Below are 54,729 nucleotides of genomic sequence, written 5' to 3' on the forward strand. Positions count from 1 at the left end.
CGGAGCGGGAGCTCCTCGTCCTCCTCCCCAAGCCCCTGGACCGGAAGGGGGAAAGGCGCAGGAGCCCCCTCCTCGAGGCCGCCTACTTGGCCCGGAGCCTGGCGGAAGGGGGCCTCAGGGCCATCGTCTTCGCCGGGGCCAGGCGGAGCGCGGAGCTCATCGCCCGCTACGCCGCCCACCCCGGGGTGCGCCCCTACCGGGCGGGCTACACCGCCCGGGAGAGGCGCCGCCTGGAGGAGGCCCTCAAGCGGGGGGAGGTGCGGGTCCTGGTCTCCACCAGCGCCCTGGAGCTGGGGGTGGACATCGGGGAACTGGACGCGGTGGTCCTGGTGGGCTACCCGGGCTCGGTCTCCGCCTTCTGGCAGCGGGCGGGAAGGGCGGGCCGGGGGGAGCGGCGGGCCCTGGTGGTCTTCATCCCCCGGGAAGACCCCCTGGACGAGTACTTCCTCCACCGCCCCGAGCTCCTCCTGCAAAGCCCTCCGGAAATGGCGGTGGCCGACCCCCAAAACCCCGTCCTCTGTCCCCTCCACCTGCACGCCGCCGCCTGGGAGAAGCCCCTGGCCAAGGAGGAGGTGCTCTGCCTCGAGGCCCTCGGGGAGCTTAGGGAAAAGGACGGGCTCTACTTTACCCCCAAGCGCCGCCCCCATCGGGACCTCTCCTTGCGGGGGCTCGGCACCACCTTCACCCTGCGGGGGCCGGAAGGGGAGGTCCTGGGGTACCTGGACGAGCGCCAGGCCTACTGGGAGGCCCACCCGGGGGCGGTCTACCTGCACGGGGGGGAGAGCTACCTGGTGCGCAACATCGACCCACAACGGCGGGAGGTCTGGCTCCTCCCCGCCCTGGAGGACTACTACACCGAGCCCAGGGCGGAGACCGACCTGGAGGTGGTCCAGGGCGAACCCGTGGGCCACGGGGTCTGGGTGGGCAAGGTGGTGCTCCGGGAGCGGGTGGTGGCTTACGTGAAGAAGCGCTTCTTCACCGGAAGCGTTCTGGAAGAGGTGCCCCTTTTCCTGCCCGAGATCACCTTCCCCACCGAGGCCCTTTGGTTCCACCCCCCCGAGGTGGTTCCCCCCCACCAGATCCCCGGGGGGATCCACGCCCTGGAGCACGCCCTCATCGGCCTCCTGCCCCTCTTCGTCCTGGCGGAGCGCCAGGACATCGGGGGGCTTTCCTACCCCTTCTACCCCAGGCCCCTCCCCTCAGGCCAAGGAGCCGTCATCTTCATCTACGACGGGTACCCGGGGGGGGTGGGCTACGCCCGCGCGGCGGCCCGGCGCTTCCCCGAGTGGATGCGGGCCACCTTGGAGCTCCTGAAGCGCTGCCCTTGTGAGGAGGGCTGTCCCCGCTGCGTCCTGTCGCCCAAGTGCGGCAACGGCAACCAGTACCTGGACAAGAAGGCGGCTCTCCTCCTGGCCGCCAACCTCACCCTCTCCCTCCCCCGAAGGGCCCTGCATTAGACTCCTCTCATGAGCCCCAAGCCCATCCCCCTGGAGGAAAACCCGGAAGCCTTTTACGCCCGCTTCCAGGCTCATGCCCTCCACGCTTACCTCTTTCCCGAACCCTGGGGGAGCCCGGTGCTGGAGGTGCTGGTCCAGGGCCACGTCCTGTACGCCTTTGACCGGGGAGCCCCCCCTGCGCCCACCGGCCCGGTGCGCATCCTCCTCCACGGGGTGGCCCGGGAGGTGAAGCCCCTGGAGCGGGAGCCCTTCGTGGAACGGCAGGGATCCGCGTACCGGTTGGGAGGCCCCTTCCGCCCCTTGGGGGAGGGGTTTTACCTGCTGGAAAGCCCGGTGCCGGTGGTGGTCCACGCCGACCAACCCCTTCCTGAGCGGGCTGAGGTCCTCCTCTGGCCTCCCTTGATGCTCTTCCGGGAGTAGGCATGCGCTGCGAGTGCGGGCAGAAGAACCCCCCCGAGGCCCGGTTCTGCATGGCCTGCGGCCGGGCCCTGGGGGCCCTTTTGCCCGAGGAGCGGCGCTTCGTGAGCGTGGTCTTCTTTGACCTGGTGAACTCCACCCAAGGCTTCGCCCACGGGCTCCACACCGCCTACCACCGCCTGCAAGAGGCCCTGGAGGAGGCCGCCCGGGTGGTGAGGGCCCAGGGGGGCTTCGTCCACCGCTTCCTGGGGGACGGCATCCTGGCCCTCTTCGGGGCCCCCAGGGCCCGGGGCAAGGAGCCTTGGCGCGCCCTCGAGGCCGCTTTGACCATGGTGCAGACCTCCCCCCTGCCCGCCCGGGCAGGGGTGGCCAGCGGCGAGGTGGTCTGGGCCCCCCTGGGGGACGGCCAGGCGGGTGAGCCCACCGCGGTGGGGCCAGCCGTGGTCTTGGCGGAGCGGCTTTCCAAGCTGGCACCCCCTGGGGCGGTGCTGAGCGAACCCCGCACCCTGGCCCTGGCCTCAGGGGTGCGCACCCGGGGTATAGGGACCCTGGAGGCCAAGGGGCTGGGCCCGGTGGAGGGGCACCTGGTGGAGGCCGTGGCCTTGGCCCTAAGGCCGGAAGCCGAGGCCCTTCTGCCCACCCTGCGCCGGGCCCTGGCCCAGCCCCCCGCCCAGCTGAACCTGGTGGGGCCACCGGGGAGCGGGAAAAGCCTGCTCCTGGAGCGGCTCCTGCAAGACCCCCCACAACCTGTGCTTCTCCTGGAACGCATGGGCCCGGAAACCCCCCTGCGCTCCACGCTCCTCCAGGCGGTGGAGCGGGCCTTTGGCCACCCGGAAGCCCTTCTGCCCCCTGGGGGACTGCCGGAGAGGCTAGAGCGCGCTTGGCGCTACAGCCTGGGCCTCGAGGCCCGCCCCCCCTGGCCGCGGGAGGTCCTGGAGGAAGCCATGCTGGAGGCTTGGCGGCGGGTGCTCAGCGCTTTGTCCCGTCCCCTCCTGGTGGTCCTGAAGGACCTGCACGCCCCCGATCCCACCCTGGCCCGGCTGATCCAGCACCCCTTCCCCAACCTCCTCCTCCTGGCGGAAAGCCGCCGCCCCCTTTTCCCCTCGGCCCTGAAGGTGCTGGCGGTACCCCCTGCGGACCTGCCCCCCCTGCTCCGCCTCCAGCCCGCCCTGGACGCCCTGCCCATGGCGGAGCGGCAGGCCCTTCTCGCCCTGGGGGTTTTAGGGGAAGCGCCCCAGGAGCTCTTGGCGCGGCTGGTGGGCACCTTCTCCTGGGAGCGCCTGCACCAAGAGGGGCTGGTGGAGGGGGAAAAGCCCCTACCCGAGGTGGCGCAGGCCGCCCAGGCCCTGGTGCCGGAGGACCGGGCCCGGGCCTGGCACCTGGAGGCCGCCCACTTTTACCGGGAGCGGGGAGAGGTGGTGCCCATGGCCCGCCACTTGAAGGGGGCAGGCCGGGAGAAGGAGGCCGTCGCGGCCTTGCGGATCCTCGCCCAGAAGACCTGGCGGGAGGGAAGGCCGGAAGCCGCCATCCCCCTCTACCAGGAAGCCTTGCGGTCCACCCCCAAGGGCTGGCAAGAAGCCCTCAGAGAGGAACTCCAAGACGCCATGGCCTCCCTGGGGCTGGCCCAGGAGGCTCCCTCAGGCCCCCGGTCCCAGGACCGGGCCCTGCAGGCGTTCCGGCAGGCCCGAAATCCCCTCGACCTCCTGCCCTTCCTCCCCGCCCTCAAGCCGTATCCCCTGGAGGAAGCCCAGGCCCGCCTGCAGGCGGCGGGGGCTTTGTGGCGGGCCTTCCAACCCCGTCTGGCCCTCGAGGTCCTCACCGAGCCCCACCCCCTGGTGCCCCCCGCCCTCAAAACCCACCTCCGCAGCCTGAAGGCGGGCCTCCTCATGGACCTGGGGCACTACCCCGAAGCGGAAGCTCTCCTGCAGGAGGCCGAGGGCGAAGACCTGGAAGCCCAGGTGCGCTTCCGCAGCACCCGCCTCCGCCTCCTCATGGAAACAGGGCGGCTAAAGCAAGCCTTGGCCGAGGGAGAACAGGCCTTCGGCCAAGCCCCCCACCCCTGGCTGGCCGCCGCCCTCCTCAGCGCCTGGACTCTGGAAGGGCACTTCCGGGAGGACCTCTTCGAGCGGGCCAGGCAGCACCCGGACGGTCGGGGCCTGGCCCTCCTGGCCCTGGCCCACCACCGCTGGCAGAAGGACGCTAACCCCATCCCCCTGCTGAAAGAGGCCCTCCGCGAGGCCCGCCGCCTCAGCAATCCCTACGTCCACCACTTGGCCCTCACCTCCTTGGCCCTCTACCTCTGGCCCCAAGCCCCCAGAAAGGCCAAGGCCCTTTCCCAGCACCTCCTCTACCAGACCCACCGCACGGGCTTTGCCGTCCACCTGGAGGTGGCAAGGCTCCTAAGGGCCCAGCTCCTCCTGGAGGAGGGGGAAAAGGTGGAGCACCTCCTGGGTTTCACCCCGTCCGTGCCCCTCACCCGGGCCTGGCAGGCGGTTTTGGCGGGGGAGGAGCCGGGGGAGAAGTTGCGGGGGTACGGTATCCTGGGAAGGTGGGTTAGGGGACTCTGGCGCAAGCGGGAGAGCCAATGGATGCGGCGCAAGCGGTAGAGGTCATCAAAAGCCGCCTCTCCTTGAAAGAGGTGGTGTCCCGCTACGTGGCCCTGAAGCCCGCAGGCCGGGGCCGCTGGAAGGGTCTTTGCCCCTTCCACCAGGAGAAGACCCCCTCCTTCTACGTGGACGAGGAAAAGGGCCTCTTCCACTGCTTCGGCTGTAAGGCGGGGGGCGACCTCTTCGCCTTCGTGGAGAGGATCGAGGGTCTGGACTTCATGGGGGCTTTAGAGCGCTTGGCGGAGGAAGCCGGGGTGGAGATCACCCACCGGGGAGCCCCCCAAAACCGCCGGGAGCTCTTGGACGTCCTCAAGCTGGCCCAGGCCTACTTCCTGGAAGGGCTATCCGCCTCCCTCGAGGCCCAGGAGTACCTCAAGAAGCGGGGGCTTTCCCCGGAGAGCATCGCCCGCTTCGGGCTAGGCTACGCTCCCCCCAAGGCCGAAGGCCTTCTCCTCTACCTGAGCCGCCACGGGGTGAGCCCCGAGGAAGGGCTAAGAGCAGGCGTCCTGGCGGAGCGGGACGGGCGCTTCTACGACCGCTTCCGCCACCGCATCACCTTCCCCATCAAGGACCATCTGGGGCGGATCGTGGCCTTCACGGGACGGGCCCTGGGGGACGAAACCCCCAAGTACCTGAACTCCCCGGAAACCCCCCTCTTCCGCAAGCGGGAGGTGCTCTTCGCCTTCCCCGAGGCCAAGCCCAAGCTCCGGGAGGGGCGGGCCATCGTGGTGGAGGGGCTTTTTGACGCCATTGCCCTGCACCAGATGGGCTTTCAAGAGGCGGTGGCCGTCCTGGGCTCGGGGCTTTCCGAGGAACAGGCCCGCCTCCTCAAGGGCCAGGAGGTGCGGGAGGTCTACCTGGCCTTCGACGCGGACGAAGCGGGGCAGAAGGCTGCCCTCCAGAGCCTGGACCTCGCCTTGGCCCGGCAGTTCCTCTTCTACGCCGTCCGCCTCCCCGCCAAGGACCCGGGGGAGCTCCTCCTCTCCCCGGAGGGCCCTGCCCTCTTCCAGAAGGCCCTGGAGGAAGCCCTCCCCGAGGTGGCCTTCCGCTTCCAGGAGGCCGCCAAGGCCCTAGACCTCTCCCGCCCGGAGCACAAGCGGAAAGTCCTGGAAGCCCTCACCCCCAGGATGCTCTCCCCTGAGCCCTTTGACCCAGTAGCCGAGCGCCTAAAGGCCCTGGTGGTGGAGCGCCTGGGCCTCACCCCCCGCCAGCTGGAGGAGTACCTGCAAAGCCGCAAGCGGGGGAAGCCCCCACCCCCCCCGCCCGCCAAGGCCGAGCCCAAAAACCGCACCCTCCTCCTGGAGCTGGACGTGATCGCCCTCCTCCTCTCCGTGGACGAGGCCCGCTTCCCCGAATGGATCCTTTACGTGGCTGACCACGTTTGGCCTCCGGAGGGCTCGGTGCTGGCGGAGTTCCTGGACCTAGCCCGGAAGGAACCCCGCCGGGACTACCTGCGCCAGGTCTTCGGGCGCAAGGAAGCGGGGGGCATCCTCTTTGAACGCCTGATGATGGCCCCTAGCGTGGAGGAGCCCAGACTCCCGGAGGTGATGGAAAAAACCCTGGCCCGCCTGCGGGAAGCCTACTACCTGGAACGGCGGGCCAAGCTCAAGGAAGCCCTAAACCAGAACCCCAGCCTGGAGATCCTGCGGGAAATCCAGGAGCTGGACCAGGCCATCGAGGCGGAGCGGCGCATCTACCGCAGGCTCTAGGGGTAGAATGCCCCTGGGCGGAAGCCCAAGGGAGGTAGAACCATGAAAAGCCCTGTTCGCGTGGCGGTAACCGGCGCCGCAGGCCAGATCGGCTACAGCCTCCTCTTCCGCATCGCCGCGGGAGAGATGCTGGGCAAGGATCAGCCCGTGATCCTCCAGCTCCTGGAGATCCCCCAGGCCCTGAGAGCCCTGGAGGGGGTGGTGATGGAGCTGGAAGACTGCGCCTTCCCCCTATTGGCGGGCATCGTCACCACCGACGACCCCAAGGTGGCCTTTAAGGACGCCGACTACGCCCTTTTGGTGGGGGCCGCCCCCAGGAAGGCGGGCATGGAGCGCCGCGACCTCCTGGAGATGAACGGCAAGATCTTCACCGAGCAGGGCCGGGCCCTGGCGGAGGTGGCCAAGCGGGACGTCAAGGTCCTGGTGGTGGGCAACCCCGCCAACACCAACGCCCTCATCGCCTACAAGAACGCAGAAGGCCTTGACCCCAAAAATTTCACCGCCATGACCCGGTTGGACCACAACCGGGCCAAGGCCCAGCTGGCCAAGAAGGTCGGGGTGGGCGTGGAGAAGATCCGCCGCATCGCCGTCTGGGGCAACCACTCTTCCACCATGTTCCCCGACCTCTTCCACGCGGAGGTGGACGGAAAGCCCGCCTTGGAGCTGGTGGACATGGACTGGTACGAGAAGGCGTTCATCCCCACCGTGGCCCAAAGGGGAGCGGCCATCATCCAAGCCCGGGGCGCCTCCAGCGCCGCCAGCGCCGCCAACGCCGCCATCGAGCACATCCGCGACTGGGCCCTGGGCACCCCGGAGGGGGACTGGGTTTCCATGGCCATCCCCTCGGACGGCTCCTACGGCGTCCCCGAGGGCATCGTCTACTCCTTCCCCGTGACTGCCAAGGACGGACGCTACCAGATCGTCCAGGGCCTGGAGATCAACGAGTTCGCCAGGAAGCGGATGGAGATCACCGCAAAGGAGCTCCTGGACGAGATGGAGCAGGTAAAGGCCTTGGGCCTCATCTAAGGGCCCTTGGGCTCTGGCCCCGCTTGCGCCAGGGCAGAGNAGACCACCCAAGCCTCCGTGGCCTCGGCGTAGAAGTCGGGCCGGTCGGGTACCTGGTTCCTCCCCGGCTTGAAGTGCAGGGTAGCCACCAGAGGAAAGCCCCCCGCCTGGCGCACCCGGGCCTTCACCGCGAAGGCCGTACGCCCCGAGTCCCAAACGTCGTCCACCACCAAAACCCGCTTCCCGAAGAGCAGGGGATCTGGGGGAAACTGGAGGAAAACAGGCTCGGGAAGGGTTCCTTCCCCCTCGTAGAACATCACCGCCGCGGTGAGGAGGTCCCGCCATCCCCAGGGCCTGGGCCAAAAGGGCCGTGGGGATGAGACCGCCCCGGGCAATGCCCAGGAGGAGGTTCACCTCCTCCTCCCTAAGCCCCTCCGCTAGCCGCCGCACCAGGCCAAGGAGCTCTTCCCAGGAAACGCGGTGGCGCTCCATCAGGGCTTGTCGAGCTCAAAGGCCTGGTGGACAGCCCTAAGCGCCGCCTCCGCGTACTGGGCAGGGATGATCACCGAGATGCGCACCTCGCTGGTGGCGATCATCTCGATGTTGGCCCCAGTGGAGGCCACCGCTTGGAACATCTTGGCGGGGATCTCCGGGGCCGAGGCCAGCCCCACCCCCACGATGGACACCTTGGCGATGTCCGGGCGGAGGACCGCTTCACCCCCGATCTCAGCGAGCACCGGCTCCAAGGCCTCGAGGGCCTCCTGGGCAAAGTCCTTCTTCACCGTGAAGGCCATTTGCTGCCGCGAGGGGTCGTGGCCGGGGACCCCCTGGATGATCATGTCCACGGCGATGCCCCTTTGGGCCAGGGCCTGGAAGACCTTGGCCGCAATCCCAGGCTGGTCGGGAATGCCGATGAGCCCGATCTGGGCGTGGTCCAGGTCCAGGGCCGCGCCCGTCACCACCTTGCCCATTTCCATGCTGACCTCCTTCACCAGGGTACCGGGGTTGTAGGAAAAGCTGGAGCGCACGTGGAGCACCACCCCGTAGCGCTTGGCGTAGTACACCGCCCGGGGGTGGAGGACCCTGGCCCCCAAAGCGGCCATCTCCAGCATCTGGTCGTAGCCAATCACCTCAAGCTTCCGGGCCTCAGGGATCAGGTGGGGGTCGGTGGTGTAGACCCCCTCCGTGTCCGTGTAGATCTCGCACTCCTTAGCCCCCAGGGCGGCGGCGATGGCCACGGCGGTGGTGTCCGATCCTCCCCGGCCCAGGGTGGTGATCTCCCCCTCCGCCGTGGTGCCCATGAACCCGGCGATCACCGCCACATACCCCTCTTCCAAGGCCTGTTGGATACGGCTGGGGTCCACCTCGAGGATGCGGGCGTCCCCATAGCGCCCGTCGGTCCGGATGCCGATCTGGTGCTGCACAAAGCCCCGGGCAGGGATGCCCATGGCCCAAAGCTGCATGGAAAGGAGGGCCACGGAAACCTGCTCCCCCGTGGTGGTGAGAAGGTCCAGCTCGCGAAAAGGGGGTCTCGGGTTCACCCGCTTGGCCAGGGCGATGAGCTCGTCCGTGGTGTGGCCCATGGCCGACACCACCACCGCAAGTTTATGCCCCTTCTCCCGGTAGTGGGCGATGCGCTGGGCCACCTTGTGGATGCGCTCCAGATCGCCCACCGAGGTGCCGCCATACTTCTGTACCACCAGGGCCACGCTCGCCTCCTTTCCGCCCCAGGGGCGGTTTGAAGAGGAATATTATCACATTTGCCCTCTTTCCCCAAGCCCCGTATCCTGGAGCGTTGTGGCCTTGACCCTAGCGGAGTACCACCGCCTCACCCCCCTGCCCCGGCCCGGGGGGGTCCTTTACGTGAAGCCGGGGGCCCGGGGGTACCGGGACCCCATCTACGACCTCCTGCAGAAGACCGTGGCCCCCTTCGGGGAAAGGGCCTTGGACCTGAACCCAGGGGTGGGGTGGGCAAGCCTCCCCTTGGAGGGGAGGATGAACGTGGAGCGGCTGGAAACCTCGAGGGCTGCCTTCCGCTGCCTTTCGGCTAGCGGCCTAAGCGCCCACCTGGCCCCTCCCTGGGACGCGGAGGAGGGCGCCTACGACCTCGTGGTCCTGGCCCTCCCCGCGGGCCGGGGCACCGCCTACGTAGAGGCCGCCTTGGTGGCCGCCGCCCGGGCCCTAAGGATGGGCGGCCGGGTCTACCTGGCGGGGGACAAGAACAAGGGCTTTGAGCGCTACTTCAAGGAGGCCAAGGACCTCCTGGGCTACGGGGAGGTATTGCGGCGGGAGGGCCCGGTGCGGGTGGCCCTTCTGGAAAAGGAAAAGGAGGCCCCGCCCCTTCCCCCCCTCTGGCAGGGCTTCCGCGCCCGCCTCCTGGGGGAGGAATACGCCTTCTTCCACCTCCCCGGGGTCTTCTCCGCGGGCAAGGTGGACAAGGCCTCCCTCCTCCTCCTGGAGGCCCTCCTGGGGGAGATGGGCAAGGAGGGGGTGCGGGGCAAGGCCATCTTGGACCTGGGGGCGGGCTACGGGGCCCTCACCCTGCCCCTGGCCCGCCTGGGCGCCGAGGTGACCGCGGTGGAGGACGACCTGGTCTCGGTGCTTTCCCTCCAGAGGAGCCTGGAGGCCAACGGCCTCGCCGCCAGGGTGCTTCACTCCGACGTGGACGAGGCCTTGACGGAGGAAGAGCGGTTTGACATGATAGTTACGAACCCCCCTTTTCACGTGGGGGGTGCGGTCATCCTGGATGTGGCCCAGGCCTTCGTGGAAGCGGCGGCGGCCCGGCTGAAGCCGGGCGGTGGGTTTTTGCTGGTGGCAAACCCCTTTCTCAAGTACGAAACCCTTCTGGAGGAGCGCTTCGGCGCTTTCAGGACCCTTTTGGTGAGGGAGTACAAGGTGCTCTTCGCGGAAAAGGGAAAGACCAGCCAGCGTGAGGGAGGTCGGCGTTGAAGAAGGCCAAGACCAAGAAGAACAAGACCGTGGCGGAGGTCGGCGAGTCCCCGGCGGTGCAGGCCCCATACCGGGAGGTTGGGCTGGACGATCCCCTGGTGGAGGAGGGCTTAGCCCCCGCCCAGGGGATGGAGGCGGAAGGCGAGCTTCAGGACCTCCCTGAGCCGGATCCCGAGCTCTTGGAGTCCGATCCTGAGCTGGGTGTGCTGGACGAACCCTTGGACCTCGAGGCCGAGGACCTCCTCCTTCCCGAGGCCGAGGGGGAGGAGCTCCTGGAGGAAGAAGAGGAGCTGGCCCTCCCCAAGGTTTCCACCTCCGACCCCGTGCGCCAGTACCTGCACGAGATCGGCCAGGTGCCCCTCCTCACCCTGGAGGAGGAGATCGAGCTGGCCCGGAAGGTGGAAGAGGGGATGGAGGCCATCAAGAAGCTCTCCGAGGCCACGGGGCTGGACCAGGACCTGATCCGCGAGGTGGTGCGGGCCAGGATCCTGGGTTCGGCCCGCATCGCCCAGATCCCTGGCCTCAGGGAGAAGCTGGACCCCAAGACCATCGAGGAGGTGGACGCCAAGCTGAAGGCCCTCCCCAAGGAGCTCAAGCGCTACCTGCACATCGCCCGCGAGGGGGAGGCCGCAAGGCAGCACCTCATCGAGGCCAACCTGCGCCTGGTGGTCTCCATCGCCAAGAAGTACACGGGCCGGGGCCTATCCTTCCTGGACCTTATCCAGGAAGGTAACCAAGGCCTCATCCGGGCGGTGGAAAAGTTTGAGTACAAGCGCCGCTTCAAGTTCTCCACCTACGCCACCTGGTGGATCCGCCAGGCCATCAACCGGGCCATCGCCGACCAGGCGCGCACCATCCGCATCCCGGTACACATGGTGGAAACCATCAATAAGCTCTCCCGCACCGCTCGCCAGCTCCAGCAGGAGCTGGGCCGCGAGCCCACCTACGAGGAGATCGCCGAGGCCATGGGCCCGGGCTGGGACGCCAAGCGGGTGGAGGAAACCCTGAAGATCGCCCAGGAGCCCGTCTCCCTGGAAACCCCCATCGGGGACGAGAAGGACAGCTTCTACGGCGACTTCATCCCCGACGAGAACCTCCCCTCCCCCGTGGACGCCGCCGCCCAGAGCCTCCTCTCCGAAGAGCTGGAAAAGGCCCTCTCCAAGCTCTCCGAGCGCGAGGCCATGGTGCTGAAGCTCCGCAAGGGGCTCATCGATGGACGGGAGCACACCCTCGAGGAGGTGGGGGCCTACTTCGGCGTGACCCGGGAGCGCATTCGCCAGATTGAGAACAAGGCCTTAAGGAAGCTCAAGTACCACGAGTCCCGCACCCGCAAGCTCAGGGACTTCCTGGACTAGTTTTAGCTTATTCCCAAGGGAAAGCGGGCCACCTCCTGGAGGTGGCCCTCCTCTTCATCCCGCACCAAGGCCACTTCCTTCACCAAGAAGGAGCGCCTTGGGGGCGCGGGAAGCTCCTGCGCCAACCTCCTTGCCTCCTCCTCAGATAGCCCCAGGGCCAGGGTGATGTGGGGCAGGTAGCTGGGCCCTTCGATCTCCTTCAGGGGCGGGGCCAAGGGTTCCAGGGCGTGGTAGAGGCGCCGGAAGGGGGTGCCCCCGTAGGCCCTCAGGTAGACCACCCCCTGGGGAAAATACCCCCACCCCCCGAGGCGCAAGCGAAAGGGTGCGTGCCCCCGAAGAATGCCCGCAAGGGCAATCCTCAAGGCCTCCTCCTCATAGGGCCAGTCAAAGGGCTGGCGCAGGTTAAGGTGCGGAGGGCCGAAGCCCCTGATCCCGTGAAGAGCCTGAAGCTCCTCCAGGAAACGCCTCATGTCTTCCGGGGGCCACACCAACACCCCATACACGCCGCCAGTATACCGGGGTTCAAGAAAAGAGCTCCAACCTTCCCCGATACACCCGGCCCACGGGCCTTCCACCCTCCCACAAGGTGAGGTCGGCCCGCATCCCCGGCTCCAGGCGGCCGTAGTCTCCCCAGCCCGCTGCCCTCGAGGCCCCTTCCGTATGGGCCCAAAGCACCTCCTCGGGGGTCAGGCTCTCCTCCGGGGCAAGGGGATGGCGGGTGGCCGCGAGGAGGTTCCGGCCGTAATCCGGCTTGGCCACGGGGGCATCGGAGCCGAAGGCCAAGGGCAACCCCGTGGCCCAGAGGCTCCGAAAGCGGAAGGCTTCCCCTGGGGGAAACCCATAAGCCCGCGCCAGGGCAGCGTCCTCCAGGAGGTGCAGGGGCTGCATGGAGAGGGCCAGGGGGAGGCCGGAAAAGAGGGAAAGAGCCCCGTCGCGCACGTGCTGCACATGCTCCATCCTCAAGGTAAGGCCCTTCCGCCAGGCCAAGGAGGCAAGCTTGTGAAACACCCCCAGCACCGCCTCCACCGCCCGGGTACCGATGGCGTGCACCGCCAGGGTAAAGCCTGCCCTTAAGGCCTCCTCCCCTTCCTCCAAGATCTCCCCCTCCCGGTCCAGGGGCATGCCAAAGGAGCCCTCCGGATAGGGGTGGTGCATCCAGGCGGTGCGGCTCCCCAGGGCCCCATCAGCAAAGAACTTCACCCCAGCCAGGTGGAGGTCCCCATACCAGCCGGGCGTGCGTCCCCGCCAGGCCCCCCGGGGCAGGGCCCACCAGAGGCGCACGGGAAGCTCCATGGCCAGGGCCCAGTCCAGGGCTTCCGGCGGCTCATACCCCAGGGCGTGCACCGCGGTGTACCCCCGGCGGGCAAAGTCCTGAAGGCCCCGGGCCAGGTCCTGGGGCGAGGGCGGGGGCAGATGAGGGACGAGGAGCTCCTGGGCCCGCTCCAGGAGGTAGTAAGGCACCCCCTCGCTGTCCCGAAGGAAGCCGCCCCCCTGGGGGGCTTCCGTGCCCGGGCCCAGACCTGCCACCTCCGCCGCCTTGCGGTTGACCCAGGCGGAGTGGTGGTCCCGGCTGCGGAGGAAGACGGGGTTCTGCGGGGCCGCCCGGTCCAGAAGCCCCGGGGGTGGGGCCTTGGGAAAGAGAAACCCGGCCCCCTCCACCCAGGCCCCGGGAGGCAGGCCCCGCGCCGCCTCCGCCACCCTGGCCGCCACCCTTTCCGGTTCCGTGAGCCCCGAAAGGTCCAGACCCCGGAGGGCCATCCCCCAGTAAAGAGGGTGGGCGTGGGCGTCCTGGAGGCCGGGGGTGAGGCCCTCAAAGCGCAGGCTCTTGGCCCCATCCTCCACCTGGGCAATCCGCTCCCCCTCCACCAGGAAGCTCCTTTGGCCATCGGTGAGCCACATGGTTCCAGCCTACAGGGACATATTACCCTTGACTATCTCCGTATCAGGGGTGTGAGCTAGAATCGGTAGGGAGGTGGCTTTATGAAGAAAGTCCTACTGGCCCTTTTGGCCCTCGGCCTTATGGTGGCCTTCTCCAGTAAAGAGGCCATCCAGAAGGAATGGGAGCAAAGCGCCCACAACAACGGGGTCATGGGGGCCAAAACCCTAAGTGCGGCCACGGTGGAGGCCCGGGCCGAGAGCGCGGCCCACTGCGCCCGCTGCCACAGCGAGCAGGGCTTTGTGGCCTGGCTGGACCAGCTCAAGAAGGGCAACCCCGGCAACCTGGTGGGCCCGGACGGCAAGCCCGCCACCGTGGAGTACCTGAAGGGCCTCGGCCTCACCAAGGACCAGGTCAAGCCCATCACCTGCCAGACCTGCCACGACGAGGATGGCGATCTGCGCCTGGTCCACGACACCCCCATGCTCCCCTCGGGCTTCAAGGCCACCGCCGTGGGGAACGCCGCCTTGTGCATCACCTGCCACAACTCCCGCAATGGCCGCATCACCTGGAACGCCGAGGACCCAGGCCGCTACACCTACCCCCACGCCTCGAGCCAGGGGGACGTGATCTTGGGTAAGAACGCCTTCTTCGTGGACGACACCAAGGAGTGGCCCAACCCCCACGCTTTCTTCACCGGCAACGCCTGCTCCACCTGCCACATGAGCTTGGCAGGAACCGGGGACTACTCCAGCCACACCTTCAAAGCCCCGGAAAACCTCTGCGCCTCCTGCCACGGGGCCAAGTACACCCAGGAGATGGTCCAGGAGAACACCGAGCACCTGCTCTCCCTCCTGCGCAGCAAGGTGAACGCCCGGGTGCTGGCGGTGCGGGACCGCATCAAGACCGTGCGGGCCTACAACCCCGAAAACGGCCAGTTCACCCCCAACACCCCGGTGACGTCTCCCGTCTACCGGGTGGACATCCTCTCCATCGCCGGGCAGATCGCCTTCAAGATGACCCTCACCGACGGCACGGTGCTCTACAGCCAGCTGGGCGATATTAAGGACGATAAGGGGCAACCCGTCTTCGCCACCAAGGATCCCATCGTGCGGGCCAGCTGGAACTATCTGTTGATCGAAAACGACGGCTCCAAGGGTGTGCACAACCCCACCTACACCCGGGCGGTGCTTCTGGCCACGCTGAACGCCCTGCAATAAGGGGATGACCGGCCAGGCCCCGGGGGAGCCAACCCCCGGGGCTTTCCCGTAACATGGGAACGTGAGCCGCACCTACTTGTACCGGGGCCGCATCCTCAACCTGGCCCTGGAAGGCCGTTACGAGATCGTGGAGCACAAGCCTGCGGTGGCTGTCATCGCCGTCCAGGACGGGAAGATGCTCTTTGTGCGCCAGCACCGCCCAGCGGTGGGGCTCACCCCCTTGGAGATCCCCGCAGGGCTTATTGAACCCGGGGAAGATCCCCTGGAGGCCGCTAGGCGGGAGCTAGCCGAGGAAACGGGCCTTTCCGGGGACCTCACTCCCCTCTTCAGCTACTACGTCTCCCCCGGCTTCACCGACGAGAAGACCTACGTCTATTTGGCAGAAAACCTCAAGGAGGCTCCCGCCGACCCGGACGAGGACGAGGCCATCGAGGTGGTATGGCTGGAGCCGGAAAAGGCCCTGGAGCTTCACCGGAAAGGCGAAGCCGAGTTCTCCGCCACCGGGATCGTGGGCATCCTCTACTACCATGCTTTTCTCCGAGGTCGCTGACGTCCCTAAGGGGCCCAAGGTGGTGGCCGTGGGCTCCTTTGACGGGGTACACCTGGGCCACCAGCACCTCCTAAGGCAGGCCCTGGCCGAGGCCAAGGCCTTGCGGGTGCCCCTCTTGGTCTACACCTTTGACCCTCCCACCAAGGTCTTCACCCGGGGGGAGGGGTTCCTCATGGACCTCACGGAAAAGGTGGAGGCCCTGAAGGCCCTGGGGGTGGAGCTCATCCTGGCGGTGCCCTTCAACGAAACCTTCGCCCGCAGGGGGGCGGGGGAGTTCCTGGAGGACCTAAGGGCTTTGCAGGCCAGCCGCATCTACGTGGGGGAAGACTTCCGCTTCGGCCAGGGCCGGGGGGGAAGCCCCGAGGACCTGGCCCAGGTGGCCCCGGTACGGGTGGTGCCCCTCCTCAGCCTGGGGGGAGAACCGGTGAAGTCCAGCCGCATCCGCGCCCTTCTCCTTGAGGGCAAGGTGGAGGAGGCCCGCCACCTCCTGGGCCAGCCCTATGGGGCCTACGGGGTGGTGGTGGGTGGGGAAAAGGTGGGACGCAAGCTCTCCTTCCCCACCGCTAACCTGGCCGTTCACCCCCAGAAGGTGCTCCCTCCGGGGGTGTTCGCGGTAGAGGCTAGCGGCGCCTTCGGGCGCTACAAGGGCGTGGCCAACGTGGGCACCAGGCCCACCCTCGGGGGGAGCGAGCGGCGCCTCGAGGTCCACCTCCTGGGCTTCGCCGGGGAGCTCTACGGGGAGGAGGTGCACCTTACCTTCCTGAAGCGCCTCCGGGAGGAAAGGCGCTTCCCAAGCCTGGAGGCGCTGAAGGCCCAGATCGCCGAGGACGTAGCGGCCGCCCGGGCCTACTTCGGGCTCTAGGGACACCCCTCCCCCGCTTGGGCGCATAAGCTGAAGGCATGGACTGCCTGCGCCTGGCCGAGGCGCTCTTGGAGGCCAGGGGGCGGCAGGAGGTCTTCCGCCGGGCCCTGGCCGCTCTGGAGGAGGCCGGGGTCATACGCTGCGGCGAGGCCTACTGGGTGGGCGAAGGCTTAAGCCTCTTCCAGATGCAGGCCTGCCGCACCACCTGCCCCCTGGTGGCCCGCTCCCGCGCCCTGGCGGAGGAGGCCCTGAGGCGGGGGGAAAAGGTAGAGGAAGGGCCTTTCGTGGCCTTACCCGTGCACCAGGGAGCGAAGACCCTGGCGGTGGTGGTCCTGAGCCTGGAAGAGGGGCAGAAGCCTCCCGAGGCCCTCCCCGCCCTCCTCCTCCTGGCCCTGAAGCGCCCGGGGATGGAGCTGGCGGGCAGGCTCCTCACCGCCCAGGAGGAGGAGAGGCGCCGGGTGGGCCGGGAGCTCCACGACGGGGTGGGAAGCCTCCTCACCGCCGCCCTCCTCACCCTGAAGGTGGCGGAGAAGCGCCCCGAGAAGCTCCTTGAGGCCAGGAAGCGGGTAGCGGAGGCCCTGGAGGAGGTACGCAGGCTTTCCCGGGAGCTGCGCATGCCCCTCCTGGACGACCTGGGCTTGAAGGAAGCCCTGGCCCGCTACCTGGAAACCTACGCCAAGAGCGGCCTGCACGTGGAAGCCCACCTGGAGGTGCCCCCGCTGCCCAAGGAGAAAGAGGTGGCCCTCTTCCGGGTGGTGCAGGAAGCCCTCACCAACGTCCTGCGCCACGCCAAGGCCCAGAAGGTGCGGGTGCGCCTTTGGCGGGAAGGGGATCGGCTTTTCGGAGTGGTGAAGGACGACGGGGTGGGCTTTGACCCGGAGAAGACCCCAGCCTCCGTGGGACTTTTGGGCATGCAAGAGCGCATTCAAAGCCTGGGAGGAAGCTTCCTGGTCCACGCCGCTCCGGGGCAGGGGACACGGGTGGAGTTCGGGGTGCCCCTATGAGGGTGGTGCTGGTGGAGGACCACCACCTGGTGCGCAAGGGCCTAAGGCTTCTCCTGGAGGAAGGAGGCCACCAGGTGGTGGCGGAGTTCGCCACCGCCGAGGAGGCCCTGGCCGCCCCCTGGGAGGCGGACCTGGTGCTCCTAGATCTGAACCTCCCGGGGATGGGGGGCCTAAAGGCCCTTCCCAACCTCGCCCGGCGGGCCAGGGTGCTGGTGGTTTCCATGCACGACGAGCCCGCCTATGTGGCCCGGGCTTTCCAGCTGGGGGCCAAGGGGTACCTGCCCAAGCACGCCCTAGACCAGGAGCTCCTGGAAGCCCTGGATCGCCTGGCTAAGGGCCTCCGCTACCTGCACCCGAGCCTCACCGAGGCCCTCTTGGAGGGCCAGGCTACCCCTGGACCCGAGGTTCTTTCCGAAAGGGAAAAGGCTGTGGTGGCCCTTCTGGCCCAAGGCTACTCCCTCTCCCAAGCGGCGGAGCGCCTGGGGGTTTCCGTGAAGACGGCCTCCACCTACAAGCAGCGGGCCCTGAACAAGCTGGGCCTTATGGACACCCCCGACCTGGTGCACTGGGCCCGGGAGCACGGGCTGGCGTAAGGCCAACCCACCGGGTTTGGCCGCGGTGGGGCTCGGGCCAAGCCCCGCCCTGCGAGGTTTACGAGGAGGAAGCAGAGGCCTGGGCCAAGGACCAAGTTTGGGACATCTTTCCCAAGGACATTTGCCTTAGGAAGGCCTCCGACAGCAAAGGGTAAAGCCCTCCGTCTTGTGAAGGAAGGTGCAAACCCTACCCTGAGGCCAGGAGGTGGAGGATGGAACTCCTGGGCTGGGTTACGGCAAGCCTCTTCGCCCCGCCGGGCGAAGCCCTCTTCCGGGAGCTGGCCGCGGGCACCCTCGAGGAGGCCCTAGAGGAGCTCGCCGGCCGCCCCGTGGCCCTTCCCCGAGTGCCTCAGGGCGAGCTCCAGGCCGCCTATACCGCCCTCTTCGTCACCCACCCTGAGGGCCTCCCCGCCCCGCCCTACGTGGGGTATGCCCTGGACGGGGAGCTTTTCGGGCCCTCGTACCACCGCCTCCTGGAGCTTTACCGGGAAGGGGGCCTCGAGGTGCAGGAGTCCTGGCGCGACCTCCCCGACCACCTGGCGGCGGTGGGGGAAGCCATCGCCTTCCTGAGCACCAAGCGCCCCGACCTGGCCAAGCGGCTGGTGCAGGAGTTCCTCTCCCCCTGGCTCAAGCGGTTCGGGCAAGCGGTGAAGACCCACGACCCCACCGGGTTCTACGCCGCACTGGTGGACCTGCTGGAGGAGGCCATCCATGCAAAGACGAGAGTTTCTGAAGCTTAGCGCCCTCAGCGCAGGAGCCCTAGCCCTAAAAGGCAGCGGGCCTGCCAAGGCCCTTGGCACCCCCTGGCACGCCAAAGAAGTGCGGAGCGTCTACCAGATCTGCGAGGGCTGTTTCTGGCGCTGCGGCATCGTGGCCCACGTAGTGGGCAACCGGGTCTACAAGGTGGAGGGGTACGAGGCCAACCCCAAGAGCCGGGGCCGCCTCTGCCCCCGGGGCCAAGGCATGCCCCAGACCACCTACGACCCCGACCGCCTGAAGCGGCCCCTCATCCGGGTGGAGGGCACCGAGCGGGGTGAGGGCAAGTACCGGGTGGCCACCTGGGAGGAGGCGTTGGACCATGTGGCCAAAAAGATGCTGGAGATCCGGGAAAAGTATGGCCCCGAGGCCATCGCCTTCTTCGGTCACGGCACCGGGGACACCTGGTTCGTGGACTTCCTCCCCGCCGCCTGGGGCAGCCCCAACGCCGCCAAACCCTCCGTGGCCATCTGCACCGCCCCCCGGGAGGTGGCCTCCCAGTGGGTCTTCGGAAGGCCCATCGGCGGCCACGAGCCCGTGGACTGGGAAAACTCCCGCTACATCGTCCTCATCGGCCACCACATCGGCGAGGACACCCACAACACCCAGCTCCAAGACTTCGCCTTGGCCCTGAAGCGGGGCGCCAAGGTGGTGGTGGTGGACCCCCGCTTCTCCACCGCCGCCGCCAAGGCCCACCTCTGGCTCCCCATCAAGCCCGGCACCGACACCGCCTTGCTCCTCGCCTGGATCCACGTGCTTATCTACGAGAACCTTTACGACAAAGACTATGTGGGGAAGTACACCACAGGCTTCGAGGAGCTCAAGGCCCACGTGAAGGACTTCACCCCCGAGTGGGCGGAAAAGCACACGGAGATCCCCGCGGAAACCATCCGCCAGGTGGCCCGGGAGATGGCCGCCCACAAGCCCCAGGCGGTCCTCCCCCCTTCCCGCCACACCGTCTGGTACGGAGACGACACCTACCGGATGATGGCCCTCTACTACGTCAACGTCCTCCTGGGGAACTATGGGCGGCCGGGCGGGTTCTACATCGCCCAGAGCCCCTACCTGGAGAAGTACCCCACCCCACCCCTTCCCCTGGAGCCCGCGGCGGGCGGGTGCTCGGGGCCTTCCGGCGGCGACCATGAGCCCGAGGGCTACAAGCCCCGGGCGGATAAAGGCAAGTTCTTCGCCAAAACCACCGCCATCCAGGAGCTCATCGAGCCCATGATCACGGGGAAGCCCTACCCCATCCGGGGGCTCATCGCCTACGGCATCAACCTGTTCCACTCCATCCCCAACGTCCCCCGCACCAAGGAGGCCCTGAAGGGCTTAGACCTCTACGTGGCCATCGACGTCCTGCCCCAGGAGCACGTGATGTGGGCGGACGTGATCCTGCCCGAGGCCACCTATCTGGAGCGCTACGACGACCTGGTGGCCGTGGCCCACAAGACCCCCTTCCTGGAGCTGCGCACCCCCGCCCACGAACCCCTCTTCGACACCAAGCCTGGCTGGTGGATCGCGCGGGAGCTGGGCCTAAGGCTGGGCCTGGAGGCCTTCTTCCCCTGGAAGGACATCGAGGAGTATCTGAACACCCGCCTGCAGAGCATCGGCTTTGACCTGGAAACCCTGAAGGGCATGGGCACCCTGGTGCAAAAGGGCAAGCCCTGGCTGGAAGACTGGGAGAAAGAAGGCCGCCTGCCCTTCGGCACCGCCTCGGGAAAGATCGAGCTCTACTGCGAAAAGTTCAAGGAGGCTGGCCACCAGCCCCTCCCCGTCTTCACCCCTCCCGAGGAGCCTCCAGAAGGCCACTACCGCCTCCTCTACGGCCGCAGCCCCGTGCACACCTTCGCCCGCACCCAGAACAACTGGGTCCTCATGGAGATGGACCCGGAAAACGAGGTCTGGATCCACCGCGAGGAGGCCAAGAAGCTGGGCCTGAAGAACGGGGACTATGTGATGCTGGTGAACCAGGACGGGGTCAAGGAAGGCCCGGTGCGGGTGAAGGCCACGGAGCGGATCCGCAAGGACTGCGTCTACATCGTCCACGGCTTCGGCCACAAAGCCCCCCTCATGAAGGTTGCCCACGGGCGGGGGGCCTCCGACAGCTACCTGCAGACCCGCTACAAGCTGGACCCCATCTCGGGCGGAGCGGGCCTGAGGGTGAACTTCGTCAAGCTGGAAAAGGCCGAGAAGCCGAAGCTGCCCGCCCTGACCTCGCTGGCCAAACGGCCCTTTGACGAAAGGAGGATGTGATGCCCCGGTACGCCATGGCCATAGACCTTAGCCTCTGCGTGGGCTGCGCCGCCTGCGCCGTGGCCTGCAAGATGGAAAACCAGGTGCCCCCAGGGGTCTTCAACCTCTGGATCCGGGAGCGGGAGGTGGGCTCCTACCCGAACCCTGTGGTGGAGTTCCGCCCCGAGCAGTGCCTGCACTGCGCCAACCCCCCTTGCGTTCCCGTCTGTCCCACGGACGCCAGCTACCAGACAGCAGATGGCCTGGTCCTGGTGGACCCGAAGAAGTGCATCGCCTGCGGAGCCTGCATCGCCGCCTGCCCTTACGACGCCCGCTACCTTCACCCTGCGGGCTACGTGAGCAAGTGCACCTTCTGCGCCCACCGGCTGGAAAAGGGGCGGCTTCCCGCCTGCGTGGAAACCTGCCCCACGGGGTGCCGGGCCTTTGGGGACCTGGACGATCCGGAAAGCCCGGTGTCCCAGGCCTTGAAGGCGGCAGACCGGGTGGACGTGCTCCGGCCCGAGCAGGGCACCAGGCCCAAGCTCTTCTACCTGAACGCCCCCTCCAAACGGGGCCTCACCCGGGAAAGCAAGGTGCGCCATGACTGAGTTCTACGGCCTGCCCAACGCCGGAGAGTTCTGGCACTGGACCAACGCCCTGCACTTCGTGTTGGTGGGGTTGGCGGGAGGCATAGCCCTCCTTGCGGCCCTCCTCCAGCTTAGGGGGCACGAGGAAGCCCGGCGCTACACCCTCTTGGCCCTGCTCTTCATCACCTTGGACCTCTTCGTCCTCTGGGCCGAGTCTCCTGCCCGCTTCCGCTTCACCCACATCTGGCTCTTCCTCTCCTTCCGCCCACCAAGCCCCATCTGGTGGGGCGCTTGGGGGCTGGCCCTGGCCTTCCTCTTCTCCGGGCTCCTCTACCTGGAGAAAGGGCCCAGGAAGCTTCTGGCGTGGATCCTCCTGCTGTTCAGCCTGGTGGCCCTTTCCTATCCGGGAATGGCCTTAGCGGTGAACGAAAACCGTCCTCTCTGGAACGCCCTCTTGGCTGGGCTCTTCCCCCTCACCGCCCTGGTCTTGGCCCTGGGGGTGGCGGGCCTTCTCCGAAGCGGATGGGCCTTCTACCCCTTACGCCTCCTGGCGGGAGCCTCCCTCCTTATGGCCCTCCTCTACCCCCTCACCCTCTCTCCGGAGGCCCGGGAGCACCTTTGGGAGGAAGGCGGCCTCCTCTACGGCCTCTTCCTCCTCCTGGGCCTAGGGGTCTTTTGGCGGGAACGCCTGGCCCCCTGGGCAGGGCTTTTGGCGGCGGCAGGGCTCAGGGCCCTGCTGGTGGCGGTGGGGCAGTGGCAAGGTTTTGGCCTTTAGGGGCTGGTGCCCCTAGGGAATCCAAAGGAGGTGTGCGATGAAAGGCATGAAGAAGCTCGCTTGGCTAGGTCTCTTGCTGGTCCTTCCGGTTTTGGCCCAGGCCACCACGACCACCTTCTCCGCCCTCACGGTACGGGAGCTGGGCAACTTCCTCACCACCCTGCCCGCGGACTTCTACGGCATCCAGCCCGCCGCGGCCAAGCAGATGATGGACACCCTGGACGTCTTCGTCTTGGACGTGCGGGAGCCCTCGGAGTACAAGGATGGCCGCATCCCGGGGGCGGTGAACATCCCCATCCGCGACCTGCCCAAGCGCCTTAGCGAAATCCCCAAGGGTAAGCCCATCATCATCTACTGCGGCATCGGGCACCGCGGGGCCATGGCCTTGGTCTTCCTGAAGGGCCAGGGCTACAACGTGAAGAGCATCCTGGGCGGGTACAAGGCCTGGACCGGGGCTAACCTGCCCGTGGAGAAGTAGGGCTTGAAGCCAAGGGCGGGGCCTTAAGGCCCCGCCCTGAACCCTTTACCCCCTAACCTTCATCAAAGTAGGTGAGCCTGGGGTGCTTGTTGGCCCGGAGTTCGTCCAGGCGGCGCACAGGGGTAGAGTAGGGCGCGTGCTCCAGCCACTCTTTAGGCTTTTGCAGGAGCTCTCCCAGGGCCTCGGCGAAGGCCTCCAGGGTTTCCTTGCTCTCGGTCTCCGTGGGCTCCACCATGAGGGCCTCCTTGACGATCAGGGGGAAGTAGACCGTGGGCGGGTGGAAGCCAAGCTCCAAAAGCCCTTTGGCCAGGTCCAAGGCGCGGAAGCCCTGGGGGGGCTGGGCCACGAACTCGTGCATGCAAGGCCCGTCGTAGGGCACCCGGTAGCCCTTTGTCTTCAGGAGCTCCTTCAGGTAACGGGCGTTGAGGACGGAAAGGGCCGCGGCCTTCTTGAGGCCAGGAAGCCCCAGGGTGCGGATGTAGGCCCAGGCCCGCACCAGGGCCAGGAAGTTGCCGTGGAAGCTCCGCACCCGGCCGATGCTCTTGGGCAGGTCAAAGTTCAGGTAGAAGCCCTCCTCGCCCCGTTCCACCGTGGGCACGGGCAGGTAGGGGGCCAGGTGGGCCTTCACCCCCACGGGACCCGAGCCCGGCCCCCCGCCCCCGTGGGGCACGGTGAAGGTCTTGTGGAGGTTCAGGTGCACCACGTCAAAGCCCATGTCCCCGGGGCGGGCCCAGCCCATGACGGCGTTCAGGTTGGCCCCGTCGTAGTAGAGCTGCACCCCCGCCTCCTTGGCCAGGCGGGAGATCTCCAGGATGCGCCTTTCAAAGAGGCCCAGGGTGTTGGGGTTGGTGAGCATGATGGCGGCCACGTGGGGGCCAAGCTCCCTTTTTAGGGCCTCGAGGTCCACCTCCCCGTCGGGCCCGGAGGGCACCTCCTTCACCTCATAGCCCGCCATGCTGGCGGTGGCGGGGTTGGAGCCGTGGGCGGAGTCGGGCACCAGGACGAGCCTGCGGGTTTTGCCCTCCCCCCGGTCCTGGTGGTAGGCGCGGATGATGAGGATCCCGGTAAGCTCCCCGTGGGCCCCGGCCGCGGGCTCCAGGGTGATGGCGTCCATGCCGGTAAGGGCCTTCAGGTACTCCCCAAGCTCCCACATGAGCTCCAGGGCCCCTTGGGCCGTGCTGGGGTCCTGGTAGGGGTGGAGGTCGGCGAAAAGCCTCGCGGCCTCCTCGTGGAGCTTGGGGTTGTACTTCATGGTGCAGCTCCCCAAGGGGTAGAAGGTGGTGTCCACCCCCACCTGGCGGCGGGAAAGCCCCGTGTAATGGCGCACCAGGGTGAGCTCATCCACTTCGGGAAGCCGGGGTGGGTCCTTGCGCAAGAACTTCTCCGGGATGTAGCGGGTGGCCTCAGGCGTCTCCTTCACTAGCCTCAGGCCCCGCCTTCCCGGGCGGCTTCGTTCAAAGATCAAGGGGTAGCTCATGCCAACACCTCCCGCATGGCCGCTTGTAGGGCCAAAAGGTCCTCCTCCCGGTGGAGCTCCGTGGCGGCGAAGAGGGCGAGGTTCTCCCCGTACTCCTTCGGCACCGGGGTGGCGGCATGGAAGCCCCTTGCCGCCAGGGCTTCCCGCACCGTCTGGGGTTCCTTGGGAAGCCTGAGAACAAACTCGTTGAAGAAGGGCTCTGGGGTGAAAGACTCCACCCCCGGGATCTCCAAAAGAAGCTCCCAGAGGCGGTGGGCCATGGCCACCCCGCTTAGGGCCACCTCCTTGAGCCCTTCGGGCCCCAAGGCCGCCAGGTACATGGCCCCCATGAGGGCGGTGAGCTGGGCGTTGGTGGTGATGTTGCTCTTAGCCTTGGCCCGGCGGATGTACTGCTCCCGGGCCTGGAGGGTGAGGATGAAGCCCCGCTTGCCCTCGGCATCCACCGTCTCCGAGACCAGCCGCCCCGGCATTTGCCGCACAAAGGCTTTCTTGGTGGCCAGGTAGCCGAAGTGAGGACCGCCAAAGCCCATGGGCAGGCCCAGGGTCTGCCCGTCTCCCACCGCGATGTCCGCTCCGTAGGCCCCCGGAGGCTTCAGCACCCCTAAGGAGAGGGGGTCGGCCACCGCCACCAAGAGGGCTCCCGCCCGGTGGGCGGCTTCCGCCAGGGGGGCAAGGTCCTCTAAGGCCCCCAGGAAGTTGGGGTTCTGGGCCACCACCGCCCCTACCCCCTCGGGCACCTCCACCACCGGGGTCCGCCCGCCCTCCAGGGGCAGGGTGCGGAGGGAAGCCCCCACCGCTTCCAGGTAGGTGAGGAGCACCTGCCGGTACTCCGGGTGGACCCCTTGGGACACCCAGACCTCCATCCGCCCCGTTTCCCTAAGGGCCAAGAGCACCCCCTCGGCCAGGGCCGTGGCCCCGTCGTACATGGAGGCGTTGGCCACCTCGAGGCCCGTGAGCTCGGCGATCATGGTCTGGTACTCAAAGGTGGCCTGCAAAACCCCCTGGCTCACCTCCGGCTGGTAGGGGGTGTAGGCGGTCAGGAACTCCCCCCGGCCCGCCAGGGCCTGCACCACAGGCGGGGTGTGGTGGCTGCGCACCCCCCCTGCCAGGAAGGCCTTGAAGGCAGGCCGGTTCTTCTGGGCCAGCCGCCTAAGCTCGTCCAGCACCGCCCACTCGGGCATGGGCTCCGGCAGGGCGATGGGGGGGTTTCGGACCTCCTCGGGCAGGTGCCGGTAAAGGTCTTCCAGGCTCCGGGCCCCCACCCTCTCCAGCATGGCCCGGATCTCCTCTTCGGTGTGGGGCGTGTAGTCCATAGGACCATCCTTAAGCAAATCCCCCGGGCCATTTGACCCGGGGCCACAGAAGGACCCTGCCGCCCGGTTAGACCCCAGGCTTGGGCAAGGCCCCTCCCGTCCATACCGCCCTCAAGCCTCGCTCTCCAGAACCTCCTGGTAACCCGCCGCGTCCAGCAGGTCGTCCAGGTCGCCCATCTGCGCGGGGCGGATGCGGAAGATCCAGCCCTCCCCGTAGGGGTCCTGGTTGATGAGCTCCGGGGTCTTCTCCAAGGCGGCATTCACCTCCACCACCTCCCCGGCCACGGGGGCGTAGATGTCGGAGGCGGTCTTCACGCTCTCCACCACCGCCACCGCCTCCCCTTTCTCCACCTTCCGCCCCACCTCGGGGAGCTCCACGTAGACCACGTCCCCCAAAGCGTCCTGGGCGTAGTCGGTGATGCCTACCAATACCGTGTCCCCCTCGGGCAGGGCCCACTCGTGGGTCTTGGTGTAAAAGCGGTCCTTGGGTATGTCCATAGCGCCTCCTAACCCCCGCTATTTTAGCGGCACAAAGGGCAACGGGCTAAGGGAAGCCCCTACGGGTTTGCCCCGCACCTCCACATAAAAGGGCTCGCTTGCCCCCTCCTCTACGTACGCCAGGGCAATGCCCTTCTCCAAAAGGGGCGAGTAGCCCCCGCTGGTCACCCGGCCCACCCGCTCCTCCCCGGAACGCACGGGGTAGCCCTCCCGGGGGATGCCTGCCTCCAGCACCAGCCCGATGAGCCTTTCCCGGCAGGTGGAGGCCAGCATGGCCTCCTTTCCAAAGAAGGGCTTCTCCCGCTTCACCACCCAGGCCCAGGGGGTGCAGAGGGGGTTGGTGGCGTCGGTGAGCTCGTGGCCGTAAAGGGGAAAGCCCGCCTCGAGCCTCAGGGTGTCCCGGGCCCCAAGGCCACAAGGGGTAGCCCCCGCCTCCACCAAGGCCGCAAACACCGCCTCGGCGTCCTCCGGGGCCAGGAAGAGCTCAAACCCGTCCTCCCCCGTGTAGCCGGTGCGGGCCAGCCGAGCGGGCTTGCCCACCACCTTGGCCTGCCAGACGTCGTTCTTCCTCTTCGTTGCCAGATCGGTATCCGTGAGGCCCTGCAAAAGCTCCGCCGCCTTGGGCCCCTGCAGGGCCAAAAGCGCCGTCGCCTCGGAAACGTCCGCAAGCTCCACCTGGAAGCCCCGGGCAAGCCCTTGGAGGTGCGCCAAGTCCTTGGCGATGTTGGCGGCGTTCACCACCATGAGGTACTCCTCCTCGGCGAGCCGGTACAGGTAGATGTCGTCCACCACGCCCCCTCGGGCGTTGGGGAGCATGGAGTACTGGGCCCGGCCCACTTTTAGCTTGGCAGCATCGTTGGCCGTGGCCCACTGGAGGAAGGCCAGGGCCTCGGGGCCCCGGATGAGGAACTCCCCCATGTGGCTCACGTCAAATAGCCCTGCACCCCGGCGCACCGAAAGGTGCTCCTCGCGGATGGAGGTGTACTGCACCGGCAGCGCGTAGCCCGCGAACTCCACCATGCGCCCCCCGTGGCGCAAGTGGGCTTCATAGAGTGGGGTCTTCTTCATGGCAAGGCCATCTTACCCCCAACACAGGGGATGCGCTGGGGACAAAAAGCCTCCGCACGGGGTTCCCTGCGCTTCCCCCCAGGCCCACCCGTCCCTAGCCGCTCAACTTCAGAAAAGCTCCCGCCTCAGGGCCTCCGCGGAGTTGTCCTCCAGGACCTCCTCCCGCTTGGTGGCCCAGGCGGGGAAGGGAAAGCGCACCAGGAGGGGCACGGGGATCTCGGGCTGGGAGAGGATCACCGAGCCTTGGGGCAGGATAAGGGCCCGCTGGCGGAAGGAAGCGGGCAGGTGGCGGTACTCGGGCCGCTCCGCCTCGGCGGCGTCCAGGCGGCCCACCACCCGGATGGCGGCGTTGCCCACCACCCTGCGCTCCACCTCGCTGGCCGTCTGCTGCGCCCCGATGAGGATCACCCCCAAGGAGCGGCCGCGCTCGGCGATGTCCAGGAGGACGTCCTTGATGGGGCTCTCCTCGTCCCGGGGGGCGTACTTGTTGAGCTCGTCCAACACGATGAAGACCCGGCCCCGGTACTGGCCCCGCTCCTTGCGCTCAAAGAGGTCCTTGAGCAAAGCGCCCACCACGAACATCTGCGCCTGGGGGTGGAGCTTGGCCAAGTCCACCACGTGCACCTGCTCCCCTTTTAGGGGGTCCGGGGGGTTGCCGGGGCGGTCGCCCCGGAGGAGGTGGCCCACGTTTTCCACGCTGGCGCGCAGGCGCCGCACGAAGGCCTCGAGGGTCCCTCGGGCCTGCCGAGCGGTCCAGCCCCGGTCCCCCTCCCCTTCCCCGCTTTCCGGGCCCAGGAGCTTGAACTCCAGGTAGCGCACCAGCTCGGCAAAGCTCTGGAGGCGCACCCGGCCCAGGCCGTCGAAGGTGATCCCATCCGGCAGGTCTTCCCCGGGCCAGTCCTCCACCAAAAGGGCCGGGCCCTTCTGCCTCTCCGCCAGCCGCCTGAGCTTCTCCGCCACGTGGACCACCAAGAAGCCCAGGTTGGTAAGCGCCCCCTTGTCGGCGAAGAGAAAGGGGAGGAGGCCCCTTTGGGCGAACTGCACCAGGTCCCAGTGGTAGGCCCGCACCCCCTCCAGCCGGGTGTCCACGTCCGGCAGGTACCCCTCCTTCTTGGGCGGGGCCAGGAAGGCCACGCTCCCGAAGGGGGTGGCGGGCAGGCCCAGCCGGGCGTACTCCTTCCGGGCCTCCTCCGTGAGGCGGGCGTTGGTCTTGTCCAGGAAGAAGAGGTCTTCCCCCTTCACGTTGAAGAGGAGCACCTTGGCCTGGTGGGCATCCTCCAGCACGCCGCTTTCCAGGAGGCTCTTGAGGAGAAAGGTGGCGTAGCTGGTCTTGGCCGCCACCCCGCTGATGCCGGAGATGTTGACGTGGCCCCCTTTGACCCCGTTCAGGAACTCCAGGTTGAGGTAGGCCACCTCCCCGTTCTTGAGAAGCCCTGCCGGGAGCTTGGTGCTCCCCCTCTGGTTCCTCATGGCCTCGTAGTAGAGGGCAAGCTCCAAGTCCCCCCCTTGCGCCAGGTAGACGGGGGAGCCAGGGTCTGGGGGGAAAAACTCCTCGGGCAGGATGCGGGTCACGCTCACGTGGGCCACGTAGGCCAGGGAAACGGGGATCTTGCCCTCCACCGCCAAAAAGGTGTCCGTGTCAAAGTTCTGCCCCTCGTGGGCCTTGGCCACGTGGTCCACCATGCCGAAGTAGCGCACCTGGCCCACCTTGGGGTGGTATCCCTCCACCACCACCAGGTCGTCCAGGCGCAAAAGCCCCTCCCCCTCCACCCCCACCCAGAACTCCAGGGGGGTGGCCTCCCGGCTTCCCAGCACCACGCCGATCCGCTCCACCTTTCACCTCCCAAGGTGCCTGGCCAGCATGCGGGCCACCACCTCGCGGCTTCCCATCCTTCGGGCCAGTTCCCGCTCCAGCCCCCCCACGGGCAGGAGGTTCTGCGGAGCCCGGGGGTCTTTCACCGGGTGGGAGGCCAAAGCGGGAAAGAGGCCCAAGGAGAGGTCCGCCAGGCCCAAGAAATCCCCCGAAAGAAGGGTTTCCACCCGCAAGAGCCCGCTCTCCGGGGGGCGCACCCCCTCCGGGGACAGGGGCAGGCGCAGGTACCAGCTGGCGAGCTCCATCCCCTTCCTGCGCACCCGAAAGGCCGGGGTGCGCTCCCCTGGGGCCAGGGCGCGGAGGAGGGCCTCCTCCTCCTTGGGCAGGTACCGGGCCCAGTGGGTCTTTATGTAGCCCAGCACCGGGCCTTCCCGCACCGCGCGCACCGGCCCGTCCACCACCAAGAGCCCCTCCACTAGCTCCTTGGCCAGTGCCCGCTCCAGGCCAGCCCGGGCCTGGCGCAAGCCCTCCTGCAGACCCTCGAGGCCCTCCCCCACCGCGGGCACGGGTTCGTAGGCCAGCTCCCCCACAGCCAGGGGCTTCTCCAAGCCAACCCCAACCCGGCGCACCACGGGGGGAAGAAGCCGCATCCTTCCCCCCTCCCACACCACCGTCCCTGCGGCCACGCACCCCAGGAGGGCAAGCCGCTCCCCGTCGGAGATCAGGGCCTCAGCCCGCTCCCGCCCGTCCAGGAAGTAAAGGGGTTCGGGCCAGGATTGGGGAGGAGCGGTCCTGGCCTCCCAGGGCTCCTCCAGGAGGTGGAAGGCCTCGGGCTCGCTCCCCCGGAGAAGGGCCTCTTCGGCCTCCTGCCAGGGGAGGTCCAGGGCGTAAAGCCGCCAGGCCATGCCCCTAGATTACCGGGGCCGGGCGGTAGGGCAGGTACTTGGGCTCCCAGAAGCGGGAGCGCACGAACTCCATGAGCCCCTTGAAGGAAAGCCCCTTTACCCGCTCCTCCTCGGCCACGCCGTCCTCGAGGGCCCGCTGCATCACCCGGGCCGCCACGTAGGGGGAAACCTCCCGCAGGCGAGCCACCGGCGGGTAAAGGAGGTCTGGGAAGTGGGCCTTGGTGTAGTCGTAAAGGGCGTAGGCCGCCTCCAGGACCATGCCGTCCGTGACCTCCCGGGCCCGGGAAAGCACCGCCCCCAAGCCCAGGCCGGGGAAGATAAAGGCGTTGTTCCCCTGGCCGATGGGGATGGTGCGCCCCATGTACCCCACCGGGGGGAAGGGGCTCCCCGCCGCCACCAAAGCCCGGCCCTCCGTCCAATAGATGAGGTCGTCGGGCAGGGCCTCGGAGGCCGAGGTGGGGTTGGAGAGGGGAAAGATCACGGGCCGCGGGGTGTTTGCCAGCATGGCCTTGGCCACGGGCTCGGTGAAGCTCCCTCCCTGGCCGGAAAGGCCCAGGAGGACGGTGGCCTTGGCGTTGCGGATGGTGTCCAGAAGGCCAGGGTAGGGACCGGAGAACTCCCAGCCCGCAAGGCGCTCGGGCCGCTGGGCGTAAGGACGCTTGTAGTCCTCCATGCTCCGCCCCTCCACCAAAAGCCCCTTGGAGTCCAGCACCAGCACCCGGGCCCGGGCCTCCTCCTCGGAGAGGCCCTCCCGCTTCATCCCCTCCCTCAGGGCCCAGGCCACGCCAATGCCCCCCGCCCCGGCGCCGTACACCACGACCACCTGGTCGGAAAGCCTCTCCCCCTTGAGGCGGCAGGCGGAGAGCACCCCCGCCAGGGCCACCGCCCCCGTACCCTGGATATCGTCGTTGAAGGAGGGCACCACCTTGCGGTAGCGCTCCAAGACGGTAAATGCCGCCTCCTTGGAGAAGTCCTCCCACTGGATGAGGGCCTTGGGGTAGCGCCGGCGCACCGCCTCCACGAAGCGATCCAGGAAGCGGTAGTAGGCCTCCCCCTTCAGGCGCTTGTGCCGCACCCCCAGGTAAAGGGGATCCATGAGGAGATCCTCCCGGTCTGTGCCCACATCCAGCTCCACGGGAAGGGTTTTGTCGGGTCCTACACCTCCCGCGGCGGTGTAGATGGTGAGCTTCCCGATGGAAATGGCCATGCCCCCATATCCCTGGTCCCCGATGCCCAGGATGGCGGAGGAGTCCGAGGCCACGATGAGGCGGACCTCCTCCAGGGGAACGTTGGCCAGGGCCTCCTCGATGTGGCCGATGTTTCTGGTGCTGGCGGTGAAGCCCCGGGGGTAGCGGTATATGTGGGAGAACTCCCGCACCGCCTCCCCCACCGTGGGGGTGTAGAGGATGGGGAGCATCTCCTCCAGGTGGTCCACCAAGAGGGCGTAGAAGAGCACCTCGTTGCGGTCCTGAAGGTGGCGGAGGTAAATGTGCTTCTCCAAGGGGCTCTGGATCAGGCGGTAGCGGCGGTAAACCCGCTCCTTTTGCTCCTCCAGGGTGTTCACGTGGGGGGGGAGGAGGCCCTCGAGGCCCAAGGCTCTCCGCTCCTCCTCGGTGAAAGCCGTGCCCTTGTTGAGAAGGGGAAGCCTCAGGAGGAGGAAGCCGGAAACGTAGGGCTCCAGGTACCTTTCGCCTCGTTCATCCCGCTTGACGTCGTAGTAGCGGCTGACTGGCATGGCCCTATTCTCCCACCCCACCAGAGCTGGAGCTAGGGGAAAAAGGTCCCAAGTCCCTTCAAGGAAAAAGGGCTGCGGCCTCCTGGAAGGCCGCGCGCCCTGCACCGGGCTACCGGGAGCCCAGGCCCGGCCGGGCGGGTTTTCTCAGACGTTGAAGCCAAACATGCGCATCATGCGCTTGCCCTCCTCGGTCATCTTGGCGGGGGTCCAGGGAGGAGTCCAGACGAACTCCACGTTCACCCCCTGCACCCCGGGCAGGCGCATGACCGCCATCTCCGCATCGGCTTTCACCACGTCCTGGGCCGGACAGCCGATGGCGGTTAGGGTCATGGTGATGTCCACCACGCCGTTTTCCTGGACCTGCACGTCGTACACGAGGCCCAGGTCCACGATGTTCACGGGGATCTCCGGGTCGTAGACCACCTTGAGGGCCTCGAGGACCTGTTCCTTGGTAGGCAGCTCCTTCGCCTCCGTCTCCATGGCTTTCAGTATACCCGCAAAACCCTATCCCTTTTTGGGTATAATGACCCCCGGTTGGGGAGTAGCCCCAAGACCGGCCTTCCGTCAAGACGGGCGCGGGCCCCGGGAGGCTGGGGGCGAAAAGCCCGGGCAAGACCACCGCCATGGCGGTGGTCTTGATCTTTGAGGAGGTGCGCATGGAAGCCAGTGTCTTCTCGGTGATCCTGATCCTGGTGGCCCTCGAGGTCATCCTCTCCGCGGACAACGCCCTCATTCTGGGGGTCATCGTTCAAAAGCTGCCCCACCACCTCAGGCGAAAAGCCCTCTTCTACGGCATCCTGGGGGCCTACGTCCTCCGGGGCCTGGCCCTTCTTTTCGCCGCCATGGTGATTAAGCTCTGGTGGGTGCAGGTCCTGGGCGCGGCCTACCTCCTCTACATCGCCCTGAAGCACTTCCTGAAGCCCGAGGCGGCCCATACCCCTCCCCCTTTGGAGGTGAGCGCCGCCCAGTTCCGGAAGGTGGTGGTCCAGGTGGAGCTCATGGACCTGGCCTTCGCCGTGGACTCCGTCTTGGTGGCCGTGGCCCTCTCCGACAAGCTTTGGGTCATCTACACCGGGGTCTTCCTGGGCATCCTAGCCCTCCGGATGCTGGCCAGCCTGGTGGTCACCCTCCTGGACCGGTACCCCCGCTTCAAGCACCTGGCCTACGGGGTGGTGGGCCTAGCGGGGGTGAAGCTCTTGGTGGGCGGCTGGGACAAGCTGGCCAAGGAAGGCCTCCACCGCCCCGAGCTGGCGGTGGGCCTGGACAAGGAAGCCTTCAGCCTCCTCATCCTAGGGGTGCTCCTTTTGGGGAGCGTGTGGGCGCTGCGCAAACCCGCAGCCCAGCCCTCCTAAACGTACTTCTCCCCCCGGACCACCCAGACGTTCTCCACGTAGGCGATGACGGCGTAGTGGGGAAAGTAAGCCTCTTGCAGCCGGGCGAGGATCTTCAGGGCCACCTCCTCGGGAACGATGGTTTCCAGGCGGATGTTCTGCCCCTCCCAGTCCACGCTCCGCATGCCCCTCGAGCCCTCCCCCCGGGCGGGAACGATGGTGTACCCCTTGGCCCCCAGGCGCTGGATCTCCTCCACCAGCTTTTTCTCCAGCAGGCTTTCCGCCACGATGGTGACCAGCTTCAAAGGCACCAGGTCCATCCTTACCCCCCAATCCACTTGGCTATGGCGTGGTACACAGGAATGCCCAAGACCAGGTTAAAGGGAAAGGTCACCGCCAGGCTGGCGGTGAGGTACAGGCTGGGGTTGGCCTCGGGCAAGGCGATGCGCACCGCCGCTGGAGCGGCGATGTAGCTGGCGCTGGCGCTCATGGCCCCAAGCACGGTGGCCCCGCCCGGGGAAAGCCCTGCCAGGTGCCCCACCCAAACCCCCAAGGCGCCGTGGAGGAGGGGAAGGAGGGTGCCGAAGAGGAGCAGGCGCAAGCCCACCTGCCTCAGGGCGGCGAAGCGGGAAGCCGCCACCATACCGAGGTCTAGGAGGAAAAGGGTGAGGGCTCCATAGAAAGGGTCCACGAAAAAGGGTTTCACCCGCTCCATTCCCGCCTCCCCCGAAAGGGCGCCGATGAGAAGCCCCCCCAGGAGGAGGACCACGCTCTTCCCGGTGAGCACCTCCCGGAAGGCCTCCCCCAGGTTTCCGCCGCCTCTTTTGGCGAGGAGCAGGGCCAACACGATGCCCGGCACCTCCAGAAGGGCCACCAGGGTGGGCAGGAACCCCTCGGGCCGGTGGCCCACCCCCTGGGCGAAGGTGAGGGCGGCGAGGAAGGTGACCGCGGAAACCGAGCCGTAGTGGGCGGCCAGGGCCCCGGCGTCGGCCCTTCCCACGCCTAGGAAGCGGCGGGCCAAGAGGTAGCCGGAAAGGGGCCTGAGGAGGGCGAGGAACAAGGTGGCCAAAGCCGGGAGCAGGAGGAGGACTACGGGCGTTTTGGAAAGCTCCACTCCCCCTTTGAAGCCGATGGCGAAGAGGAGGTAGATGGAAAGGGCTGTATACAGGGCCTCGGGGAAGGCCAGGTCGCTTTTCAGGAGGCGGGCCGCCACCCCCAGGGCGAAGGCCAGGACCATGGGGGAAAGGAGGTTGAGCCTCAGGAGCTCCAGGGCGTCCATGCCCCGCCTTCTACCACGGGAAAGGGGGCTTGGTACAATCCGGTACGATGCGGCCTTTGGTGGGCGTGATCATGGGTTCTAAGTCGGACTGGGAAACCCTGCGCCACGCGGCGGAGACCCTCGAGGCCCTGGGCGTGCCCTACGAGGTGCGCGTGGTCTCCGCCCACCGCACCCCGGACCTGATGGCGGAGTACGCCAAGACCGCCAAGGAGCGGGGGCTTATGGTGATCATCGCTGGAGCCGGCGGGGCGGCCCACCTCCCCGGCATGACCGCCGCCTACACCCCCTTGCCCGTGCTGGGGGTGCCGGTGGAGAGCCAGGCCTTAAAGGGGCTGGATTCCCTCCTCTCCATTGTGCAGATGCCCGCGGGGGTCCCTGTGGGTACCCTGGCCATCGGCAAGGCGGGGGCGGTGAACGCCGCCCTCTTGGCCGCCAGCATCGTGGGGCTTTCCCACCCCGAGGTGATGGAGCGCCTGCAGGCCTACCGCCAGGCCCAGACCGAGGCCGTCCTGGCCCACCCCGACCCCCGGGAGGAGGCGTGAGGGTCGGCATCCTGGGCGGCGGCCAGCTGGGGCGGATGCTGGCCCTTTCGGGCTACCCCTTGGGCCTTTCCTTCCGCTTCCTGGACCCAAGCCCTGAGGCCTGCGCCGGGCAGGTGGGGGAGCTGGTGGTGGGAGACTACCTGGACGGGGAGGCCCTCGCCCGCTTCGCCGAGGGGCTGGACCTGGTCACCTACGAGTTTGAGAACGTGCCCGTGGAGGCGGCGCAAAGGCTTGCGGAAAAGCTCCCCGTCTACCCGCCCCCCAAGGCCCTGGAGATCGCCCAGGACCGCCTGGCGGAGAAATCCTTCATGCAGGGCCTGGGGGTGCCCACCCCCCCCTTCCGCAGGGTGGACACCTTAGAGGAGCTTAGGGAGGGCTTGGCGGCGGTGGGCCTTCCCGCCCTCCTCAAGACGCGGCGGGGGGGGTACGACGGCAAGGGGCAGGCCCTGGTGCATTCCCCGGAAGAGGCGGAAAGGGCCTTCCACGCCTTGGGGGGCCAGGGGCTCATCCTCGAGGGCTTCGTCCCCTTCCACCGGGAGGTCTCCCTCCTGGCGGTGCGGGGCCTGGGGGGGGAGGTGGCCTTCTACCCCCTGGTGGCAAACCGCCACCAGGGGGGCATCCTCCGGCTTTCCCTGGCCCCCGCTCCCGGGCTTACCTCAAAGCTCCAGGAGAAGGCGGAGGGCTATGCCCAGAAGGCCCTCGAGGCCTGGGGCTACGCAGGCGTCCTGGCCCTGGAGCTCTTCCAGATGGGGGAGGAGCTCCTCTTCAACGAGATGGCCCCCCGGGTCCACAACTCCGGCCACTGGACGATAGAAGGGGCGGAGACGAGCCAGTTTGAGAACCACCTCCGGGCCCTTTTGGGCCTCCCCCTGGGGAGCACGGCCCCCAGGGGCTATAGCGCCATGGCCAACCTCATCGGGGTAGAACCGGACTTCGCCCAGGTCCTTGCCCTTCCCGGAGCCCACCTGCACTGGTATGGCAAGGAGGTACGCCCGGGACGTAAGGTGGGGCATATCACCCTGCGGCGGGACACCTGGGAGGACCTCGCCCGGGACCTTCCCCACCTTCTTACCTTGGCCCAGACCCCCGAACCGGTATAATCCCCCTGTTCCCTGCGGGAGCGGGAAGGAGGCAGGCCATGGACCGGAACGCTCGGCTCAAAGAGGTGGTGCGCGCGGCCAAGGAACACGCCGTCTACCGGGAAAAGTTCAAGGAAGTCCACCCGGAGGAGGTCACCCTGGCAAACCTGGGGGAGCTCCCCCTCACCACCCGGGAGGAATGGGTGGCCTACCTCAAGGAAAACCCCAGGCCGCCCACGGGGGCGAGCCTCATGCACCTCACCCCAAGCCCTCTCATGGGCTGGATGCCCGAGTACCTCTCCCAGGAGGACCTCCGTTACCAGACCGAGGCCCTGGCGGAACACTACCGCCGCCTGGGCCTGGTGGGCAAGAAGGTGCTGGTGGCCTTCAGCTACCACGTCTTCGCCGGGGGATGGCTCTTCCACCAGGCCCTGTGGCGCGCCGGGAACCTGGTCTTCCCCCACGGGCCCGGGGAGGCGGCCCGCATCGCGGAAATCGGCCAGGCCTACGGCTTTGACGTCTTGGTCACCAATCCCTCCTTCGCCCTCAAGGTGGGCCAGGCGGGGGGGCGCTTCGCCCTCCTCCTGGCCGGGGGGGAGCCCTTCACCTCGGTGCCCGGCTTCCGGGAGAAGGTGGAGGCCGTCCTTGGGGGCGTGGCCCTGGACGCCTACGGCACCAGCGAGCTGGGCATCGTGGCCGGGGAGCGGTTGGAGAAGGATGGGCTTTGGGAGATCCCCGAGATGGCGGTCCTCGAGGTCCTGGACCCGGAAACCCTGAAGCCCGTTCCCGACGGGGAGAAAGGGGAGCTGGTGGTGACGGCCCTAAGCCGCACCCTCATGCCCATGGTGCGCTTCCGCACCGGGGACCTGGCCATCGCCGAGAGGCGGGAAGGGCTCACCGTTTTGCCCAGAGGGGTCTTTGGCCGGACGGACCAGATGGTGAAGGTGAAGGGAGTGAAGCTCTATCCCACGGAGCTCGCCCCCATCCTGGGGGGCTTCGGCCTGGACCCCAAGGGCTTCCAGGTGGTGCTGGAAAGGAAGCTGGAGGGCACCGACAAACTGGTCCTCCGCCTTAAGGCGGAGAAGGTGCCCCCGGGCCTCATGGAGGCCATCCAGAAGGCCACGGGCCTGAAGGTGGACGAGGTGGAGCTGGCCTCCGAGCTGGAAGGGGGCCTGGTGGTGGACCGGCGCTTTTAAGCCCAAGCCAGGGCGGCATCCCCAACGGGAACGCAAGGCGGCTTCCCTAAGGAGGCTGCTTGTTATTCTCTTCTCATAACTCCCGGATATACTCCCCAACAAAGCAACGGGGCCCTTGCGGTATAGTGAGGGCAAACCCTGCGCCTTGGCGGAAGGAGGCTGTATGCGGTTTTTCGTGCTGGGGGACGTTTCCGTTGACCTGCTCTTCTTCGTGGAACGAATACCGGAACCTGGGGAGGAACTCCCTTCCCGCCGGGCCCTGATGAAGCCTGGAGGGGCTGGGGCCACCCTGGCGGCGCAGCTAGCGAGCCTCGGCCACCGGGTCTACCTGGCAGGAAGGGTGGGGCAGGACCCCTTCGCCGAGCTGGCCTTGGCCCGCGTGCGGGGGGTGGGCGTGGACCTCCGGCACCTGCAGGAGGACCCCGAGCACACCACCAGCTCGGTGCTGATCCTGGTGGTGCCCGGGGGGGAGCGGGCCATGGTGAGCGCCGAGGGGGCCAGCCGCTACCTGGACCCCGCCCACTTCAAGCCCCGCTACCTGGACCAGGCGGATGCGGTGGTCCTCTCCGCCTACGCCCTGGTGGGCGGCCCCAGCCGGAGCTACGCCGTGGAGGCCCTCGAGGCCGCCCGGAAGCGGGAGATGCCCATCTTCGCCGACCTGGGCACGGGAGCGGTGCGGGCGGCGGGCCGGGAGCTCCTCAAGTACCTGCGGGGGGCGAGCTGGCTCCTCATGAACCAGACGGAGCTCCTGGTCCTCACCGGAGCCTCCTCCCTCTCGGAAGGGGTGGCCCGCCTCCGGGAGGAAGGCTTCCACCACCTGGCCATCAAGGTGGGGGCCATGGGCTCCATCGTGGTCACTCCCGAAGGGGAGGAGCTCCTGGAGGCCTTCCCGGTGGAGGACATCGTGGACTCCACCGGGGCCGGGGACGCCTACACCGCCGCCTTCGCCCACGCCATCCTGAGTGGGAAAAGCCCCCTGGAGGCGGGCAGGCTGGCCAACCTGGCAGGGGCCTTGGCCGCCACCGCCATCGGGGCCCAGGGCAGGCTCATCCGCCTAGAGGACCTGGAAGTAGCGGTGGGTTAGGGCCAGGAAGGCCAGGCCGGCCCGGCCGCTCTTCTCCGGGTGGAACTGGGGGGCCAGGAGGTTTTCCCTGGCCAGAAGGGCCGTGAAAGGGGTGCCCTCGTACTCCCCTTGGCCCAGGGAGTGGGGGGTGAGGGGGCCAAAGTAGGAGTTGGCGAAGTAGAAGTGCCGCCCGGAAAGCTCCGCAAAGGGGCCGCCGAAGGCCACCTGGTTCCAACCCATCTGCGGCACCCGTCCCCGGGGAAAGCGCCGCACGGTGCCCGCCACCAGACCCAGGCCCCTAACCCCAGGGGCCTCCTCGCTCGCCTCGTAGAGCACCTGCATGCCCACGCAGATGCCCAAAAAGGGAAGGCCCCTTTCCAGATGAGCCAGCACCCGCTCCACGAAGCCGCTTCTCCCGAAGGCTTCCATCACCTGGCCGAAGTGCCCCTGCCCGGGGAGGACCAAAAGGTCCGCCTCCGGGTGGGCCTTGGGGTCTGGGGAAACCCGCACCGCGAAGCCCGCGGCCTCGAGGGCCTGGGCGGCGCTCCTGAGGTTCCCCGAGCCGTAGTCGATGAGCAGGGCCCTCATGCCCTAAAGCACCCCCTTGGTGCTGGGAAGCCCCTCCCCCGTGACCCGGCTGGCCCGGTGGAGGGCCCGGGCCAAGGCCTTGAAGCTGGCCTCCACCACATGGTGCGCCTCCCTGCCGGAAAGAAGCCGAAGGTGCAGGGTGAGGCGGCCGTGGTTCACGAGGCCCCGCAGGAACTCCCTGAGGTGGTAGTGGTTCCCCCCCCCCGCCTCCCCCACCACGGGCCACTCCTCGGGGCGGTACTCCAAGTGGGGGCGGCCCGAGAGGTCCAAGACGCAAAGCACCAGGGTCTCGTCCATGGGGGCGAAAGCCTCGGCGTAGCGCTCCAGGCCCACCCCCTCCCCCAAGGCCTCCTTGAGGGCCTGGCCCAGGGCGATGCCCACATCCTCCACCAGGTGGTGCACGTCCACCTCGAGGTCCCCCCTGGCCTCCACCTCCAGGAGGAAGCGCCCGTGGCGCTGGAGCTGGAGGAGCATGTGGTCCAGGAAGGGCAGGCCCGTGACCACCTTTCCCCCCACGGGCCCGTCCAAGCCCAAGCGCACCCGGACCCAGGTCTCCGCCGTGGCCCTTTCCACCAAAGCCTCACGCATACGCCACCTCAAAGGCCGCCCGCAAGAAGGCGTCCATCTCCTCCTTAAGCCCGACGGTCACCCGCAAGCACCCCTCAAGCCCCGGGTAGCGGTCCTGCCGCCGCACCAAGATCCCTTGGGCCAGGAGGTGGCGGAAAGCCGCCTCCGCGTCCGGGGTGCGCACCAGGAGGAAGTTGGTGTGGCTGGGGTAGGGCCGCCAGGTGGGGTGGGCGAGGAGCTTCCCGTAGACCCTTTCCCGCTCCTTCCGCACGTAGGCCGCCACCTCCGCCACATAGCCGGGGTTTTCCAGCACCACCTCCAGGATGGCCCCGGTGTGGGCGGGGAGGACGAAGGGAGGGAGCACCTCCCGCACCACCGCCGCCACCTCGGGGGCGGCCAGGAGGTACCCCGCCCTCACCCCTCCCAAGGCAAAGGCCTTGGAGAAGGTGCGCAGGAAGGCCACGTGGGGGTTTTCCCTCCCCAGGAGGCTGAAATCGGTGCCGGCAAACTCCCGGTAGGCTTCGTCCACCAGCAAAAGCCCCCCCACCTCCTGGGCCCTTTGGGCCAGGGCCCGGAGGGCTTCCTCGGGGTAGAGGGTGCCCGTGGGGGCATGGGGGTTGGGAAGGAAGAGGACCCCGCCCCGGAAGGCCTGGAGGAGCTCCTCCAAGGGCAGGGCAAACCCCTCCCCCAGGGGCACCGCCCGGTAGGGGGTGCCCGCCATCCTGGCGGCGTGGGCGTAGTGGGGGAAGGAGGGCGAGAGGTCCAGGACCTCCTCCGCCGCCAGGCTCAGGGCCAGGATGAGGAGGTTGGACCCGGGGGCCAGGACGATGCCCTCCTCCGGCCATCCCGTGAGGGCAGCGAGCTTCCTCCGCAGGCCCTCAGCGTGGATCTCCGGGTAGCGGTTCCAAGGAAGCCGGGCCATGCGGCGCAGGGCCTCCTCCTTGAGGGGTTCGGGCAAGTCAAAGGGGCTTTCGTTCTGGTCCAGCTTCACCGGGGCCTCCACCTTTTGGTAGGGGTAGGGGGTGAGGCCCTGAAGGTGCGCCTTGAAGGCCCGCATACCCTGGAGTATAGCCCGGTGCCGGTAAACTGGAAGGGTGAACCGGGCCAAGGACTGGCTCCTCCAAGCGGAGAAGGACCTAGAGATGGCCGGGATCGCCCGGGAGGCGGGAAGGCACGAGTGGGCCTGCTTCGCCGCCCAGCAGGCCGCGGAGAAAGCGGTCAAGGCCCTGCACCTCCGCTTGGGCCAGGAGGCCTGGGGGCACCTCATCGCCCGGCTTCTCCGGGAGCTACCCCTAGAGGTTCCTCAGGAGCTGGTGGAAAAGGCGCGGTACCTGGATGGGCTCTACATCCCCACCCGCTATCCCGATGCCTTCCCCGAGGGACCCTCTGCAGAGCACTACGGACCCCTGCAGAGTGAGGAGGCTCTGCGTTATGCCGGTGAGATCCTTGGCTTCGTCCGTGCTCAGATGGCCTAGCCGGGAAGAGGTGGAAGCGGCCCTCCGGGCCTGGCTCCAGCGCCACCCCATCCCCGGCCTCCTGGCGCTAGGTTACTTCGGCTCCTACGCCCGGGGGGACCACGGGGTGGGGAGCGACCTGGACCTGGTCCTGGTGGTAAAGGCCGCGGACCTTCCCCCTTGGCAAAGGGCCGCCCAGCTACCTCTGGAGGAGCTTCCCGTACCTGCGGAAGCCTTGGTCTACACCCTGGACGAGTGGCAAGCCCTTCCCGGGCTAAGCCCCCGCTTCGCCAGAACCCTAAGGGAGGAGACCCGCTTCCTCCTAGGGGCGGAAGTGGTCGTACCCCCTTCGGGACACGGGCTTGCCCTGGAGGAAAACCCCCTCCCCCTCCCCAACCCGCCCCGCGCGGAAGAGGGGTAGGCCCGCCGCTTCCGCCCGGGCCAGCACCAGGGCCTCGGCCTCCGGGGGCACCACCAACACCGCCTCAAACTCCTCCCCCCCGTAGAGGACGAGCTCCTTGGCGGCCGCCTCGTCCCCTGCGAAGGCCAGGACGTCGGGGTAGAGGGGAAGGTCTTCCAAGTCCACCCGTAAGCCCAGCTCCGCCAGCTGCCACAGGGTCTCCGCCAGGCCGTCCGAGGAGTCCAGCCCCCCCCGGAGGAGGCCCGAAAGGGCCAAAAGCTCTAGGCGGGGCAGGGGGTAAAAGGCGGCCTCGCGGATTTCCGGGAAGCCCTGCAGGCTACGCCCCCGGTAGTGGGCCCATATGGCCGCCCCCGTGCGCCCCCAGCGGTCCCCCGCCAGGTAAAGGAGGTCGCCGGGGTGAGCCTTCCGGGGAAGGGGGTGCTGGGACCGGGCAAAGCCGGAGACGGTGAGGGCCGCCTCGCCCCCAGCGTTGGTGTCGCCCCCTAAGAGCACGGCCCCGAGCCGCCCCGCCGCCTCCGCCGCCCCCCGGACCAGGTCCAGGGCAAAGGCTTCGTCCAGCTCGGGCGGCAGGAAGAGCCCCAGGGTGAAGCCCAGGGGCTGGCCCATCTTGCAGAGGAGGTCCGAGGCCGTGGCCGCTACCCCCCGCCATCCCACCTCAAAGGGCCCCATGCCCTCTAGGGCCACTTCCCGGTAGAGGAAGCCGTCGGTCTTGAGAAGCCAGGCCTCTTTCCCCACCCACACGCCCCCGGCGTCGTCCCCGGGAGGCAGGGGAGCCCCCTCGGGGTAGCCCATAGGCGCCAGCTTCCGCAAAAGCCCCCGCTCGCCGAGGTCCCTAAGCCGCATACGCCCAGACTACGTGCCCCGCCGCGGCTTGCGCCACGGCACAGGCCCCTAAAATGCCTTCCCCCCAGCGCTGGCGGCGCACCTGCGTGGGCGCTTGGGGTATCATGGCGGGGTGTGCCGGGTTGACCTGTGCCTGAAGCCCGCGGGCGGCCCCCTGGCCCTGGTGGAGGTCCTCCCCGCGGGGAGCGTCCTGACCCTGCTCCTCTCCCGCGGCGCAAAAGAGGTCTGGGTGGCCCCGGGGCCCAAGGTGGCCCGCCTCCTGGCGGAGGAGCTGGGGCGGGAAGCCCTGCTTTTGGGGGAGGTGGAGGGCTTTCCCCCGGAGGGCTTCCACGGCCGCCTCGCCCTCATGGACCTGGAAAGGGTTGCCGTGGAGGGGAGGAAGGCGGTCCTGGTGGCCCCCATTCTGAACGGAAGCCTCCTGCCTGGGGAAGAGGAGGTCTACCTGGTGAACCTCCGCAACGCCAAGGCGGCCCTAAAGGCCCTGCGCCCCCTCAGGGGCCTCACCCTCCGCCCCGCCGGAGCCCCGGAACCCCTCCTCTCCGCCCTGGTGGCCACGGGCTTCCTGCAAAAAAGGCTTTTCCCCAAGGCTCCCACCACCCTGACCACCGCCCTCCTCAAGGCCTTCCCCGACCCTCAGGAGGCCCTCTTCCAAAGCCCCGAGGGCCAGGCCCTCCACCGCCAGGGCCGCACGGAGGAGCTGGCCTGGGCCAGCCTCATCGGGGTGGACCCGGTGGTGCCTAGGCTCGCCGGGGTGCGCTTCTTCCCCAAGCGGGACTTCGGCCTCACCCAGGACCGCTACGCCCAGAGGTTTGTGGCATGGAACGCCTAGAGCTCCTCGGCCTGCCCCTGGACCCCGTGGATATGCAGGAAGCCCTGGAGCGGATTGAGGGGTTCTTGCGGGGGGAAGGCACCCACCAGGTGGTGACGCTGAACCCGGAGATCGCCGTGCGGGCGCAGGAGGACGAGGCCTTAAGGCGGGCCATCCTCGAGGCTGAGCTCGTCACCCCAGACGGGGTGGGCATTCTCTGGGCGGTCCGCAGGCTCCGTGGGGTGGCCCTAAGGGAACGGGTTACGGGCGTGGACCTGACCCTGGCCCTATTCCGGCGCTTCCCCGGCATCCGGGCCTACCTCCTAGGGGGCCGGCCCGGGGTGGCGGAGCGGGCGGCCCAGGAGGCCAGGCGCCTGGGGGCGGAGGTGGTGGGCTTCCACCACGGCTACTTCCAGGAGGAGGAAGGGGTGGTGGAGGACATCCGGCAGAAGGCCCCGGAACTCCTCCTGGTGGGCATGGGAGAGAGGCAGGAGGTCTTCATCCACCGCCACAAACCCCACCTGGGAGCCCGGGTAGCCATGGGGGTAGGGGGAACCCTGGACGTGCTGGCCGGCGAAGCCCAACGCCCTCCGGCCTGGGCGCAACGCCTGGGCCTGGAGTGGCTCCTACGGGTGGGCCTGGACCCCAAGCGCTGGCGGCGGGCCCCCAGGCTTTTCCGCTTCGCTTACCTGGTCCTCAGGGAAAAAGGCTAGAATGCCCCCATGAGGCGCCTTTGGGCTTTGCTCCTCCTCCTGGCCAGCGCTTCGGCCCAGGGCCTAGTCCTGCCCTTTGAGGGCCCCGAGGGCCACCGCCTGGCCCAGGCCTTCGCCCAGGGGCTGAAGGCCCCGCCCCCTACGGCGGTGGCCTTGGTCTTCCCCGACCTCCCCTGGCGGGGGAGCTACGACCTGGCCGGGGGGCTTTACACCCAGGCAGGGGCCCGGCTAGCCCTGGCAGCCACGGGGGCGGACTGGCTCCTTTTGGGCAAGCAGGAAGCGCAGGGCCTAAGGCTCTTCCTGGCCCGCAAAGGCGGGGTCAAGGAGGGCCTTTTCCGCACGCCCGACCTGGCCTGGCTCTGGCTCCAGGGGGAGGGACTGGCCCCCCGCTTCACCTCCCTGCCCTCCCCCTCCCTCTCCGAGGAGCAACTTCGGGCCCTGGCCCAGGGGGAAGCCCCCGACCCCCTGCACCGGTCCGCCCTGGACCTGAAGGAAGGCCGGGGGGCTGGGCTTCTGGAAGGCCTCCTGCCCCGGAGGCTCCTCCTCCTCTGGCAGGGGGAGCTCCCTTCCGCCTACCGCGCCTTCGCCCTCCTCTCCGAGGGTAAGCGGGAGGAGGCCTTGAAGCTGGCGGAAGGGATGCAAGGCGGCGACGTCCTGGAGAGAACTGCCGCCCACCTGGTCTTCCGGGCCCTCGAGGACCCCCGCTGGCAGGCCTCGGCCCGCGCCCTGACCCAGGCCTTCCCCGAGCTCCCCTCGGCCTGGGAGGAGGTGAGCTTCGCCGCTTTCTCCGAGGAGAAGGGAGAAGAGGCCCGGGACGCCCTCTTAAAGGCCCTCCGGCTCAGGCCGGATTACTGGCTTTACTGGACCAACCTGGGCTGGGCCTACTACCTCACGGGGGACCTGCCCCGGGCCCTCCTGGCCTCGGAGCGGGCGGTGCGCCTCGGACCCAACGCCACCGCCTACTACAACCTGGGGCTTTTCAAGGCCATCTACGGGGATTTCCTGGGGGCCAAGGCCGCCTACGACCGGGCCCTCAGGCTGGACGAAGGGGAGGACTTCCAGGAAGCCCTCAAGGACCTGGAGGCCCGGCAGGAGCCCCTCACCCTCTACTTCCGCGCCTACGTCGCCGAGCGGACGGGCCTGCCCGCCCGCGAGCTCTACCAGGCTTTCCTCCAAACCCATCCGCAACATCCTGCGGCGTTCGCCGCCAAGAGGGCCTTGAAGCGCCTGGATGAGGCCCGCGCCTCCTTGTCCCTGGTCAGGCTCAGCCTGATCCCAGGCGACGTGGACGCCCGCCCCTTCCGGGCCGGGGAGGCCATCTTCCCCGAGGTGGACCTGGAGGGCGCGCCCTTCCTGGAGCGGGGCCTTCTGGAAAGCAATCTCTGGCGGGAAGGAGAGGCCGTGGCGGAGGCGAAGAAGCCCGTGGGCTTCCCCCCCCTCACCGCCGCCCTGCGGGACACGGCCCCCGCCGTCACCCCTCCGGAGCCGGGTCGGTACACCCTGGAGGTGCGCTACGGAGAGGCCAAGGTCCTGGCGCCCTTGGAGGTGGGGCCGGAGAGCCTGGCCCGGAAGCTTTACGTGCTGGGCCTCGAGGTCCGGGACCTCTCGGGCCAGCCCCTCCTCACCCCCAAGGAAACCTTGGGAGCGGAGGGGGAGAGGTTGCTCCTGGAACGGACCCTAGAGGCCCTGAAGGAGGCCGCCCCCCTGGCCACCAGCCCCCGCTTCACCACCCCCCTGACCCGGGGGCCCTACGCGGGGAAGAGCGTTCAGGCCCTTCTGCAAGACCCCTCTCCCGAGATGGTGCGCGCCTTCTACCAGGCGGTGCTGGAAAATCCGGAACTCCTGGCGGAAAACGACGTGGTCAACGCCCTCGTGAACTGGCTCCTCCAGGAGCCGTAACGCCGTAACGGCAAGGTAACGGGCCTTTGGGTCTACACTAATCCTGGTCTCATTGGACCGGATTGGAGGCGTATTTGCATGGGCATTTCCAAGCATTGGCGCATGGGAGTTTTTGCTCTGGTAGCGGCGCTGGGGGCCTGTTCCAGCCCCCAAGGGGTTAACCCCACCATGGTGGTCCCCGGCCCCAGGGACGACGCCGGCGGGGACCCCGCCCAGGCCTGCAGCGAGGTGGCCGAGGGCCCCATGGGCAAGGCCGGGGGCATGCTGGTGTGGAACACCGCCGACACCCTCTACGTGCGGCTTTCGGGCGTTTCCCCCTGGCAGCTCACGGAGAGCCACGCCTACGCGGGTACCGCTGCTCCCGGCAGCTGGTGGAGCTTCCCCGCCCAGGCGGTCCATGACCCCTACGTGGACACCTTCACCTACGCCTTCTCTCTGGCGGACCTGGGTGTGGGTGCGGGGGACACCCTGCAGGTGGCTGGGCACGCCTTTTTCATGACCCCCAGCTACAGCTTTGCCGAAGCCCAGGGCCAAGTGGAGTTTGTGGTCCAGCGCTGCGGGAACGTTCCGCCCCAGCCGGGGAAGGACATCGTGGTCTATAACGACATCAACCCCTTCGACAACAAGGGCATGGCCAACCCCAACAACCAGCTCATGGTGAAGAACCTGGTGGTCTACACCACCTCGGGACCCAGAGACACAGGCACCAAGGTGCTCTTCGACCGGGGGCGGCAGTCGGTGTGCGGGGGCACGGGCGAGTGCAACGACGCCAACCTGGCCACCATGCGCAGCGTCATCCAGGCTCAGGGCTTTTCCATAGAGGAGCTCAACTCCACCCAAGGCTCCATCACCGCCATCGCCCCCGAGGTGAAGGTCATCTTCCTCTGGAACCCCAGGGAAACCTTCACCAACGCCGAGGTGAACGTCCTCAAGGGCTTCGCCGCTGAAGGCGGGCGCGTGGTCTTCATCGGGGAGTGGCAGGGCTACTACGACGCCATCACCCTGGAGAACGACTTCCTGGGCAAGATGGGCGCGGTGATGACCAATACCGGCCAGGCGGTGGACTGCGGCTACAACACCCTGCCCAGCGCCTCGCTTCGCCCCCACCAGATCACCCAGGGCATGACCGACGTCACCATCGCTTGCTCCTCGGTTCTGGTGCCGGGCCCCAACGACTACCCCCTCTACTACGACTCCACCAACACCAAGGTGCTCTCGGCGGTGGCCACCATAGACGTGACCCCCCTGCCCCTTGGACTGGTCCAGCCCACCCAGCTTCAGGTGAGCCCACAAAGCATCTATCCCCTGCTGAACCCGGGCTCTTCCACCGGCCATTAGGCGAAGCAAACGAACACCTCCCGCCCTCGGGCGGGAGGTCTTTTGGTGGAGCCGAGGGGATTCGAACCCCTGACCTCCTGAGTGCGATTCAGGCGCGCTCCCAGCTGCGCCACGGCCCCACGCGCCCTATATGGTAGCGGGGGGCTTTAGCCTTGTCTAGTCCCCTGTAATCGGTCAATACATCTGAGACTGGGGGACCGACTCCGCTTGCATTTTAGCCAAGAACTCCAGGGGCGCCAGCCCCCCCAGGGCCATGTGGGGCCTGCGGTGGTTGTAGTACGCCAGATAAGCGTCCAGCTCGGCCTGCAGGCGCACAAGCCCCCTTGGCAAGGGCAGGGTATAAAACTCGTCGCGGAAGGTGCGCTGCATCCGCTCCACGTGCCCGTTGAGCTTCGGGCTCCGTGGGGGCAGCACAAAGAGCCGGATTCCCAGGCTCCGGCAGGCTTCCTCAAACTCGGCCATGAACTCGCTCCCCCCGTCCACCTGGACGGCCCGGATGGGGAAGGGGGCCTTGGTCACGAGGGCGGAGAGGAATCCCGCCGCCAGGTTGGCCGTGGCCCTGGTGTGCACCTGGGCCAGGGAGAAGCGCGTGACCAGGTCCAGGGCCGAGAAGTGCTTGACCACCTCCCCGGGCCCTAGGGTCACGGTGAGGGTGTCCAACTGCACCAGGTCCCCGGGCGCCCTGGCCTCGTATCCCCGGGGCTTCCTCTGGGCGTAGGGCCTCTGGGGTCTTGGCCTCCCCTTGCCCTGCCTCGTCCGGGCCAGGAAGGCGGCCACCCTTTCCACCCGCCCCCTGGCTTCCAGATGGGCGAGGATGCGGCCCACGGTGCGCTCGCTGACCTCAAAACCTCCCTTCCTCAAGCTCCACCAGATGGGCCAGCGGCCCCAGGTGGGGTTTTGTCTCCGCAAGTCCTCGGTGGCGATGAGGAGTTCGGAGGTCCAGTGCACCTTCCGCCGTAGGCGTTTGGGGCGTTTGGGTTTCGGAAGAAGGCCTTTAAGTCCTTCGTCCTTGAGCCTGCTCCGCCAGCGGTGATAGGTGGCCCGGCTGATCCCCACCAGGGCCTGGATCTCGGGCCAGCTCACCCCGTGCTTCCTGAACGCCTCCACCTGCTTGAGCTTGCGCAGCCGTTCCTGGACCAGGGGGTCGCCGGCCCCCGCCATCTCCAGCTCCTGGGCCTTCCTCGCTCCTCGCCAGATCGCTTTGCCAACCGTGGTAAGCTGCACTCGGGGGGCCTCCTTCCGGAGTCGGTCCCCCTCTTTTTATCCCAGCCCAGAGTCTCACATGTGTTTGTCCGGGTTCAGTCCCCTTCCTTAAGGCGCACCTCCACCCGGCCCTTCTTGTCCTTCACGGAAAGCTTGGCCTTGGCCTTGCCCTTTCGGTACTCCGCTTTCCACTCGTCCTTCTTCACCTCATACTTCACCCGCACCCAACCCCGGCGGCGAAGGTCCTCGTCGTGGTGGCGGAAGATGGCCTCCGCCTGGGAGTAGCGGTAGACCACCACAAGCCCCTGGGGCTCCGGAAGGCGCTCCAACACCACCGCCTGGGGAAAAAGGTTGAAGGAAAGGGTGGCGGTGATGCGGAGCTCCATGGAGCTGGAGGGATTCGCCTCGAGGGCCCAGGCGAGCACCAGTAGGGGCAGCATTCCCAGCACCTTGCGCATACTCCTAGCCTACCGCACCTCCCCTCGCACCCCCTGAGCGCCGCCTAAAGTAAACTTGAGGTATGGACGAAGTTTGGCAAAAGCTCGCCGAACCCTTTCCTCCCGGCGAGGTGCAGTGGCGCATTGAGGCCACGAGCCGGGACAAGCGGCGGGCCCTGGTGGTGCCCTACGTGGACGCCCGCACCGTTCTGGACCGGCTGGACCGGGTGGTGGGGCCCGAGGGGTGGCAGGACGCCTACGAGGTCCTGGCCGATGCCGAGCGCACGGTGAGGGACGAGCGGGGCGAGCGGCGGGAGCGGCTGGTGGAGGTGAAGTGCCGCCTCACCATCCGCGGGGTGACCAAGGAGGACGTGGGGGAAGGGGACTCCCTGAAGGCGGCCTTCTCCGATGCGCTGAAAAGAGCCGCCGTCAAGTTCGGGGTGGGCCGCTACCTCTACCGCCTGGAAAAGCAGTGGGTGGACTACGACCCGGAAAAGGGGCGCTTCACCCCACCCAGGCTGCCTGAGGGCGAAGGAGCCCCGGAGGCCGCCCCCCCGGAGGAGGAAAAGCCCGAGGCCTACCGGCTCATCGACCAGCTCATGGAGCGCCTGAAGGAAAAGGGCCTGGGTAAGGAGGCCGCCAAGATCGTCACCAAATACGGGGGGTACGGCAAGACCCCAGAGGAAACCAAGCGCCTCTACGGGGAGCTCCGCGCCCTGCTCAAAGGATGAGGGTCGTCGCCGTCGGGGACCTCCACGGAAACTTCCCCACCCTCTGGCGCATCCTGAGGGCTGAGGGCCTAGCGGACGCTCATCTCAGGCCCACGGAGGCGTTGCGCTCGGGCCAGACCCAGGTGGTCCTGCTGGGCGACCTGGTCCACCCCAAAACCCCCCGGGACTACGAGCGCCTCACCGGCCTTTCCCCCTTTAACCCGCAAGACCCCACCCACCTGCGCCTGGCGGCGGGCTACCAGATCCGGGAGCTCTTCCGCCTCAAGGCCTTCCAAGAGGAGGCGGAAGGCCACGTGACCATCCTTTTGGGCAACCACGACGAGGCCGCCCTCAAGGGAGAGCCGGTGCTGGGCAACCGCCACCTCAAGCACCTGGAGTTCCATCCTGAGATGGGGGGGAAGCCCCTGCCCGAGGCCCTTAGGGCCTGGATGGCCCGCTTCCCGCGGGAGCTGGTCCTTCAGGGGGTTCACTTCGCCCACGTGGGCCCGGTGCCCTGGCTCCAGGAGTACGACGAGCTTTTCTACGCCCAAAGCGAGCCCAAGACCTGGTGGTTCCGCACCCCCGACTACGTGGAGCGCATGGGCTACCGCTTTGGCGTCTACGGCCACGTCCCCATGAAAGACGGCATCCTCATCAAGGAGCGCTTAGCCCTTATCGACGCCCTGGACCTGGGGGAGTACCTGGTGCTCCACCCCTACGAAGAGCCTCTGCGCCTCGAGGCCAAACGCCTTTCCCATGCCTAAGCTCACCTCGCCCAAGGAAGTGCGGGAGCTTCTCCAGCGACATGGCCTTTTCGCCGACAAGCGCTTCGGGCAGAACTTCCTGGTTTCAGAGACCCACTTAAAGCGCATCGTGGAAGCGGCGAAGCCCTTCACAGGGCCGGTGTATGAGGTGGGGCCAGGTCTGGGGGTGCTCACCCGGGCCCTGGCCGAAGCGGGGGCAGAGGTGACGGCCATCGAGAAGGACGAGCGCCTGCGCCCCGTGCTGGAGGAAACCCTAAAGGGCCTCCCCGTGCGCCTGATCTTCGGGGACGCCCTGGCCTACCCCTGGGAGGAGGTGCCCCCAGGGAGCCTCCTGGTGGCCAACCTGCCCTACAACATCGCCACCCCCCTCATCACCCGCCTGTTGCAAACGGGACGCTTCGCGCGCCTCGTCTTCTTGGTGCAAAAAGAGGTGGCCGAGCGCATGGTGGCCCAACCCAGCACCCCTCAGTACGGTCTTCTCTCCCTTCGGGTGGCCTACCATGGCCAAGCGGAGAAGCTCATGGACCTGCCCCCAGGCGCCTTCTTCCCGCCCCCCAAGGTGGTGAGCAGCCTGGTGCGCCTCACCCCCACGGGCAGGCCCGATGACCCCAAGCTCTTCCAGCTGGCCGAAGCCGCCTTCGCCCAGCGCCGCAAAACCTTGAGGAACGCCCTCCTGGCCGCTGGATACCCCAAAGAGAAGATTGAGGCAGCCCTCCAGGCCTTAAGCCTCCCCCCCGACGTCCGGGCGGAGGCGTTGGGCCTCCCCCACTTTCTCCGGCTCAAGGAACTGCTCTACACCACAGTGTAACTGGCAAACTTCCGATAAATAAGCGCATTACACCGATTAGCCTTCCCCTCAGTGTAGGCCAACCCTTTTGTCCCAGGGGCGGGGTGGTAAGATGGGCGGGAAATGAGGCGGGAGTCTGAGGGGTGCTTGGGCTCCCACCTCGTGAAGAGATGCACGAAAGGAGGGGACCTTGGCGCCGATCGCGGAGTATGTAAACGTCCTCATCTATCTGGGAGTGGCCCTCTTCATCGGGGTGGCGGCCCTAGCGGTGGGGGCCCTGTTGGGTCCCAAGAAGCCGGGGAAGGCCAAGCTCATGCCCTACGAGTCGGGGAACGACCCTGCGGGGGAGGTGCGGCGCTTTCCCGTGCACTTCTACGTGGTGGCCATGCTCTTCATCCTCTTTGACGTGGAGGTGGCCTTCCTTTGGCCCTACGCGGTGAGTGCGGGAAGCTTGGGGCTTTACGGGTTCTGGGGGGTCTTGGGCTTCACCCTCCTGCTCTTCGTGGGCTTCCTCTACGAGTGGTGGAAGGGGGTGATGCGGTGGCACTGAAGGACCTCTTTGAGAAAGACGTTCAGGAACTGGAAAGGGAGGGCATCCTCTTCACCACCCTGGAGAAGCTGGTGGCCTGGGGCCGCTCCAACAGCCTCTGGCCTGCCACGTTTGGCCTCGCCTGCTGCGCCATCGAGATGATGGCCTCCACCGACGCCCGCAACGACCTGGCCCGCTTTGGCAGCGAGGTCTTCCGGGCAAGCCCCCGCCAGGCGGACGTGATGATCGTGGCGGGGAGGCTTTCCAAGAAGATGGCCCCGGTGATGCGCCGGGTCTGGGAGCAAATGCCCGACCCCAAGTGGGTGATCTCCATGGGGGCCTGCGCCAGCTCCGGGGGCATGTTCAACAACTACGCCATCGTGCAGAACGTGGACTCGGTGGTGCCGGTGGACGTCTACGTGCCGGGTTGCCCGCCCCGTCCCGAGGCCCTCATCTACGCGGTGATGCAGCTCCAGAAGAAGGTGCGGGGCCAGGCGGTGAACGAGCGGGGGGAGAGGCTTCCCCCGGTGGCTGCCTGGCGCCGGACAAGGGGGTGAAGCGTGCGGCTTCAGGTCGTTTTAGAGGAGGCCCAGACCAAGGGCTACGCCGTAGAGGACAACGGACTTGGGAACCTCTGGGTGGTCCTGCCCCGGGAGGCTCTCAAGGGGGAGATGGCCCGCTACAAGGAGCTGGGCTTCAACTACCTGGCGGACATCGTGGGCATAGACTACCTGGAGTACCCGGACCCTAAGCCCGAGCGCTTCTCGGTGGTCTACGAGCTGGTTTCCCTGCCAGGGTGGCGGGACGGGGATGGGAGCCGCTTCTTCGTCCGGGTTTACGTGCCGGAGAAGGACCCCGTGCTTCCCACGGTGACCGACCTCTGGGGGAGCGCGAACTTCCTGGAGCGGGAGGTGTACGACATGTTCGGCATCGTCTTTGAAGGACACCCCGACCTCCGGAAGATCCTGACCCCGGAGGACCTCGAGGGCCACCCCCTGCGCAAGGACTTCCCCCTAGGCGAAACCCCCACCCTGTTCCGCGAGGGGCGCTTCATCGTGCCCTGGGAGTTCCGGGCCGCCCTCAAGGGCAAGAGCCCCGGCCTCACCGCCTACCGGGGCGGTAGCCGCAAGGGGTACAAGGCGCTCTGGGCGGACCTCATGAAGGCCAAAGGAGACAAGAGCCCCGGTAGGGGCTAGGTTGGCTAGGGAGGCCAAATGAAGGACTACCTGGACCTGGACCCACAGGTGGCGGAGGAACCCAAGGAGCTCCGCACCGAGGTCATGACCCTCAACGTGGGCCCGCAGCACCCCTCCACCCACGGGGTCTTGCGGGTGGTGGTCACCCTCTCGGGCGAGGAGGTCTTGGACCTCGTGCCCCACATCGGCTACCTCCACACGGGCTTTGAGAAGAACATGGAGAACCGGACGTATACGCAGGTCATCACGTATACGCCCCGGATGGACTACCTCCACTCCTTCGCCCACGACCTGGCCTACGCCCTGGCGGTGGAGCGGCTGGTGGGAGCGGTGGTGCCGCCTCGAGCCCAGACCATCCGCATCATCCTGAACGAGCTCTCCCGCCTGGCCAGCCACCTGGTCTTCCTGGGCACCGGGCTTTTGGACCTGGGGGCCCTCACCCCCTTCTTCTACGCCTTCCGCGAGCGGGAGGCCATCCTGGACCTCTTCGAGTGGGTGACCGGCCAGCGCTTCCACCACAACTACATCCGCATCGGCGGGGTCAAGGAAGACCTCCCCGAGGAGTTCGTGCCCGAGCTGACGAAGTTCCTGCAGGTCCTGCCCCACCGCATCGACGAGTACGAGGCCCTCTTTGCGGGAAGCCCCATCTTCCACGAAAGGGCCCGGGGCGTGGGGGTCATCCCCCCCGAGGTGGCCATCCACCTGGGCCTCACCGGAGGCTCTTTGAGGGCTAGTGGGGTGAACTACGACGTGCGCAAGGCCTACCCCTACGGGGGCTACGACACCTACCAGTTTGAAGTGCCCCTGGGAGAGCAGGGGGACGTGTTTGACCGGATGCTGGTGCGTATCCGGGAGATGCGGGAGTCGGTGAAGATCATAAAGCAGGCCCTGGAGCGGCTGGAACCGGGGCCGGTGCGCGATCCCAACCCCCAGATCACCCCCCCTCCCAGGCATCTCCTGGAAACCTCCATGGAGGCGGTCATCTACCACTTCAAGCACTACACCGAGGGCTTCCACCCCCCCAAGGGCGAGGTGTACGTGCCCACGGAATCTGCCAGGGGCGAACTGGGGTACTACATCGTTTCCGATGGAGGCAGCATGCCCTACCGGGTGAAGGTGCGGGCCCCCAGCTTCGTCAACCTGCAAAGCCTCCCCTACGCCACCAAGGGGGAGCAGGTGCCCGACATGGTGGCCATCATCGCCAGCCTGGACCCTGTCATGGGCGACGTGGACCGCTAAGGAGGGAAGATGGGGTTCTTTGACGACAAGCAGGATTTCCTAGCAGAAACTTTCTCCAAGTATCCGCCCGAAGGCCGCCGTTCAGCCATCATGCCCCTTTTGCGGAAGGTACAACAGGAAGAGGGCTGGATCCGGCCCGAGCGGGTGGAGGAGATCGCCCGCTTGGTGGGCACCACCGCCACCGAGGTCATGGGGGTGGCGAGCTTCTACTCCTACTACCAGTTTGTGCCCACGGGCAAGTACCACCTCCAGGTCTGCTCCACCCTCTCCTGCAAGCTGGCGGGGGCGGACGAGCTTTGGGACCACCTTACGGAGGAGCTGGGCATCGGTCCTGGGGAGGTGACCCCGGATGGCCTCTTCAGCGTGCAGAAGGTGGAGTGCCTGGGCTCGTGCCACACCGCCCCCGTGGTCCAGGTAAACGACGAACCCTACGTGGAGTGCGTGACCCGGGAGCGCCTCAAGGCGCTTTTGGAGGGCCTTAGGGCTGGGAAACGGCTGGAGGAGATCCAGCTTCCCGGAAAGTGCGGGCACCACGTGCACGAGGTGGAGGTATGACCGGGCCCATCGTATCCGGAAAAGACCCCCGTTTTGAGCGGACCCTCTACGCCCACGTGGGCAAGGAGAACTCCTGGACCCTGGACTACTACCTGCGGCACGGCGGCTACGAAACCGCCAAGCGGGTCCTGAAGGAGAAAAGCCCCGAAGAGGTCATCGAGGAGGTGAAGCGCTCGGGGCTTAGGGGCCGGGGCGGGGCGGGCTTCCCCACCGGGGTCAAGTGGAGCTTCATGCCCAAGGACGGGCAGCAGCACTACCTCATCTGCAACGCCGACGAATCGGAGCCGGGGAGCTTCAAGGACCGCTACATCCTGGAGGACGTCCCCCACCTCCTCATCGAGGGGATGATCCTGGCGGGCTACGCCATCCGGGCCACGGTGGGCTACATCTACGTGCGCGGGGAGTACCGCAAAGCGGCGGACAGGCTCGAGGCGGCCATCCGCGAGGCCCGGGAGCGGGGGTACCTGGGGGAAAACCTCTTCGGCTCGGGCTTCTCCTTCAACCTCCACGTGCACCGGGGGGCTGGGGCCTACATCTGCGGCGAGGAAACCGCCCTCATGAACTCCTTGGAAGGCCTTCGGGCCAATCCCCGCCTGAAGCCCCCCTTCCCCGCCCAATCCGGCCTCTGGGGCAAGCCCACCACCATCAACAACGTGGAGACCCTGGCCTCGGTGGTGCCCATCCTGGAGCGGGGGGCCGACTGGTTCGCCAGCATGGGCACGGAAGGGTCCAAGGGAATGAAACTCTACCAGGTCTCGGGGCCTGTCCGGCGGCCTGGGGTCTACGAGCTTCCCATGGGCACCACCCTGCGCGAGCTGATCTACGAGTGGGCGGGAGGGCCTCTGGAGCCCATCCAGGCCCTCATCCCTGGGGGGTCTTCCACCCCGCCTTTGCCCTTTACCGATGAGGTGCTGGACACCCCCATGAGCTACGAGCACCTGCAGGCCA

Annotated in this window: 54 protein-coding genes, 1 tRNA gene and 3 pseudogenes (2 of these 58 cut by a window edge); 37 read left to right on the forward strand and 21 right to left on the reverse strand. The window is 67.7% G+C overall.

Annotation, left to right across the window (positions count from 1 at the left end; translation table 11 throughout):
- The 5 genes in view from L1088_RS01415 to L1088_RS01435 are tightly spaced (at most 42 nt apart) and all read left to right on the forward strand, a layout consistent with a single transcriptional unit that may run on beyond the window.
- On the forward strand, window positions 1-1,457 hold the 3' portion of the coding sequence (locus L1088_RS01415) for a DEAD/DEAH box helicase (protein WP_234553412.1). It extends 745 nt beyond the left edge of the window; 1,457 of the gene's 2,202 nt are visible here — the last part of the coding sequence; its start codon lies off the left edge, out of view; the stop codon is at window positions 1,455-1,457.
- Between the two features lie 9 nt (window positions 1,458-1,466).
- Window positions 1,467-1,877 carry a hypothetical protein gene (locus L1088_RS01420; protein WP_234553413.1) on the forward strand — a complete coding sequence of 137 codons (411 nt, stop codon included), beginning with the start codon at window positions 1,467-1,469 and terminating at the stop codon, window positions 1,875-1,877.
- A gap of 2 nt (window positions 1,878-1,879) precedes the next feature.
- A complete protein-coding gene (locus L1088_RS01425; RefSeq protein WP_234553414.1) occupies window positions 1,880-4,480 on the forward strand; it encodes an AAA family ATPase in 2,601 nt (866 codons plus the stop codon).
- Window positions 4,459-6,189: a DNA primase gene (gene dnaG / locus L1088_RS01430; RefSeq protein ID WP_234553415.1), complete on the forward strand. Its 1,731-nt coding sequence runs from the start codon at window positions 4,459-4,461 to the stop codon at window positions 6,187-6,189. Before L1088_RS01425 ends, dnaG begins: the two co-directional genes overlap by 22 nt.
- A gap of 42 nt (window positions 6,190-6,231) precedes the next feature.
- Complete coding sequence (locus tag L1088_RS01435) at window positions 6,232-7,215, forward strand: malate dehydrogenase (protein ID WP_234553416.1); 984 nt, start codon at window positions 6,232-6,234, stop codon at window positions 7,213-7,215.
- Here L1088_RS01435 and L1088_RS12585 read toward each other — a convergent pair.
- Window positions 7,212-7,686 (reverse strand): annotated as a pseudogene (locus tag L1088_RS12585) (phosphoribosyltransferase). The gene L1088_RS01435 and the pseudogene L1088_RS12585 sit on opposite strands and share 4 nt — an antisense overlap.
- Window positions 7,686-8,903 (reverse strand): aspartate kinase, encoded by a 1,218-nt coding sequence (locus L1088_RS01440; RefSeq protein WP_038047338.1) that lies wholly within the window; start codon window positions 8,901-8,903, stop codon window positions 7,686-7,688. Before L1088_RS01440 ends, L1088_RS12585 begins: the two are co-directional and overlap by 1 nt.
- Before the next feature lie 88 nt (window positions 8,904-8,991).
- On the opposite strand from L1088_RS01440, the gene L1088_RS01445 reads away from it, so the two are divergent.
- Complete coding sequence (locus L1088_RS01445; RefSeq protein ID WP_234553417.1) at window positions 8,992-10,143, forward strand: class I SAM-dependent methyltransferase; 1,152 nt, start codon at window positions 8,992-8,994, stop codon at window positions 10,141-10,143.
- Window positions 10,140-11,498, forward strand: a complete 1,359-nt coding sequence (gene rpoD, locus L1088_RS01450) for an RNA polymerase sigma factor RpoD (RefSeq protein WP_038047340.1) — start codon at window positions 10,140-10,142, stop codon at window positions 11,496-11,498. Before L1088_RS01445 ends, rpoD begins: the two co-directional genes overlap by 4 nt.
- 2 nt (window positions 11,499-11,500) lie before the next feature.
- On the opposite strand, the gene L1088_RS01455 is transcribed toward rpoD, so the two are convergent.
- Together L1088_RS01455 and L1088_RS01460 are read right to left on the reverse strand one after the other, a co-directional pair.
- Window positions 11,501-12,001 (reverse strand): 2'-5' RNA ligase family protein, encoded by a 501-nt coding sequence (locus tag L1088_RS01455; RefSeq protein ID WP_234553418.1) that lies wholly within the window; start codon window positions 11,999-12,001, stop codon window positions 11,501-11,503.
- Between the two features lie 19 nt (window positions 12,002-12,020).
- On the reverse strand, window positions 12,021-13,397 hold the full coding sequence (locus L1088_RS01460) for an amidohydrolase (RefSeq protein WP_234553419.1): 1,377 nt from the start codon (window positions 13,395-13,397) through the stop codon (window positions 12,021-12,023).
- 81 nt (window positions 13,398-13,478) lie between these two features.
- Between L1088_RS01460 and L1088_RS01465 the strand changes: the two genes are divergently transcribed.
- From L1088_RS01465 to L1088_RS01510, 10 genes are all read left to right on the forward strand, one after another.
- Entirely contained in the window at window positions 13,479-14,594 is a 1,116-nt protein-coding gene (locus tag L1088_RS01465; protein WP_234553420.1) for a hypothetical protein, read from the forward strand.
- Window positions 14,595-14,655: 61 nt separating this feature from the next.
- On the forward strand, window positions 14,656-15,144 hold the full coding sequence (locus L1088_RS01470) for an NUDIX domain-containing protein (RefSeq protein ID WP_234553421.1): 489 nt from the start codon (window positions 14,656-14,658) through the stop codon (window positions 15,142-15,144).
- A complete protein-coding gene (gene ribF / locus L1088_RS01475; protein WP_234553422.1) occupies window positions 15,122-16,006 on the forward strand; it encodes a riboflavin biosynthesis protein RibF in 885 nt (294 codons plus the stop codon). The genes L1088_RS01470 and ribF overlap by 23 nt, the downstream gene beginning before the upstream one ends.
- A 38-nt stretch (window positions 16,007-16,044) precedes the next feature.
- Complete coding sequence (locus L1088_RS01480; protein ID WP_234553423.1) at window positions 16,045-17,010, forward strand: sensor histidine kinase; 966 nt, start codon at window positions 16,045-16,047, stop codon at window positions 17,008-17,010.
- Entirely contained in the window at window positions 17,007-17,603 is a 597-nt protein-coding gene (locus L1088_RS01485) for a response regulator (RefSeq protein ID WP_234553424.1), read from the forward strand. Before L1088_RS01480 ends, L1088_RS01485 begins: the two co-directional genes overlap by 4 nt.
- A 212-nt stretch (window positions 17,604-17,815) precedes the next feature.
- Window positions 17,816-18,343 (forward strand): TorD/DmsD family molecular chaperone, encoded by a 528-nt coding sequence (locus L1088_RS01490; protein ID WP_234553425.1) that lies wholly within the window; start codon window positions 17,816-17,818, stop codon window positions 18,341-18,343.
- Window positions 18,315-20,612: a molybdopterin-dependent oxidoreductase gene (locus L1088_RS01495; RefSeq protein ID WP_234553426.1), complete on the forward strand. Its 2,298-nt coding sequence runs from the start codon at window positions 18,315-18,317 to the stop codon at window positions 20,610-20,612. Before L1088_RS01490 ends, L1088_RS01495 begins: the two co-directional genes overlap by 29 nt.
- Window positions 20,612-21,199 carry a 4Fe-4S dicluster domain-containing protein gene (locus L1088_RS01500; RefSeq protein ID WP_234553427.1) on the forward strand — a complete coding sequence of 196 codons (588 nt, stop codon included), beginning with the start codon at window positions 20,612-20,614 and terminating at the stop codon, window positions 21,197-21,199. Before L1088_RS01495 ends, L1088_RS01500 begins: the two co-directional genes overlap by 1 nt.
- Window positions 21,192-21,953 (forward strand): polysulfide reductase NrfD family protein, encoded by a 762-nt coding sequence (locus tag L1088_RS01505; RefSeq protein WP_234553428.1) that lies wholly within the window; start codon window positions 21,192-21,194, stop codon window positions 21,951-21,953. Before L1088_RS01500 ends, L1088_RS01505 begins: the two co-directional genes overlap by 8 nt.
- 37 nt (window positions 21,954-21,990) lie before the next feature.
- Window positions 21,991-22,431, forward strand: coding sequence for a rhodanese-like domain-containing protein (locus tag L1088_RS01510; RefSeq protein WP_234553429.1), 441 nt, complete (start codon window positions 21,991-21,993; stop codon window positions 22,429-22,431).
- Window positions 22,432-22,483: 52 nt separating this feature from the next.
- Here L1088_RS01510 and gcvPB read toward each other — a convergent pair whose 3' ends face one another.
- The 8 genes from gcvPB to L1088_RS01550 all read right to left on the reverse strand — a co-directional run bounded on the left by gcvPB (window position 22,484) and on the right by L1088_RS01550 (window position 31,720).
- Window positions 22,484-23,908: an aminomethyl-transferring glycine dehydrogenase subunit GcvPB gene (gene gcvPB, locus L1088_RS01515; protein ID WP_234553430.1), complete on the reverse strand. Its 1,425-nt coding sequence runs from the start codon at window positions 23,906-23,908 to the stop codon at window positions 22,484-22,486.
- On the reverse strand, window positions 23,905-25,221 hold the full coding sequence (gene gcvPA, locus L1088_RS01520; protein WP_234553431.1) for an aminomethyl-transferring glycine dehydrogenase subunit GcvPA: 1,317 nt from the start codon (window positions 25,219-25,221) through the stop codon (window positions 23,905-23,907). Before gcvPA ends, gcvPB begins: the two co-directional genes overlap by 4 nt.
- Window positions 25,222-25,332: 111 nt before the next feature.
- Window positions 25,333-25,719, reverse strand: a complete 387-nt coding sequence (gcvH, locus tag L1088_RS01525; RefSeq protein ID WP_234553432.1) for a glycine cleavage system protein GcvH — start codon at window positions 25,717-25,719, stop codon at window positions 25,333-25,335.
- Between the two features lie 18 nt (window positions 25,720-25,737).
- Window positions 25,738-26,787, reverse strand: coding sequence for a glycine cleavage system aminomethyltransferase GcvT (gene gcvT / locus L1088_RS01530; protein ID WP_234553433.1), 1,050 nt, complete (start codon window positions 26,785-26,787; stop codon window positions 25,738-25,740).
- 108 nt (window positions 26,788-26,895) lie between these two features.
- Complete coding sequence (locus tag L1088_RS01535) at window positions 26,896-28,620, reverse strand: ATP-binding protein (protein WP_234553434.1); 1,725 nt, start codon at window positions 28,618-28,620, stop codon at window positions 26,896-26,898.
- Between the two features lie 3 nt (window positions 28,621-28,623).
- Window positions 28,624-29,505 (reverse strand): DNA double-strand break repair nuclease NurA, encoded by an 882-nt coding sequence (locus tag L1088_RS01540; RefSeq protein WP_234553435.1) that lies wholly within the window; start codon window positions 29,503-29,505, stop codon window positions 28,624-28,626.
- A 4-nt stretch (window positions 29,506-29,509) separates the two neighbouring features.
- Window positions 29,510-31,240, reverse strand: coding sequence for an NAD-dependent malic enzyme (locus tag L1088_RS01545; RefSeq protein WP_234553436.1), 1,731 nt, complete (start codon window positions 31,238-31,240; stop codon window positions 29,510-29,512).
- Between the two features lie 144 nt (window positions 31,241-31,384).
- Window positions 31,385-31,720 carry a metal-sulfur cluster assembly factor gene (locus tag L1088_RS01550; protein ID WP_038047376.1) on the reverse strand — a complete coding sequence of 112 codons (336 nt, stop codon included), beginning with the start codon at window positions 31,718-31,720 and terminating at the stop codon, window positions 31,385-31,387.
- Window positions 31,721-31,896: 176 nt separating this feature from the next.
- Between L1088_RS01550 and L1088_RS01555 the strand changes: the two genes are divergently transcribed.
- Entirely contained in the window at window positions 31,897-32,592 is a 696-nt protein-coding gene (locus tag L1088_RS01555) for a TerC family protein (RefSeq protein WP_234553490.1), read from the forward strand.
- Here the strand turns inward: L1088_RS01555 and L1088_RS01560 are convergent.
- Complete coding sequence (locus tag L1088_RS01560) at window positions 32,589-32,891, reverse strand: P-II family nitrogen regulator (protein WP_234553437.1); 303 nt, start codon at window positions 32,889-32,891, stop codon at window positions 32,589-32,591. The two genes, L1088_RS01555 and L1088_RS01560, sit on opposite strands and share 4 nt — an antisense overlap.
- A gap of 2 nt (window positions 32,892-32,893) precedes the next feature.
- Entirely contained in the window at window positions 32,894-33,850 is a 957-nt protein-coding gene (locus L1088_RS01565) for a sodium-dependent bicarbonate transport family permease (protein ID WP_234553438.1), read from the reverse strand.
- Between the two features lie 47 nt (window positions 33,851-33,897).
- Here L1088_RS01565 and purE point away from each other — a divergent pair, with 47 nt between their 5' ends.
- From purE to L1088_RS01585, 4 genes are all read left to right on the forward strand, one after another.
- A complete protein-coding gene (gene purE / locus L1088_RS01570) occupies window positions 33,898-34,392 on the forward strand; it encodes a 5-(carboxyamino)imidazole ribonucleotide mutase (protein ID WP_234553439.1) in 495 nt (164 codons plus the stop codon).
- A complete protein-coding gene (locus tag L1088_RS01575; protein ID WP_234553440.1) occupies window positions 34,389-35,492 on the forward strand; it encodes a 5-(carboxyamino)imidazole ribonucleotide synthase in 1,104 nt (367 codons plus the stop codon). The genes purE and L1088_RS01575 overlap by 4 nt, the downstream gene beginning before the upstream one ends.
- Window positions 35,493-35,530: 38 nt before the next feature.
- Window positions 35,531-36,667, forward strand: coding sequence for a phenylacetate--CoA ligase family protein (locus L1088_RS01580; RefSeq protein ID WP_234553441.1), 1,137 nt, complete (start codon window positions 35,531-35,533; stop codon window positions 36,665-36,667).
- 163 nt (window positions 36,668-36,830) lie between these two features.
- On the forward strand, window positions 36,831-37,751 hold the full coding sequence (locus L1088_RS01585) for a carbohydrate kinase family protein (RefSeq protein ID WP_234553442.1): 921 nt from the start codon (window positions 36,831-36,833) through the stop codon (window positions 37,749-37,751).
- Here L1088_RS01585 and hisH read toward each other — a convergent pair.
- From hisH to L1088_RS01600, 3 genes are read right to left on the reverse strand one after another with little or no spacing between them, the layout of a single operon-like run.
- Window positions 37,722-38,318 (reverse strand): imidazole glycerol phosphate synthase subunit HisH, encoded by a 597-nt coding sequence (gene hisH / locus L1088_RS01590; RefSeq protein WP_234553443.1) that lies wholly within the window; start codon window positions 38,316-38,318, stop codon window positions 37,722-37,724. The genes L1088_RS01585 and hisH overlap by 30 nt on opposite strands.
- Window positions 38,319-38,321: 3 nt before the next feature.
- Window positions 38,322-38,906 (reverse strand): imidazoleglycerol-phosphate dehydratase HisB, encoded by a 585-nt coding sequence (gene hisB, locus L1088_RS01595; RefSeq protein WP_234553444.1) that lies wholly within the window; start codon window positions 38,904-38,906, stop codon window positions 38,322-38,324.
- A complete protein-coding gene (locus L1088_RS01600; protein ID WP_234553445.1) occupies window positions 38,899-39,942 on the reverse strand; it encodes a pyridoxal phosphate-dependent aminotransferase in 1,044 nt (347 codons plus the stop codon). Before L1088_RS01600 ends, hisB begins: the two co-directional genes overlap by 8 nt.
- Window positions 39,943-39,979: 37 nt before the next feature.
- Between L1088_RS01600 and L1088_RS01605 the strand changes: the two genes are divergently transcribed.
- Window positions 39,980-40,360 carry a HEPN domain-containing protein gene (locus L1088_RS01605; RefSeq protein ID WP_038047391.1) on the forward strand — a complete coding sequence of 127 codons (381 nt, stop codon included), beginning with the start codon at window positions 39,980-39,982 and terminating at the stop codon, window positions 40,358-40,360.
- Window positions 40,317-40,664: pseudogene (locus tag L1088_RS01610) on the forward strand (nucleotidyltransferase domain-containing protein); the annotation flags it as partial. The gene L1088_RS01605 and the pseudogene L1088_RS01610, both read left to right, overlap by 44 nt.
- On the opposite strand, the gene L1088_RS01615 reads toward L1088_RS01610, so the two are convergent.
- Window positions 40,662-41,603: a thiamine-phosphate kinase gene (locus L1088_RS01615; RefSeq protein ID WP_234553447.1), complete on the reverse strand. Its 942-nt coding sequence runs from the start codon at window positions 41,601-41,603 to the stop codon at window positions 40,662-40,664. The pseudogene L1088_RS01610 and the gene L1088_RS01615 overlap by 3 nt on opposite strands.
- 112 nt (window positions 41,604-41,715) lie before the next feature.
- Between L1088_RS01615 and L1088_RS01620 the strand changes: the two genes are divergently transcribed.
- The 4 genes from L1088_RS01620 to L1088_RS01635 all read left to right on the forward strand — a co-directional run bounded on the left by L1088_RS01620 (window position 41,716) and on the right by L1088_RS01635 (window position 46,361).
- The gene (locus L1088_RS01620; protein ID WP_234553448.1) at window positions 41,716-42,432 is read left to right on the forward strand and encodes a 2-phosphosulfolactate phosphatase; all 717 of its coding nucleotides are present in this window, start codon (window positions 41,716-41,718) and stop codon (window positions 42,430-42,432) included.
- The gene (locus L1088_RS01625) at window positions 42,420-43,124 is read left to right on the forward strand and encodes a WecB/TagA/CpsF family glycosyltransferase (protein WP_234553449.1); all 705 of its coding nucleotides are present in this window, start codon (window positions 42,420-42,422) and stop codon (window positions 43,122-43,124) included. The genes L1088_RS01620 and L1088_RS01625 overlap by 13 nt, the downstream gene beginning before the upstream one ends.
- A gap of 9 nt (window positions 43,125-43,133) precedes the next feature.
- Complete coding sequence (locus L1088_RS01630; RefSeq protein ID WP_234553450.1) at window positions 43,134-45,023, forward strand: tetratricopeptide repeat protein; 1,890 nt, start codon at window positions 43,134-43,136, stop codon at window positions 45,021-45,023.
- A 102-nt stretch (window positions 45,024-45,125) separates the two neighbouring features.
- On the forward strand, window positions 45,126-46,361 hold the full coding sequence (locus tag L1088_RS01635) for an ABC transporter (RefSeq protein WP_234553451.1): 1,236 nt from the start codon (window positions 45,126-45,128) through the stop codon (window positions 46,359-46,361).
- A 43-nt stretch (window positions 46,362-46,404) separates the two neighbouring features.
- On the opposite strand, the gene L1088_RS01640 is transcribed toward L1088_RS01635, so the two are convergent.
- From L1088_RS01640 to L1088_RS01650, 3 genes and pseudogenes are all read right to left on the reverse strand, one after another.
- Window positions 46,405-46,480: transfer RNA gene (locus L1088_RS01640), tRNA-Ala, on the reverse strand.
- Window positions 46,450-47,585: pseudogene (locus L1088_RS01645) on the reverse strand (integrase core domain-containing protein). Before L1088_RS01645 ends, L1088_RS01640 begins: the two are co-directional and overlap by 31 nt.
- Before the next feature lie 74 nt (window positions 47,586-47,659).
- Window positions 47,660-48,022: a hypothetical protein gene (locus L1088_RS01650; RefSeq protein WP_234553453.1), complete on the reverse strand. Its 363-nt coding sequence runs from the start codon at window positions 48,020-48,022 to the stop codon at window positions 47,660-47,662.
- A gap of 62 nt (window positions 48,023-48,084) precedes the next feature.
- Between L1088_RS01650 and L1088_RS01655 the strand changes: the two genes are divergently transcribed.
- From L1088_RS01655 to nuoF, 9 genes are all read left to right on the forward strand, one after another.
- The gene (locus tag L1088_RS01655; protein ID WP_234553454.1) at window positions 48,085-48,732 is read left to right on the forward strand and encodes a Rad52/Rad22 family DNA repair protein; all 648 of its coding nucleotides are present in this window, start codon (window positions 48,085-48,087) and stop codon (window positions 48,730-48,732) included.
- Entirely contained in the window at window positions 48,729-49,475 is a 747-nt protein-coding gene (locus tag L1088_RS01660; RefSeq protein ID WP_038047410.1) for a metallophosphoesterase, read from the forward strand. Before L1088_RS01655 ends, L1088_RS01660 begins: the two co-directional genes overlap by 4 nt.
- Window positions 49,468-50,283 carry a 16S rRNA (adenine(1518)-N(6)/adenine(1519)-N(6))-dimethyltransferase RsmA gene (gene rsmA / locus L1088_RS01665; protein ID WP_234553455.1) on the forward strand — a complete coding sequence of 272 codons (816 nt, stop codon included), beginning with the start codon at window positions 49,468-49,470 and terminating at the stop codon, window positions 50,281-50,283. Before L1088_RS01660 ends, rsmA begins: the two co-directional genes overlap by 8 nt.
- A gap of 169 nt (window positions 50,284-50,452) precedes the next feature.
- A complete protein-coding gene (locus tag L1088_RS01670) occupies window positions 50,453-50,812 on the forward strand; it encodes an NADH-quinone oxidoreductase subunit A (protein ID WP_038047412.1) in 360 nt (119 codons plus the stop codon).
- Window positions 50,803-51,348 carry a NuoB/complex I 20 kDa subunit family protein gene (locus L1088_RS01675; RefSeq protein ID WP_038047414.1) on the forward strand — a complete coding sequence of 182 codons (546 nt, stop codon included), beginning with the start codon at window positions 50,803-50,805 and terminating at the stop codon, window positions 51,346-51,348. Before L1088_RS01670 ends, L1088_RS01675 begins: the two co-directional genes overlap by 10 nt.
- Window positions 51,349-51,351: 3 nt before the next feature.
- Window positions 51,352-51,987, forward strand: coding sequence for an NADH-quinone oxidoreductase subunit C (locus L1088_RS01680; RefSeq protein ID WP_234553456.1), 636 nt, complete (start codon window positions 51,352-51,354; stop codon window positions 51,985-51,987).
- Window positions 51,988-52,005: 18 nt separating this feature from the next.
- The gene (gene nuoD / locus L1088_RS01685) at window positions 52,006-53,226 is read left to right on the forward strand and encodes an NADH dehydrogenase (quinone) subunit D (RefSeq protein WP_234553457.1); all 1,221 of its coding nucleotides are present in this window, start codon (window positions 52,006-52,008) and stop codon (window positions 53,224-53,226) included.
- A 9-nt stretch (window positions 53,227-53,235) separates the two neighbouring features.
- Complete coding sequence (nuoE, locus tag L1088_RS01690; protein ID WP_038047421.1) at window positions 53,236-53,781, forward strand: NADH-quinone oxidoreductase subunit NuoE; 546 nt, start codon at window positions 53,236-53,238, stop codon at window positions 53,779-53,781.
- Window positions 53,778-54,729, forward strand: the 5' portion of a protein-coding gene (gene nuoF, locus L1088_RS01695; protein ID WP_234553458.1) for an NADH-quinone oxidoreductase subunit NuoF. The gene runs 362 nt beyond the window's last position; 952 of the gene's 1,314 nt are visible here — the first part of the coding sequence; the start codon lies at window positions 53,778-53,780; its stop codon lies off the right edge, out of view. Before nuoE ends, nuoF begins: the two co-directional genes overlap by 4 nt.

The sequence above is a fragment of the Thermus caliditerrae genome, from assembly GCF_021462525.1.
GTDB lineage: Bacteria > Deinococcota > Deinococci > Deinococcales > Thermaceae > Thermus > Thermus caliditerrae.

Coding starts and splice junctions, on each gene's coding strand:
- L1088_RS01420 (WP_234553413.1), top strand. CDS start 1,467: ATGAGCCCCAAGCCCATCCCCCTGGAGGAAAACCCGGAAGCCTTTTAC.
- L1088_RS01425 (WP_234553414.1), top strand. CDS start 1,880: ATGCGCTGCGAGTGCGGGCAGAAGAACCCCCCCGAGGCCCGGTTCTGC.
- dnaG (WP_234553415.1), top strand. CDS start 4,459: ATGGATGCGGCGCAAGCGGTAGAGGTCATCAAAAGCCGCCTCTCCTTG.
- L1088_RS01435 (WP_234553416.1), top strand. CDS start 6,232: ATGAAAAGCCCTGTTCGCGTGGCGGTAACCGGCGCCGCAGGCCAGATC.
- L1088_RS01460 (WP_234553419.1), bottom strand. CDS start 13,397: ATGTGGCTCACCGATGGCCAAAGGAGCTTCCTGGTGGAGGGGGAGCGG.
- L1088_RS01465 (WP_234553420.1), top strand. CDS start 13,479: ATGAAGAAAGTCCTACTGGCCCTTTTGGCCCTCGGCCTTATGGTGGCC.
- ribF (WP_234553422.1), top strand. CDS start 15,122: ATGCTTTTCTCCGAGGTCGCTGACGTCCCTAAGGGGCCCAAGGTGGTG.
- L1088_RS01480 (WP_234553423.1), top strand. CDS start 16,045: ATGGACTGCCTGCGCCTGGCCGAGGCGCTCTTGGAGGCCAGGGGGCGG.
- L1088_RS01485 (WP_234553424.1), top strand. CDS start 17,007: ATGAGGGTGGTGCTGGTGGAGGACCACCACCTGGTGCGCAAGGGCCTA.
- L1088_RS01490 (WP_234553425.1), top strand. CDS start 17,816: ATGGAACTCCTGGGCTGGGTTACGGCAAGCCTCTTCGCCCCGCCGGGC.
- L1088_RS01495 (WP_234553426.1), top strand. CDS start 18,315: ATGCAAAGACGAGAGTTTCTGAAGCTTAGCGCCCTCAGCGCAGGAGCC.
- L1088_RS01500 (WP_234553427.1), top strand. CDS start 20,612: ATGCCCCGGTACGCCATGGCCATAGACCTTAGCCTCTGCGTGGGCTGC.
- L1088_RS01505 (WP_234553428.1), top strand. CDS start 21,192: ATGACTGAGTTCTACGGCCTGCCCAACGCCGGAGAGTTCTGGCACTGG.
- L1088_RS01510 (WP_234553429.1), top strand. CDS start 21,991: ATGAAAGGCATGAAGAAGCTCGCTTGGCTAGGTCTCTTGCTGGTCCTT.
- gcvPB (WP_234553430.1), bottom strand. CDS start 23,908: ATGAGCTACCCCTTGATCTTTGAACGAAGCCGCCCGGGAAGGCGGGGC.
- gcvPA (WP_234553431.1), bottom strand. CDS start 25,221: ATGGACTACACGCCCCACACCGAAGAGGAGATCCGGGCCATGCTGGAG.
- gcvH (WP_234553432.1), bottom strand. CDS start 25,719: ATGGACATACCCAAGGACCGCTTTTACACCAAGACCCACGAGTGGGCC.
- gcvT (WP_234553433.1), bottom strand. CDS start 26,787: ATGAAGAAGACCCCACTCTATGAAGCCCACTTGCGCCACGGGGGGCGC.
- L1088_RS01540 (WP_234553435.1), bottom strand. CDS start 29,505: ATGGCCTGGCGGCTTTACGCCCTGGACCTCCCCTGGCAGGAGGCCGAA.
- L1088_RS01545 (WP_234553436.1), bottom strand. CDS start 31,240: ATGCCAGTCAGCCGCTACTACGACGTCAAGCGGGATGAACGAGGCGAA.
- L1088_RS01550 (WP_038047376.1), bottom strand. CDS start 31,720: ATGGAGACGGAGGCGAAGGAGCTGCCTACCAAGGAACAGGTCCTCGAG.
- L1088_RS01555 (WP_234553490.1), top strand. CDS start 31,897: ATGGAAGCCAGTGTCTTCTCGGTGATCCTGATCCTGGTGGCCCTCGAG.
- L1088_RS01560 (WP_234553437.1), bottom strand. CDS start 32,891: ATGGACCTGGTGCCTTTGAAGCTGGTCACCATCGTGGCGGAAAGCCTG.
- L1088_RS01565 (WP_234553438.1), bottom strand. CDS start 33,850: ATGGACGCCCTGGAGCTCCTGAGGCTCAACCTCCTTTCCCCCATGGTC.
- purE (WP_234553439.1), top strand. CDS start 33,898: ATGCGGCCTTTGGTGGGCGTGATCATGGGTTCTAAGTCGGACTGGGAA.
- L1088_RS01580 (WP_234553441.1), top strand. CDS start 35,531: ATGGACCGGAACGCTCGGCTCAAAGAGGTGGTGCGCGCGGCCAAGGAA.
- L1088_RS01585 (WP_234553442.1), top strand. CDS start 36,831: ATGCGGTTTTTCGTGCTGGGGGACGTTTCCGTTGACCTGCTCTTCTTC.
- hisH (WP_234553443.1), bottom strand. CDS start 38,318: ATGAGGGCCCTGCTCATCGACTACGGCTCGGGGAACCTCAGGAGCGCC.
- hisB (WP_234553444.1), bottom strand. CDS start 38,906: ATGCGTGAGGCTTTGGTGGAAAGGGCCACGGCGGAGACCTGGGTCCGG.
- L1088_RS01600 (WP_234553445.1), bottom strand. CDS start 39,942: ATGCGGGCCTTCAAGGCGCACCTTCAGGGCCTCACCCCCTACCCCTAC.
- L1088_RS01615 (WP_234553447.1), bottom strand. CDS start 41,603: ATGCGGCTTAGGGACCTCGGCGAGCGGGGGCTTTTGCGGAAGCTGGCG.
- L1088_RS01625 (WP_234553449.1), top strand. CDS start 42,420: ATGGAACGCCTAGAGCTCCTCGGCCTGCCCCTGGACCCCGTGGATATG.
- L1088_RS01630 (WP_234553450.1), top strand. CDS start 43,134: ATGAGGCGCCTTTGGGCTTTGCTCCTCCTCCTGGCCAGCGCTTCGGCC.
- L1088_RS01635 (WP_234553451.1), top strand. CDS start 45,126: ATGGGAGTTTTTGCTCTGGTAGCGGCGCTGGGGGCCTGTTCCAGCCCC.
- L1088_RS01650 (WP_234553453.1), bottom strand. CDS start 48,022: ATGCGCAAGGTGCTGGGAATGCTGCCCCTACTGGTGCTCGCCTGGGCC.
- L1088_RS01655 (WP_234553454.1), top strand. CDS start 48,085: ATGGACGAAGTTTGGCAAAAGCTCGCCGAACCCTTTCCTCCCGGCGAG.
- L1088_RS01660 (WP_038047410.1), top strand. CDS start 48,729: ATGAGGGTCGTCGCCGTCGGGGACCTCCACGGAAACTTCCCCACCCTC.
- rsmA (WP_234553455.1), top strand. CDS start 49,468: ATGCCTAAGCTCACCTCGCCCAAGGAAGTGCGGGAGCTTCTCCAGCGA.
- nuoD (WP_234553457.1), top strand. CDS start 52,006: ATGAAGGACTACCTGGACCTGGACCCACAGGTGGCGGAGGAACCCAAG.
- nuoE (WP_038047421.1), top strand. CDS start 53,236: ATGGGGTTCTTTGACGACAAGCAGGATTTCCTAGCAGAAACTTTCTCC.